The 57,385-nt window shown below is 52.5% G+C and carries 58 protein-coding genes and 1 pseudogene (2 of these 59 only partly in view); 17 read left to right on the top strand and 42 right to left on the bottom strand.

Annotated elements, in window-relative coordinates; translation table 11 throughout:
• From FMM01_RS13890 to FMM01_RS13870, 5 genes and pseudogenes are all read right to left on the bottom strand, one after another.
• Positions 1-1,035 (bottom strand): annotated as a pseudogene (locus FMM01_RS13890) (helix-turn-helix transcriptional regulator) (it extends 82 nt beyond the left edge of the window).
• Between the two features lie 403 nt (positions 1,036-1,438).
• Positions 1,439-2,158 (bottom strand): zinc-binding dehydrogenase, encoded by a 720-nt coding sequence (locus FMM01_RS13885; protein ID WP_223849959.1) that lies wholly within the window; start codon positions 2,156-2,158, stop codon positions 1,439-1,441.
• A gap of 5 nt (positions 2,159-2,163) precedes the next feature.
• Entirely contained in the window at positions 2,164-2,385 is a 222-nt protein-coding gene (locus FMM01_RS13880) for a LacI family transcriptional regulator (protein WP_150392920.1), read from the bottom strand.
• 1 nt (position 2,386) lies between these two features.
• Entirely contained in the window at positions 2,387-2,833 is a 447-nt protein-coding gene (locus tag FMM01_RS13875; RefSeq protein WP_190973384.1) for a LacI family DNA-binding transcriptional regulator, read from the bottom strand.
• Positions 2,834-2,914: 81 nt separating this feature from the next.
• Positions 2,915-3,751 (bottom strand): MurR/RpiR family transcriptional regulator, encoded by an 837-nt coding sequence (locus FMM01_RS13870; protein ID WP_150392918.1) that lies wholly within the window; start codon positions 3,749-3,751, stop codon positions 2,915-2,917.
• A 184-nt stretch (positions 3,752-3,935) separates the two neighbouring features.
• Here FMM01_RS13870 and FMM01_RS13865 point away from each other — a divergent pair, with 184 nt between their 5' ends.
• The 4 genes from FMM01_RS13865 to FMM01_RS13850 all read left to right on the top strand — a co-directional run bounded on the left by FMM01_RS13865 (position 3,936) and on the right by FMM01_RS13850 (position 6,349).
• On the top strand, positions 3,936-4,601 hold the full coding sequence (locus FMM01_RS13865; RefSeq protein WP_150392917.1) for a ribose-5-phosphate isomerase A: 666 nt from the start codon (positions 3,936-3,938) through the stop codon (positions 4,599-4,601).
• Entirely contained in the window at positions 4,601-5,581 is a 981-nt protein-coding gene (locus tag FMM01_RS13860) for a Gfo/Idh/MocA family protein (RefSeq protein WP_150392916.1), read from the top strand. Before FMM01_RS13865 ends, FMM01_RS13860 begins: the two co-directional genes overlap by 1 nt.
• A 143-nt stretch (positions 5,582-5,724) precedes the next feature.
• Positions 5,725-6,009 (top strand): type II toxin-antitoxin system RelB/DinJ family antitoxin, encoded by a 285-nt coding sequence (locus FMM01_RS13855; protein WP_051225159.1) that lies wholly within the window; start codon positions 5,725-5,727, stop codon positions 6,007-6,009.
• Positions 5,996-6,349 carry a hypothetical protein gene (locus tag FMM01_RS13850; protein WP_150392915.1) on the top strand — a complete coding sequence of 118 codons (354 nt, stop codon included), beginning with the start codon at positions 5,996-5,998 and terminating at the stop codon, positions 6,347-6,349. Before FMM01_RS13855 ends, FMM01_RS13850 begins: the two co-directional genes overlap by 14 nt.
• A gap of 63 nt (positions 6,350-6,412) precedes the next feature.
• Here FMM01_RS13850 and FMM01_RS13845 read toward each other — a convergent pair whose 3' ends face one another.
• The 8 genes from FMM01_RS13845 to FMM01_RS13810 all read right to left on the bottom strand — a co-directional run bounded on the left by FMM01_RS13845 (position 6,413) and on the right by FMM01_RS13810 (position 13,744).
• Entirely contained in the window at positions 6,413-7,180 is a 768-nt protein-coding gene (locus tag FMM01_RS13845; protein ID WP_027827929.1) for a sulfite exporter TauE/SafE family protein, read from the bottom strand.
• Positions 7,181-7,244: 64 nt separating this feature from the next.
• Positions 7,245-8,360, bottom strand: coding sequence for a hypothetical protein (locus FMM01_RS13840; RefSeq protein WP_150392914.1), 1,116 nt, complete (start codon positions 8,358-8,360; stop codon positions 7,245-7,247).
• On the bottom strand, positions 8,326-8,862 hold the full coding sequence (locus FMM01_RS13835; RefSeq protein WP_150392913.1) for a sigma-70 family RNA polymerase sigma factor: 537 nt from the start codon (positions 8,860-8,862) through the stop codon (positions 8,326-8,328). Before FMM01_RS13835 ends, FMM01_RS13840 begins: the two co-directional genes overlap by 35 nt.
• A gap of 116 nt (positions 8,863-8,978) precedes the next feature.
• A complete protein-coding gene (locus FMM01_RS13830; protein WP_027827931.1) occupies positions 8,979-9,800 on the bottom strand; it encodes an ABC transporter ATP-binding protein in 822 nt (273 codons plus the stop codon).
• Positions 9,797-10,729, bottom strand: a complete 933-nt coding sequence (locus tag FMM01_RS13825; RefSeq protein WP_027827932.1) for an ABC transporter permease — start codon at positions 10,727-10,729, stop codon at positions 9,797-9,799. The genes FMM01_RS13830 and FMM01_RS13825 overlap by 4 nt, the downstream gene beginning before the upstream one ends.
• 32 nt (positions 10,730-10,761) lie before the next feature.
• Positions 10,762-11,730, bottom strand: a complete 969-nt coding sequence (locus FMM01_RS13820; RefSeq protein ID WP_150392912.1) for an ABC transporter substrate-binding protein — start codon at positions 11,728-11,730, stop codon at positions 10,762-10,764.
• A gap of 21 nt (positions 11,731-11,751) precedes the next feature.
• Positions 11,752-12,711: an ABC transporter substrate-binding protein gene (locus FMM01_RS13815; RefSeq protein WP_150392911.1), complete on the bottom strand. Its 960-nt coding sequence runs from the start codon at positions 12,709-12,711 to the stop codon at positions 11,752-11,754.
• A gap of 55 nt (positions 12,712-12,766) precedes the next feature.
• A complete protein-coding gene (locus tag FMM01_RS13810; RefSeq protein ID WP_190973383.1) occupies positions 12,767-13,744 on the bottom strand; it encodes an ABC transporter substrate binding protein in 978 nt (325 codons plus the stop codon).
• Positions 13,745-14,209: 465 nt separating this feature from the next.
• On the opposite strand from FMM01_RS13810, the gene FMM01_RS13805 reads away from it, so the two are divergent.
• Positions 14,210-15,139 carry a magnesium transporter CorA family protein gene (locus tag FMM01_RS13805; protein ID WP_146994854.1) on the top strand — a complete coding sequence of 310 codons (930 nt, stop codon included), beginning with the start codon at positions 14,210-14,212 and terminating at the stop codon, positions 15,137-15,139.
• Between the two features lie 116 nt (positions 15,140-15,255).
• Here the strand turns inward: FMM01_RS13805 and FMM01_RS13800 are convergent, their stop codons facing one another.
• Genes FMM01_RS13800 through FMM01_RS13790 form a run of 3 tightly spaced genes read right to left on the bottom strand, consistent with a single transcriptional unit; the run spans position 15,256 to position 20,455 of the window.
• On the bottom strand, positions 15,256-16,161 hold the full coding sequence (locus FMM01_RS13800; RefSeq protein ID WP_150392909.1) for an HNH endonuclease: 906 nt from the start codon (positions 16,159-16,161) through the stop codon (positions 15,256-15,258).
• A complete protein-coding gene (locus tag FMM01_RS13795; RefSeq protein WP_150392908.1) occupies positions 16,158-19,334 on the bottom strand; it encodes an AAA family ATPase in 3,177 nt (1,058 codons plus the stop codon). Before FMM01_RS13795 ends, FMM01_RS13800 begins: the two co-directional genes overlap by 4 nt.
• Positions 19,331-20,455 carry an exonuclease SbcCD subunit D gene (locus FMM01_RS13790; RefSeq protein ID WP_150392907.1) on the bottom strand — a complete coding sequence of 375 codons (1,125 nt, stop codon included), beginning with the start codon at positions 20,453-20,455 and terminating at the stop codon, positions 19,331-19,333. Before FMM01_RS13790 ends, FMM01_RS13795 begins: the two co-directional genes overlap by 4 nt.
• 181 nt (positions 20,456-20,636) lie before the next feature.
• Between FMM01_RS13790 and FMM01_RS13785 the strand changes: the two genes are divergently transcribed.
• From FMM01_RS13785 to FMM01_RS13755, 7 genes are all read left to right on the top strand, one after another.
• Positions 20,637-22,274, top strand: a complete 1,638-nt coding sequence (locus tag FMM01_RS13785; RefSeq protein ID WP_150392906.1) for a peptide ABC transporter substrate-binding protein — start codon at positions 20,637-20,639, stop codon at positions 22,272-22,274.
• Between the two features lie 238 nt (positions 22,275-22,512).
• Positions 22,513-24,156 carry a peptide ABC transporter substrate-binding protein gene (locus tag FMM01_RS13780; RefSeq protein WP_223849958.1) on the top strand — a complete coding sequence of 548 codons (1,644 nt, stop codon included), beginning with the start codon at positions 22,513-22,515 and terminating at the stop codon, positions 24,154-24,156.
• A gap of 85 nt (positions 24,157-24,241) precedes the next feature.
• On the top strand, positions 24,242-25,168 hold the full coding sequence (gene opp3b / locus FMM01_RS13775; protein ID WP_027827938.1) for an oligopeptide ABC transporter permease: 927 nt from the start codon (positions 24,242-24,244) through the stop codon (positions 25,166-25,168).
• Positions 25,168-26,187, top strand: a complete 1,020-nt coding sequence (locus FMM01_RS13770; RefSeq protein ID WP_027827939.1) for an ABC transporter permease — start codon at positions 25,168-25,170, stop codon at positions 26,185-26,187. The genes opp3b and FMM01_RS13770 overlap by 1 nt, the downstream gene beginning before the upstream one ends.
• A 15-nt stretch (positions 26,188-26,202) precedes the next feature.
• On the top strand, positions 26,203-27,273 hold the full coding sequence (locus tag FMM01_RS13765) for an ABC transporter ATP-binding protein (protein ID WP_150392905.1): 1,071 nt from the start codon (positions 26,203-26,205) through the stop codon (positions 27,271-27,273).
• Positions 27,273-28,280 (top strand): ABC transporter ATP-binding protein, encoded by a 1,008-nt coding sequence (locus FMM01_RS13760; RefSeq protein WP_150392904.1) that lies wholly within the window; start codon positions 27,273-27,275, stop codon positions 28,278-28,280. Before FMM01_RS13765 ends, FMM01_RS13760 begins: the two co-directional genes overlap by 1 nt.
• A gap of 256 nt (positions 28,281-28,536) precedes the next feature.
• On the top strand, positions 28,537-29,265 hold the full coding sequence (locus FMM01_RS13755) for a CPBP family intramembrane glutamic endopeptidase (protein ID WP_223849957.1): 729 nt from the start codon (positions 28,537-28,539) through the stop codon (positions 29,263-29,265).
• A 332-nt stretch (positions 29,266-29,597) separates the two neighbouring features.
• Here the strand turns inward: FMM01_RS13755 and FMM01_RS13750 are convergent, their stop codons facing one another.
• From FMM01_RS13750 to nagB, 7 genes are all read right to left on the bottom strand, one after another.
• Positions 29,598-30,491, bottom strand: coding sequence for an Rgg family transcriptional regulator (locus FMM01_RS13750; RefSeq protein ID WP_150392902.1), 894 nt, complete (start codon positions 30,489-30,491; stop codon positions 29,598-29,600).
• A gap of 375 nt (positions 30,492-30,866) precedes the next feature.
• Entirely contained in the window at positions 30,867-31,631 is a 765-nt protein-coding gene (locus FMM01_RS13745) for a CPBP family intramembrane glutamic endopeptidase (RefSeq protein ID WP_150392901.1), read from the bottom strand.
• Between the two features lie 194 nt (positions 31,632-31,825).
• Positions 31,826-32,158 (bottom strand): bacteriocin immunity family protein, encoded by a 333-nt coding sequence (locus FMM01_RS13740; protein WP_150392900.1) that lies wholly within the window; start codon positions 32,156-32,158, stop codon positions 31,826-31,828.
• 110 nt (positions 32,159-32,268) lie between these two features.
• Complete coding sequence (locus FMM01_RS13735; protein WP_150392899.1) at positions 32,269-32,535, bottom strand: bacteriocin immunity family protein; 267 nt, start codon at positions 32,533-32,535, stop codon at positions 32,269-32,271.
• A 229-nt stretch (positions 32,536-32,764) separates the two neighbouring features.
• A complete protein-coding gene (locus FMM01_RS13730) occupies positions 32,765-32,977 on the bottom strand; it encodes a hypothetical protein (protein ID WP_063516739.1) in 213 nt (70 codons plus the stop codon).
• 237 nt (positions 32,978-33,214) lie between these two features.
• Positions 33,215-34,156, bottom strand: a complete 942-nt coding sequence (locus FMM01_RS13725) for an aldo/keto reductase (RefSeq protein WP_150392898.1) — start codon at positions 34,154-34,156, stop codon at positions 33,215-33,217.
• Between the two features lie 83 nt (positions 34,157-34,239).
• Positions 34,240-34,947, bottom strand: a complete 708-nt coding sequence (nagB, locus tag FMM01_RS13720) for a glucosamine-6-phosphate deaminase (protein ID WP_027829280.1) — start codon at positions 34,945-34,947, stop codon at positions 34,240-34,242.
• Between the two features lie 222 nt (positions 34,948-35,169).
• On the opposite strand from nagB, the gene FMM01_RS13715 reads away from it, so the two are divergent.
• The 4 genes from FMM01_RS13715 to FMM01_RS13700 all read left to right on the top strand — a co-directional run bounded on the left by FMM01_RS13715 (position 35,170) and on the right by FMM01_RS13700 (position 40,315).
• A complete protein-coding gene (locus FMM01_RS13715; RefSeq protein ID WP_150392897.1) occupies positions 35,170-37,098 on the top strand; it encodes a coiled-coil domain-containing protein in 1,929 nt (642 codons plus the stop codon).
• Between the two features lie 58 nt (positions 37,099-37,156).
• Positions 37,157-38,383 carry a glycosyltransferase family 2 protein gene (locus tag FMM01_RS13710; protein WP_186810116.1) on the top strand — a complete coding sequence of 409 codons (1,227 nt, stop codon included), beginning with the start codon at positions 37,157-37,159 and terminating at the stop codon, positions 38,381-38,383.
• 76 nt (positions 38,384-38,459) lie between these two features.
• Positions 38,460-38,783, top strand: coding sequence for a hypothetical protein (locus FMM01_RS13705; protein WP_027829284.1), 324 nt, complete (start codon positions 38,460-38,462; stop codon positions 38,781-38,783).
• 32 nt (positions 38,784-38,815) lie between these two features.
• Positions 38,816-40,315 carry a TPM domain-containing protein gene (locus FMM01_RS13700; protein ID WP_150392896.1) on the top strand — a complete coding sequence of 500 codons (1,500 nt, stop codon included), beginning with the start codon at positions 38,816-38,818 and terminating at the stop codon, positions 40,313-40,315.
• Between the two features lie 305 nt (positions 40,316-40,620).
• Here the strand turns inward: FMM01_RS13700 and FMM01_RS13695 are convergent, their stop codons facing one another.
• From FMM01_RS13695 to FMM01_RS13635, 13 genes are read right to left on the bottom strand one after another with little or no spacing between them, the layout of a single operon-like run.
• On the bottom strand, positions 40,621-41,511 hold the full coding sequence (locus FMM01_RS13695; protein WP_190973382.1) for a peptidoglycan amidohydrolase family protein: 891 nt from the start codon (positions 41,509-41,511) through the stop codon (positions 40,621-40,623).
• Positions 41,495-41,887, bottom strand: coding sequence for a phage holin (locus tag FMM01_RS13690; protein ID WP_150392894.1), 393 nt, complete (start codon positions 41,885-41,887; stop codon positions 41,495-41,497). Before FMM01_RS13690 ends, FMM01_RS13695 begins: the two co-directional genes overlap by 17 nt.
• On the bottom strand, positions 41,877-42,176 hold the full coding sequence (locus FMM01_RS13685; protein ID WP_150392893.1) for a hypothetical protein: 300 nt from the start codon (positions 42,174-42,176) through the stop codon (positions 41,877-41,879). The genes FMM01_RS13690 and FMM01_RS13685 overlap by 11 nt, the downstream gene beginning before the upstream one ends.
• A gap of 14 nt (positions 42,177-42,190) precedes the next feature.
• Complete coding sequence (locus FMM01_RS13680) at positions 42,191-42,331, bottom strand: XkdX family protein (protein WP_150392892.1); 141 nt, start codon at positions 42,329-42,331, stop codon at positions 42,191-42,193.
• A gap of 2 nt (positions 42,332-42,333) precedes the next feature.
• Complete coding sequence (locus FMM01_RS13675; protein WP_150392891.1) at positions 42,334-42,699, bottom strand: hypothetical protein; 366 nt, start codon at positions 42,697-42,699, stop codon at positions 42,334-42,336.
• Between the two features lie 23 nt (positions 42,700-42,722).
• Positions 42,723-43,199 (bottom strand): hypothetical protein, encoded by a 477-nt coding sequence (locus FMM01_RS13670; RefSeq protein ID WP_150392890.1) that lies wholly within the window; start codon positions 43,197-43,199, stop codon positions 42,723-42,725.
• A gap of 3 nt (positions 43,200-43,202) precedes the next feature.
• On the bottom strand, positions 43,203-44,408 hold the full coding sequence (locus tag FMM01_RS13665; RefSeq protein WP_150392889.1) for a BppU family phage baseplate upper protein: 1,206 nt from the start codon (positions 44,406-44,408) through the stop codon (positions 43,203-43,205).
• Positions 44,332-44,568 carry a hypothetical protein gene (locus tag FMM01_RS13660; RefSeq protein WP_150392888.1) on the bottom strand — a complete coding sequence of 79 codons (237 nt, stop codon included), beginning with the start codon at positions 44,566-44,568 and terminating at the stop codon, positions 44,332-44,334. The genes FMM01_RS13665 and FMM01_RS13660 overlap by 77 nt, the downstream gene beginning before the upstream one ends.
• Before the next feature lie 10 nt (positions 44,569-44,578).
• Positions 44,579-47,509 carry a phage tail spike protein gene (locus tag FMM01_RS13655; protein WP_150392887.1) on the bottom strand — a complete coding sequence of 977 codons (2,931 nt, stop codon included), beginning with the start codon at positions 47,507-47,509 and terminating at the stop codon, positions 44,579-44,581.
• Complete coding sequence (locus tag FMM01_RS13650; protein ID WP_150392886.1) at positions 47,491-48,237, bottom strand: hypothetical protein; 747 nt, start codon at positions 48,235-48,237, stop codon at positions 47,491-47,493. Before FMM01_RS13650 ends, FMM01_RS13655 begins: the two co-directional genes overlap by 19 nt.
• Positions 48,234-52,499 (bottom strand): tape measure protein, encoded by a 4,266-nt coding sequence (locus FMM01_RS13645; protein WP_223849956.1) that lies wholly within the window; start codon positions 52,497-52,499, stop codon positions 48,234-48,236. The genes FMM01_RS13650 and FMM01_RS13645 overlap by 4 nt, the downstream gene beginning before the upstream one ends.
• A 6-nt stretch (positions 52,500-52,505) precedes the next feature.
• Complete coding sequence (locus tag FMM01_RS16575) at positions 52,506-52,661, bottom strand: hypothetical protein (RefSeq protein WP_223849955.1); 156 nt, start codon at positions 52,659-52,661, stop codon at positions 52,506-52,508.
• Positions 52,662-52,713: 52 nt separating this feature from the next.
• On the bottom strand, positions 52,714-53,070 hold the full coding sequence (locus FMM01_RS13635) for a phage tail tube assembly chaperone (protein ID WP_150392884.1): 357 nt from the start codon (positions 53,068-53,070) through the stop codon (positions 52,714-52,716).
• Between the two features lie 149 nt (positions 53,071-53,219).
• Here FMM01_RS13635 and FMM01_RS13630 point away from each other — a divergent pair, with 149 nt between their 5' ends.
• A complete protein-coding gene (locus tag FMM01_RS13630) occupies positions 53,220-54,278 on the top strand; it encodes an IS30 family transposase (protein ID WP_150391459.1) in 1,059 nt (352 codons plus the stop codon).
• 235 nt (positions 54,279-54,513) lie between these two features.
• Here the strand turns inward: FMM01_RS13630 and FMM01_RS13625 are convergent, their stop codons facing one another.
• The 6 genes from FMM01_RS13625 to FMM01_RS13600 form a co-directional block, all read right to left on the bottom strand.
• Positions 54,514-55,161: a phage tail protein gene (locus tag FMM01_RS13625; protein WP_150392883.1), complete on the bottom strand. Its 648-nt coding sequence runs from the start codon at positions 55,159-55,161 to the stop codon at positions 54,514-54,516.
• Complete coding sequence (locus FMM01_RS13620; protein ID WP_150392882.1) at positions 55,161-55,544, bottom strand: DUF806 family protein; 384 nt, start codon at positions 55,542-55,544, stop codon at positions 55,161-55,163. Before FMM01_RS13620 ends, FMM01_RS13625 begins: the two co-directional genes overlap by 1 nt.
• Positions 55,541-55,960 (bottom strand): HK97-gp10 family putative phage morphogenesis protein, encoded by a 420-nt coding sequence (locus FMM01_RS13615; RefSeq protein WP_150392881.1) that lies wholly within the window; start codon positions 55,958-55,960, stop codon positions 55,541-55,543. The genes FMM01_RS13620 and FMM01_RS13615 overlap by 4 nt, the downstream gene beginning before the upstream one ends.
• Before the next feature lie 2 nt (positions 55,961-55,962).
• On the bottom strand, positions 55,963-56,307 hold the full coding sequence (locus FMM01_RS13610; RefSeq protein ID WP_150392880.1) for a phage head closure protein: 345 nt from the start codon (positions 56,305-56,307) through the stop codon (positions 55,963-55,965).
• Positions 56,297-56,605, bottom strand: a complete 309-nt coding sequence (locus tag FMM01_RS13605) for a hypothetical protein (protein ID WP_190973381.1) — start codon at positions 56,603-56,605, stop codon at positions 56,297-56,299. Before FMM01_RS13605 ends, FMM01_RS13610 begins: the two co-directional genes overlap by 11 nt.
• A gap of 72 nt (positions 56,606-56,677) precedes the next feature.
• Positions 56,678-57,385, bottom strand: the 3' portion of a protein-coding gene (locus FMM01_RS13600; protein WP_150392879.1) for a phage major capsid protein. 537 nt of this gene lie beyond the right edge of the window; 708 of the gene's 1,245 nt are visible here — the last part of the coding sequence; the start codon falls outside the window, past its right edge; its stop codon occupies positions 56,678-56,680.

The following is a 57,385-nucleotide window of genomic DNA, read 5'->3' as shown; positions in this document are numbered from 1 at the left end:
AGCACAAAATCCCGCAAGCTGGCCTGCACCTGGATCGGATCTCGGGGCAGCTGCGTGCCTAAATCCAGATGATCCAGCCAATCATCGATCTGGTCAAAATAGTCATCACCGTGCAGTTTCACGGGAAACACCGTGCGGGTCAGCAGCGCGACAAAGGCCGTCAGCGCCTGGAACAGCGCGTCCGTCTGCTTTTGTTGGGCAAAGCCAGCGGCAGCAGAGAGTTGAAAATTCATCATCGCCACCGGATTCAACTGGTCGAAGTGGAACACGGCAGCGACACCGGTGCCGCGCCGATAGGTTTCCGCAAACTTAGGCGGGTCCCCTATCAATAGCTGCAAGTAATTGGCGAACTGGCTCATCATGATGCTGAGGTCTTGGGCCAGGGCACTTTGATAGACGGCCTGGGCTTCTGGAATTTGCTGCAATTGCTGGAACGCCGTGGCGATCAGACTCTCGGCCGGCAGGTAAGCCGGCGTGCGCGTGCCCAGTAACGCCAGTGCTTCTTTGGGTTTGTTCTGCATAATCAAGGTGTACCCCTCTAAGCTGCGGGCCTGGGTCACCAGAGCGACATCCTGGGCGTTTTCCCGCACCCGCACGAAGAGCTTTTGCGCCTCTGGCGCATACAAGGCCAGCTTCTCTTCATTCGTTTTGCCGGGCAGCAGATCGTAATGGTTCAGCAGCAGCAAACCCATTTGTTCAATAAATGGGTAACAGGCATAATACCGCCGAACAAAACTGCGAATCTTGCGCAGCACCTCGGCTCCGGAATCAGTTTCAAAAGCCGCGTTTAACGACCTGTAAATGGTCCGAATTTCTTTTGCTGATAACTGCGGCTCGTAATCCAGCAGATCATCGATCCGTAAATCAAAGTAAGCCGCTAGGGCCGGCAGCAGGGTAATGTCCGGATAGGTCTGGCCGGTTTCCCACTTGGAAACCGCCGCCTTGGACACGCCGATAAAATCGGCCAGCTCCTGCTGGGTGATCCCCCGCTCTTTGCGCTGGACCACTAAAGACCGGCCCAATATTCACTCGCATCACGTTTGCCTTCTTTCTACACTGCTTATTCTAAGGGCCTGGGCAGGGAAAGTATATGGAGTGGTTGTCAACTAATTCGTCTAAAAATCAACCAGTGGGATACAAATATACAAATAGCGGGACTGGGACAAAACTCCTTCTGAAACGCCGTGCCAATGCTTCGCAACCTCCGGCAAAATTGGGCTGGCGACACGAAGTTAGTGCGTCAGCTAGTGGTGACGGCGCTTTGAGCCTGCTTCGCAGTCTCAAAGTCGCCTAACCACATCGGCGGCAAGCCGCCGTGTGGTTTCCACCACTGAGCCCATTTTGCCTCCGGTTGCTACGCATTGGCACTAGTCACGTTTAAAATCAGAGTTTTGTCCCGATCCCGCTATGGCGTATCGGCTAACTGTCAGCGGCCGGATTAATTATGCCGCAGCTGTTCGTTCGGGTAGATCACGACTTTGAGCGAGTCGCCCTTATCCGTCCGGGTCTTTTCCAACGCATCCTTCGTTTCACTTAACGGATAGAAATCCGTCAGCAGATTTTCGGCTAACGCCATATTCTTTTCCAAGATCTCCAAACCCAGCGCATACGTATTGGCATAGCGAAATACACCGAAGACTCGCGTCTCGTGGTCCGTCATAAATGGAATATCCAGCGGAACGGCATCGGTGGTCGGCACACCAATGTATGCCAGTTTGCCGCCGCGCTTCAACGTGCGCAGCGCCGTCCGTTCCGCCTTGGGATTGCCTGATGCTTCAATGACGAAATCCACGCCTTCGCCATTGGTCAGCGTCGGAATCACGTCCCGCGGATCTTCCTCTAAGGCATTAATGACCCGATCAGCGCCCATCTTTTTGGCCGTCGACAATCGCAGGGCTTGCGTATCACTGACGATGATCTGTTTCGCACCAAAGGTCCGGGCCGCCAAAATCGCCAGCAGCCCCACTGGACCGCCGCCTGAAATGAAGACCGACGAACCTGGCTTAATCTCCAGTAATTGCGCCGTATGGATGCTCACGGAGAACGGTTCATTCAAGGTCGCAATTTCGTAGCTCATATTATCGGGAATGGGGAATAAGAAATCTTGCGAATAGACGATCAATTCAGACAGATCCCCGTTAACCGGCGGCGTCGCCATGAATTTCATATTCGGGCAAAGATTATAACGCCTTTAATGGTTAAAATCGGTGCGGCGGACTGCTGATGCAGAGCCGCGGTATAACCGGCATAGCGATAGCGGCCAATAATATCCTGCTGCGGATCAGCCCCGGCAAAGGCAACATGCCGATAGCCGCGCTGAAACAGGAGATTAGTCGCTTGATATCCGATTTGAAAGTCGTCCGACGAGATGGAAGAAATATTCAAATCACTGGCACTGGCAACTTCTTGGGGATAAATATTGGCTCGGCGTATCAATAATCGCTTGATCAGGTCGGACGGACAAAAACATGACCGCAAATACGCGGCGCTCAATCATATTTTGCACCGTCTTGGCAATAACGGCTTGATCATCCCGAGCAGCGTACATGATCATCACATCCATCGCCAGCCGGTTGGCCTCTGCCATGATGCCCTGAATGACTTGATCGTTGGCGTTTGTTTCTGCCGGGTAATTAATAACGCCAATCGTATGGTTGCGCTGACTCGCCAAATCCGCAGCCGATCGATTTTTGAAGTAACCCAAATCGGCCGCTGCATCATGCACCCGCTTCGCCGAAGCGGCGCTATACCGGCCGCGCTGATTGAGGATGCGGGAGACGGAGGCGGTGGATAAGCCGGTGGCGGCGGCGATATCTTTGATCGTCACTTTCACAATTAATCAACTGTTTTCTACAACGTAATAAGTACTGTCGCTAGTATTATACGCATTCCTGCGGCAGCCGGCACCTGCTGGTTACAGCTTCGTCGCGGCCACCAAGGCCTCATGCTGCTTGATGTGGTCAAGATACGGCTTGTTTTGTGCCAGCAGCAGCAAGAACAGCGCCTCCACGGCGCTCATCGCCGCCACCCGGGAAAAGAAATACTCCGATTGCAGAATCTGCTGCCGGACAGCCGTGATCAGATGCAGGTCGGCTTGCAGCCCGATCGGCGAATCCGCTCGGTTGGTGATGGCAATGACCGGCACGCCCTGGTCCTTGGCCACCGCCATTTGCTTCAATAAATTCCGAGTCTCGCCAGAGTTGGAAATCACCAGCATCACTGCCTGCTTCGGTAAATTCATCGTCTGCCCGATCGCCGTTTCCCAAGACTGGTTAGCCACCGCCAGAATGCCCAATTGATTGAATTTATACACCGCGTCGGCGGCCACCGGGAACGTCCCGCCCGCCGCGATGACCTGGACCATGCTGGCGGTTTGCAGCGCCTGCAAAATCCGGCGCACCGTCGTTGCCGGCGTCCGGCTCAAGGTCCCGGTGATCTCCGCCACCTTATTCTGGGCGATGCCTTGCAGCGACTTTTCCAAGTCATTGGGATCCACCCGGCGATAGTAGCTGTCCTTATCCTCCGCCACCTTGGCCAATTCAATTTTCAATTCATGGAAACCGGCCAGTCCAAGAGTCCGGCAAAACCGGGATACTGAGGCATCACTCACCGCCGCGGCCTGGGCCAGTTCTGAAATCGTCATGTTCACCGTCTTGCCCGGGTCGGCCAGGATGACCGCTGCAATTTTGCGTTCCGTCGCCGAGAGTCCCGGCTGCCTGCTGTAAAGTACATCAATAATATTTTCAGCCATTCGCCACCACCGCCTTAAATTATTTTCTAGACTGCCAAAATCGTGAAAATCCTTCTCTCCCAATCTAACCTGGGAAACCATGAAAATCAAATTCGCAAATGGCCGCTTGACTAAATTAATTTTCAAAGTTATGGTTTATATGAAAATTAGTTTCTCACATAGCCAAAGAAAGCAGATGATTTTTATGACTCCGAGTATTCAACAGGCGTTACGCCTCATCCACCCCGGCATGATAGTCAGTCTGGGCGGCGGACGGCATATGCAAGCCCTCGCCGACGCCCTGGCGCAAACACCGATCCCCGGCATCCAGCTCACCAGTCCCTCGGAATTGACCCTGGCCTATTGTCAGCAGCGCAACCTGCCGCTGGCCGCTGTGCCGACCCGCATCGATATGGCCTTCGACGGCTGCGACAGCGCCGACACCAATCTGAATCTGCTAAAAAGCAACGGCGGCATCCACACACTTGAAAAAAACAATGCTGAAATGGCCGCTGCCTACATCATTCTAGCCCCGGCCGAACGGGTCACCGCGCAGCTGGCCGCGACTGTGCCGCTATGCCTGGAAGTGGTCCCGCCCTGTGTCTCCCAGGTGCTGCGCACCGCGGCCCAGTTAGGCTTGCGTGCTAAACAGCGGCTGGCCGACAATTACGCCGGCTATGTGCGCACCAGTCTGGGCAACGCACTCATCGATTGTTTTGCGCCGGACTGGGACCAGATTGCCGACCTGAGTACCGCGCTAAGCCAAACAAACGGCGTCGTCAGCACCTCGTATTTCTCCGGCTTAGCGTCCCTGATTCTGGCTGAAGCCGCTGATGGTTCAGTCACAAAAATAAAGAAAGGTGACAAATAATGACACAGTACAATTGGGGCATGATTGGGACCGGCTGGATCGCCCACGAAATGGCCGATGCCTTAAACACCGTGAACGGAACGATTTATGGGGTGACCGATGTCAATTCGGACATGTTGCAAAAATTTGCAGCCGAAAAGCACATTCAGCACACCTATGCGACCGCTGAAGCGATGATTGCCGATCCCAACATCGACGTCATCTACATCGCCACGCCGCACACGTATCACTACCCATATATTAAGGAAAGCCTGAATGCCGGCAAGCATGTCTTTGCGGAAAAGGCGATCACGGTGAACGCCAAGCAGTTTGACGAAGTTCAGCAGTTAGCGCGGGCGAAGCACCTGATTCTCACCGAAGGCTTAACCTTGATGCACATGCCGCTGTATCAACAGGTGCACGCGCTCATCGCTGCCGGTCAATTGGGCGATATCCATTTAGTCCAAGTAAACTTTGGCAGCTTGAAGGACTACGATCCCAAAAACCGCTTCTTCAATAAAGCCTTAGCCGGCGGCGCATTGCTGGATATCGGCGGCTACGCGACGGCCTTTGCCCGCTCCTTCCTTGCTTCTCAGCCCAACGTCACGCTGACCACGGTCAAGTTCTTTGAAACCGGCGTGGACGAACAATCCGGGATCATCCTGAAAAACCCGGAGCAGCAGATGGCCGTGATGGCCCTGTCGCTGCGGGCCAAGCAGCCCAAGCGGGGCGTGATCGCCGGTACCAAGGGGTATATTGAAATCGACAACTATCCCCGAGCCACCGAGGCCAAGGTGACGTACACCGCCGATGCCCACCAGACCACCAGCGCCGTCCTGCAGGCTGGGAACGCTGATGACGCGCTGGTCTACGAGGTGCAGGATATGCAGCGTTACATTGACGCCGGCCACGATGACGGTCAGTTGCGGTTATCCCATGATGTCAGCCATATTATGGATGATGTACGCAACGCCTGGGGGATGAAGTTTCCCTTCGATTGATGAGCCTGAAAGCAGTCTGTTCCGAAAAACATGAGCTGCACATGTAGTACGCTGGACACCTTAATGAGACCATTTAACTCATTTTGTAGTATACTTGGACGTGTGATAGGCAAGGATTTGAGCACGACAAGGAGGCGTCAGTAATGGATACGAAAGAACCTAAGCGCCGGATTCAAGCTAAAATTGATGCGGATACCGCAGATCAAGTGGACGATGTATTGCGGCGGCTTGGTTTATCCCCAAGCACGTTGGTTAATGCACTCTATAAGCGGGTTGCTGCAGAGCATCGGATTCCCTTCGAGCTTGAGTTAACACCGCGGGAGGTGGCCGCATCCCGTTTGGCAGATGCCGCTAAGGATGTGCGTGCTGAGACGGCGACAACGCAAGAAGAACTCGATAGGTGGTTGACGGAAAGTGGAGACCGGTGATCTGTGTTTGTTTTATGTGCCCTACCCAGAGGATTCAAGCGGTGACGGTAAAACTCGCCCGGTCGCCGTTCTAGCACTGAGCGATGGTGAGCATGTATTGCTGTACACCGTCACAACGAAGTACGAAAATAAATCAGCAACAATTAAGAAGCAGTATGCGCCGATTAAACAATGGCAACAGGCTGGTCTGGATCACCCCTCATGGATTGATGTTCGGGGTGTCCTGCGGGTTCCCCGTAAACTGTTGGAACAACGGCGTGTCGTGTGGGTTGGCCGATTGACGGCCGAAGACATGACTGTTTGGGCTGATTACATTCGGCGCCGCGGTAAACGCGCATAGCGAGATTGTTAGAAATAGGACAAAAAATCCACGGATCAGCGTGGATTTTTTGTCCTATTAAAATTAAAAATACGCTTTAACAAACAGATACGCCGCCAAGCCAAAGGCACCAAAAGCGATCAGGGTACGCAGCAGCTTGACCGGGGCATGACGCACCACGACCGGGCCGCAATACCCGCCAACGAGGAAGCCCAAGCCCAGCGGGATGACCAGCAGCCAATCCACCTTGCCCCGGGCGGCGTAAATCACCGTCGCCACAGCATTCGCCATAAAAGCCATGACGTTTTTAAAAGCATTTAACACCGCGAACCGTTGGGGCAAAGTGAGGGTCAGAATCGCCAGCAAAATAACTCCGCCAGCGGCACCGAAATAACCAGTATAGGCACCAACAAGAAAAATTCCCAGTGCCTTAGCCGCCACCCCCCATTTGTTTTGGTCCCGCAATGCCGCAATTGGCTTGCGCGCCGCCTGGCGGCCGGACACCAGCAGCAATATCCCCGAGATCAAGATGAAGAACGGCACCACGTGCTCAAAGGTACTGGCCGGTTCCACCAAAAGCAGCACCGAACCGAGAATACCGCCGCTCAACGCCAGAGCCACCAGCCCCGCGACGGTCTTGCCCTCGCCCCGCAATTCTTTGGTGGACGAGGCAGTGGCCCCGATCCCAGAAAGAACCAAGCCCGCGGTATTGGTCACGTTGGCCACCACCGGCGGAATACCGATCAGCAACAGCGCGGGATAAGACACCAGTGAAGCCAAACCGGCGATAGACGCCAGCAAACCGCCCAGCACGCCAGCGATGATTAGAAATACGAAAACACCAATTGTCATAGTGTATCTCTTTTCTCAATCAGATACCGCCAGTATTGGCCTGGAAGTGAAGACAAGTCAAGTGTCACTTAGTCAGCAATTGGCGCACCGGCACTGTGAAAGTGCCAACTTGTTGACGATTCGGCCGCCGGCCCGGAATTTCCAGCCTAAACTTAACGACAGCGTCCGCTGGCGCATCCTTTAATGAGTGCTGATCGCCTAGGCTGCCGTAGGATTTTGCAAAAATGGACTGAAACTGGCTGGTGACTTGCCCCGCATTCGTCCTGGTGCGTAAAAACTGCCCGCCGCTGCCGAGTTCCAACAGGCCCAGATTTTTCTGGCCGTCATACACCGTCGCTTCAGAAATCCAGGCGGCTTCACTGTAGTTCTCCAACCAGCGCGCACTTAGGCCGGCTTGGCTAAAGGCCAGCGTATAGTTCACCACCAGGGCTTCCGGCGCTTGCTGAATGGTGGTCAAGCGGCCAGTGATCTTCCCACCGTGGATTGCTTTCACCGTGCTCTGCTGATTAATCGCGGTCTCTTGCAACGGCCGTTGGGTCACCGGCAACTGCTTGAAGGCCAGCGTCTGCTGGGTGCCATTAACTTTCCCCAGCTGCAGATTGATCGCCTGTACTGGCGCGGTCCCCTGGGTGTAAAAAGCAATCACTTGCCGGTAGTGGCCCAGCGCGACTTTGCCAAAATTGCTTTCTGTATCAATAATATGCTGACCGCTGACCTGATCCACCTGCTCGGTTTGCTGGCGCAACTGGTCCGGCTGCATGCCCGGCCCGGTGTAATCAATTAAAACGGCCACGACCCCCACCGTACTGAGCGTACCAATGGGCTGAACCTGGACGTTGCCGACCCTCTGCGCTGGTACGCTCACTTTGTCGTACAGACCCTGATTGTAGAGATTTCCCAGCAACATGTTCATCGTCGGGTCAAAATTATGCGTTTTGGCCCCATCTTGATCCAGCAACTGGGTAAAGGCTGGCACGATCCCCCCGGCTTGAATGGTCGCGGGGGTGATAGCAGCCCCCAACAACAGCACCGCAACTGCCAAGCCGATTGTGAGCCGGCGCCGGTGCTGTTTGCGGCGCGGTGCTGCGGCCTGAATTCCCTGGGTAATGGCCGCATCCACCAGGTTAGTCGGTACTGAGATTTGCTCAGTTATTTTTTGAAAATCCGTCGTCGTACTCATGAATGACCTCTCCTTTCTCCCGCAATCCCTGCAGGGCGCGGTTCAACCGGCTCTTGACGGTGCCCACTGGCAAATGGAGCACCCGGCCAATCTCCTGCAGTGTTAAATCATTGAAAAAGCGCAGGATCACCACGTCCCGCAGTTTCGCCGGCAGGGCGGCCAAATCCTGGACCAGATCCAGATGCAGCACGGCCGCATTGTCCGGACTCGCCGCTGCAGCGGGCGCTTCGTCCCCAACCGGGTTTCTGCTCCGCATCAGCCGATAGGCGCTGTTGATCAGGATCCGGATCAGCCAGGTGTCAAAGTATTCCGGATGCCGCAGCCGCTTGATACTCAGCATGGCCTGCAGCGCCGTCTCCTGCACCACATCCAGCGCGTCCGCTTGATTGCGGGTGTAGAGAAACGCTGTGCGGTACAGTTTATCCTGCCGGGCTCGCAGCAGCCGGCCCAACGCCGCCCCATCACCCGCCCGGGCCTGACTAATCAACTCGCTTTCTGCCATAACCAACCTTCTTTCTTTGCGTTACATCAATTAGTAACCGCGGGGCAGCAAAAGGTTCCATTGACTGCAAAAAAGCAGCGGCTGGGCACATTGCTGTGCCTAACCGCTGCCTTGTATCACTTATCCGCACTCAACAACAATTCATCATCGGTCAGCTCTTCCTGGCTGGCCTTATTGAACAAGTCCAGCAGTTGGGGCACGGTCAGATGCTTCTTCTCTTCCCCCGCGATGTCCACCACGATCTTGCCGTGGTCCAGCATCAACAAGCGGTTGCCGTATTTGATGGCATCCTGCATGTTGTGGGTGATCATCAGGGCGGTCAGGTCTTCTTCGTTCACCAGCTGCTCGGTGAGGTGCAGCACAGTGGCGCTGGTCTTGGGATCCAAGGCCGCGGTGTGCTCATCCAGCAGCAGCATCTCCGGCTTTTGCAGAGTCGCCATAAGTAAGGTGATGGCCTGCCGCTGACCGCCGGAAAGCAGTCCGATTTCGGTATCCAGCCGATCTTCCAGACCCAGATTCAGCCGCTTCAAAGCCGCCTGGAACCGCGGGCGAGCTGAGCGCGGGGTGCCGAAGCGGAACAGGGAGTGGTGTTCGCCGCGCTTGGCGGCCAGGGCCATATTCTCGGCCACAGACAGCCGTTGCGCAGTGCCCATCTTCGGGTCCTGGAAGACCCGGGCGATCCAGCGGGCCCGCTTGGTGACGGAATCGTAGGTAATATCCTTGCCGTCCAGCACGATTTGACCGGTGTCGATGGGCAGCGTGCCGGCGATGGAATTAAGCAATGTGGACTTGCCCGCCCCGTTGCCGCCGATGATCGTCACGAACTCGCCCTCGGTGATCGTTAAGTTGATGCCTTGCAGAGCGTGGGTCTCGTTGATCGTGCCTTGCTCGAAGTATTGATGCAGGTCGCGGATGGTTAATACCGGTGTGTTTTTCATTTTGCTTTGTCCTCCTTAGCGGCTTGGGCATTCAACGACTTAATATGGATGCGGTTCGCCCGGCGCCGATTGTATTGCTTGGTCAATTGCCGCATTAGCGGGACTGCCAGCAACACAGTCAACAAGGCCGCGTAGAACAGCCGCAAATCGTTAGGGTCAACTCCGGCCCAGAGAACCAGCGCAATAATTAACCGATAGATGATGGCCCCGATAATAATCGTCAAAATCCGTTTGCCCAGCGTCAGATTCCGCACCAGCACTTCGCCGATGATGATCGCCGCCAGGGCAATCACAATGGTCCCCACCCCCATGGAGATATCCGCATACCCGTTGGACTGGGCCATCAGGGCCCCCGCCAGGGCGATCAGTCCGTTGGAGATCATGTAGATCACGATCTGCATGTTGGCCACGTGCACGCCGTTAGCGGCACTCATGTCCGGGTTATCCCCCACAGCCCGGGCGGCCAGACCCATTTCGGTATTGAAGAAAAGCACCAGCAGCACCATGATCACCGCCACCAGCAAGGCGCCCACAATGATCACCTGCATCGTGCTGCTGAATTGAGCAAAGGCGCTGAACACTGTCGTTTGGTTCAGCAGCGCGATGTTGGCCTTGCCCATGATCCGCAGGTTGATGGAATAGAGGCCGGTTAGGGTCAAAATCCCAGTGAGCAGCGCCGGAATCCGCAAGCGGGTGTAAAGCAAGCCGGAAACCAGACCGGCCGCCATCCCGCCGAGCATCCCGACCAGAGTAGCCAGCCATGGGTTGGCGTGGTTGGCGATCAGGCTGGCCGCAAATGCCGCACCCAAGGGAAAAGCCCCCTCGGCCGTCATGTCGGCAATGTCCAGGATGCGGAAGGTGAGATAGACCCCGATGGCCATAATTGACCAAATCAGGCCCTGGGAGATGCTTGATAACAATATATCCATGATGTCGGTTTTCCTCCAATATTTAAGGCTGATTATTTAACGATTTTCGCCGGATCGACGTTGAACAGTTTAGCGAACTTAGAATTGACTACCAAGCTGATATCCTTGGGCGTTTCCACCGGCAGGTCAGCGACTTTCTGGCCCTTGATAATCTTGACCGCCATCTGGGCCGTGCGGGCGCCGAGCTTAGTGAAGTCAATACCGTTGGTGGCCACGCCGCCCAATTTCACCATCGGGCCGGTGGCCGGAATGACCGGGACTTTCTTCTCCTCGGAAACCTTGCCCACCGTGGCCATCGCGGCCGTTAACACATTATCCGCGGGAATATAGATGGCGTCTACCTGACTCGCCAGGGCCGTGGTGGTTTGCTGGACATCCGCCGTAGTGGCGACCGTTTTGGCGACGAACTGCAACCCCTGCTGCTTGATCGCGGCCTTGGCTAATTTAATCGCGTAAACCGAGTTGGGCTCGGCGGCGTTATACAGCAGGCCAACCTTCCTGGCTTTGGGAAACAACTGGCGCAGCAATTTGATTTGGCCGGCGACTGGGACCATGTCGCTGGTCCCGGTGAAATTGCTGCTGGGCTTCGTCAAACTCGTGGTCAGGCCAGCTGATACCGGATCGGTGATTGCTGTGAACAGCTTCGGCGTGTCCTTGTCCGCTTGGAGCAGGGCTTGGGCGGCTGGCGTAGCAATGGCTAAATTCAAAGTGTTTTTATCCTTAGCCAATTTTTTGCTCATGCTCTTCAAGTTGGCCTGATCGTTCTGGGCGTTGACGTAATCAATCGTCAGATTCTTGCCTTGAACGTAGCCCTCCTTTTTCAATTCCGCAATGAAACCTTTGCGGGCCTGATCCAGGGCGCTTTGGTCCATTAACTGTAAAATGCCGATCTTCACTGTTGGTTCTTTGGCGCTGGCATTGCTTTTCTGATTACCGCAGGCACTGACCAACAGGGCCAGGGCCAAAGTCAAGACGACCCACAACTTGCGCTGCTTTCCCATAATTGTTCCCCCCCATTCCGGCTATTTATTGACGACCTTGGCTGGATCCACGTTGAACAGCTTGGCAAATTGGTCATTGACTACCAGACTCACGTCCTTGGGTGTTTCCACCGGCAGGTCGGTGACTTTCTTCCCCTTGATGATCTTCACCGCCATTTGGGCGGTTTGGGCGCCCAGTTTGGTGTAGTCAATGCCGTTGGTGGCCACGCCGCCCAGTTTGACCATCGGGCCGGTGGCCGGGATGACGGGGACTTTCTTTTCTTCAGACACTTTGCCCACCGTGGCCATGGCGGCGGTCAGCACGTTGTCGGCCGGAATGTAGATGGCGTCCACTTGGCTGGCCAAAGCAGTCGTGGTCTGTTGGACATCGGCCGTCGTGGCCACGGTCTTGGCAACGGACTGCAAGCCGAGTTTCTTGATAGCGGCCTTCGCTAATTTAATGGCGTAAACCGAATTGGGTTCGGCGGCGTTGTACAGCAAGCCGACCTTCTTCGCCTTGGGGAACAATTTGATCTGCCCCGCCACGGGCACCATGTCGCTGGTGCCGGACACGTTGCCGCTGGGCTTTTGCATACTGGTGGTCAGTCCGGCGGACACCGGATCCGTGATGGCGGTGAACAGTTGCGGGGTATCCTTATCCGCTTGCAGCAGAGCTTGGGCGGCCGGGGTGGCAATGGCCACGTTCACGGTATTTTTGTCCTTAGCCAGCTTCTCGCTCATACTCTTCAGGTTGGCTTGATCGTTTTGGGCGTTGACGTAATCGATCGTCAGATTCTTGCCCTGGGTGTAGCCTTCCTTTTTCAGTTCAGCGATGAACCCTTTCCGCGCTTGATCCAGGGCGCTCTGGTCCATCAGCTGCAGAATACCCACTTTCACCTTGGCATCCTTGCCGCTGGCACTGCTTTGTTTCGTACCGCACGCACTGACCAGCAAGGCCAGTGCGACCGTAAAGACGAGCCATAATCCAGTATGCTTTTTCATGATAAAAATTCCTCCCGGCGGCCGTTTCACGTGAAACAGCCGCATCTTCTATTTATTATTTTGCGTCGTTAACGACTTGGGCGGGGTCGATCTTGAAGACCTTCGCCAATTTCTTATTCACGACCAGCGTGATATCTTGGGGCAATTGTACTGGGATCGCGCTGGCCTTTTTGCCCTTGATGATTTTGATCGCCATCTGGGCGGTTTGGGCACCAAGCTTTTCATAATCGATTCCGTTGGTGGCAATCCCGCCGGCGGGAACCATGGTGCTGGCGGCGGGGACGACCGGGACCTTCTTTTCGGCAGAAATCTTGCCCACCGTAGCCATGGCCGCGGCGACGACGTTATCCGCCGGTACATAGATGGCATCGGCTTTGCCGGCCAGCGAGGTCATCGCCTGGGACACGTCATTGGTGCTGGCCACGGTCAGCGACGTACTCTTCAGCCCCAACTTGGCAATGGCCGCTTTGGCCATCTTCACCTGCACCAAGGAATTAGGTTCCGCGGCGTTATATAGCAGGCCGATGGTCTTGGCCTTGGGGAACAATTCATGGAGCAGCTTGATCTGCCCGGATACCGGCACCAGATCACTGGTGCCGGTGACATTGCCGCCGGGATGCTGCAAGCTGGTCACCAGCTTGGCCTCCACGGGATCGGTGATGGCGGTGAACAGCTGCGGCGTATCTTTGTCGGCTTGCAGCAGCGCTTGGGCGGCCGGGGTCGCAATGGCCAGATTCACCGTGTTCTTATCCTTGGCCAATTCTTCACTCATACTCTTCAGGTTGGCTTGATCGTTCTGGGCGTTGACGTAATGGATCGAAATGTTTTTCCCCTCCTTGTAGCCAGCCTTGGCGAGTTCCGCGATAAATCCTTTGCGGGCATCATCCAAAGCGGTTTGGTTCATCAATTGCAGGATGCCAATCTTAATTTTCTTACTGTCCTGACTGCTGCCTTGCGCCGGCGACCCGCAGGCCCCCAGAACCAGCAACAGGACCATGCTCACTACCGTTAAAAGCCAATATCGTTTTTTCATGATGATTTCCTCCATAGTCTGTCTTCTGCTTCCCGGCCAGACATCCGCAGGCATAAAAAATGCCGTTCCCATCGATTGAATACAGACAATCGACGGAAACGGCTCAAAAAATGATTCTTTTTTCGCACCGGCCACATCGATTATCTCGATCTATGTGGCGAATGCACGAAAATCCGTACGGCCATCATAGATACAAACGCTAGGTTTGCATCCATAATGGCTACAAACCAGCTATCTAAAATAGCCGTAATAAAATCGGTTATTGAGTTGTGTAATGGCTGCGTCTCGCATGCGTAACACACTCCTAAATGAGCAAATGCTCATGTATTTGTTATGTCCATTACCTTACACTGCGGCCAAATAGGTTGTCAACCCCTGGCCGTGAACTTTTTCACGCCAACGTCAGCGAATCCCCGTCAGGACCGGTATAATGGAGGTTAGAAAACTTTTTTGGGAGGATTCAACATGATTGAGCAGCACCCGTTACCCCATGGTCAGGAATGGATCGCCGTGATGACCCCCACCACCGCGGATTATCAGGACTTAGAAAAGAAATACGGCCTGCCGCCGCGTTTTGTGCCGTACCTTAACGACATGCGGGAACGCGCCCGGTTGGAATACGACCAGGCCAGCGGCTACTGGCTGCTGGTGTTCCGCTTCGTGAATAAAGAAGCCGCTCCCGGCGGTTTTTTGACCCTGCCCATCACCTTCGTCTTCAACGCCAGCCGGCTGATCAGTGTGATTCCCGACACTGATGGCACCACCGTCGTCAGCCAGCTGCAGGAAGTGATCCAGAGTGCCGCTGAAGCGGACACCTCGATCTTTATGCTGCTGTTCGACCTGCTCTTCGCCCTGAGTACCGATTACTTCGACGTCCTCGACAACATCAACGACGAGCGGAGCAAGTTGGAAAACTGGCACAAACGGCCGACCAACGAACAAGTCGCTGCCCTCACCCGGTTAGCCCAGCAGACGGTCTATTTGACGACCGCAGAAAACAACAATTTGATTGCCATCCGCCGGTTCATGATGGCGACCAATTCCGTGGCCGATCCGTTGGCCCTGAACGCGGAAGAAAAGGAACGGCTCGACGACGTGCTGATCGAAATTCAGCAGGGCCAGCAGATGGCCCAGATCGCCGCGGACATCATCGACAGGGTCACCGACGGCTTCAGCAATGTCCTAAACAACAATCTGAACGGCACCATGCGCTTCCTCACGGTGTGGAGTATTGTCCTAATGATTCCGCCGGTGATCACCGGGTTCTATGGGATGAACGTTGCCCTGCCCTTCGCCAATCGCCATGACGCCTGGCTTTGGACGATTATTTGGTCACTGGTGGCGATCATTGTATTGGGGATTTGGTATATTTTGTACGATAAACGGCGCCGGTAGCCAGAAAGAAAGAGACTGGGGATAAAACTCCGTCCTAGTATGCCGTGCCAAAGCTTCGCAAGCTGCGGCACTAGATACGCTAGGAAATCAGAGTTTTGTCCCCAGTCTCTTCCTGCTTACTCCCACGTCCTCGTCTCTTCCTGGTATTGTGCCACCGCCCACTGGCTGTGGACATAAGCAGCCCGCTGGGCGCTGATGTGTTTGCTGTCGGACTTAGCCTGATCCAGCAAGTCCTGGGCCATTTTGATCTGCTGGCGCAGGACATTGGCGCCGGGGGCCGCGAGATCGGCGGCTTGATGAGTCAAAGCGGCAAGCTGAGCCTGCAAGTTGGTTACTTGGGCTTTGAATGTGCGCTGGGCCTTTTCCAGCCGGCGCAAGTCGGCTTTCAACGGCGCTGTGGCGGCGTCAATGCGGACAAACTCGGCGTAGGGCATGTCGCCTTTGAGCTGGTTGCATTCCGCACAGGCCAGGGTCAGATTAGCGATGGTGTTGTCGGCGCTGATACTGACGGGATTCATGTGATCCACACTGTTGCCGTAACGGCCGCAGTATTGGCAAACATGGTGATAGGTCTCCCGAATGTACTGGCGGGTGGTGAGGTCCAGCGTGTTTTGATCAAACAGCTGCTGCACCGGATAACCCCAGGCGGCCAGCACGGTGGGCAGATCGCCGCTGGGCCAGGCGGCCGGCGGCGTTTGCAGCATCGTCCAAAGCTGGTCCGCAAAGGCGGCCGCGGGCAGCGCCTGCCGTACAGCAGGCGGGGCAGCCGCGTAACTGTCCGCCAGGCCCTCAGCTTGCCGCCGAGCCGCTTTGGTGAAGGCCAGCGGGGTCCCCGTTGTCTGGTCGCCGCCGCCGTAGGTCAGACCCGTGCCTTGGGCAAACAGCTGGCTAGCGGGATTGGCAAAATCCGGGCCACTAATTTGATGGGTGCGGCACAATGCACAAATACTGTCGGCCAAACCATCGTGAATAAAGGCCGCCGCGGACCAGCGCAGGGTACAAGAGGCACAGGCCCATTTCATAAGGCCTTCGCCTCGATCTCACTGCTGCTGGGATAGTGCAGCCGACTGCGGCCATCGCCCTCGGTCTCGACCCAGAGCTGGTCTGGAATCTGCTGGCGCAGTTCGCGGACGTGGGAAATAATACCGATCAGCCGCTGCTGGCCTTCAATGGACTGCAGTGCATCGATTGCTCCGGCCAGGGCATCCTCATCCAGCGAACCGAATCCTTCATCGACAAACAGCGCGTTGATCTGAATCCCGCCGCTTTCGTTTTGCACCACTTCGCCCAGAGCCAACGCCAGACTCAGGGCGGTTAAGAAACTCTCGCCGCCGGACAGGGTGTGCACACTGCGCGTGGCGCCGACATTATCGTCGTAGACGTCCAGCTCTAAGCCCGTATTTGTGGCGTACGCTCCGTTCTCGCGGTGCAGCTGCAGTTCATAGCGGCCATTGGTCAGACGGGCCAGCCGGCTGTTGGCCACCCGCAGGACTTCCTGCAGATAAGCTCGCAGTACATACCGTTCCAGACTAAGCTTGATGGCCCCCTTGCCGTTGACGGTTTCGCTGAGCTGGGCCCATTCCCGCGCAATGGCCGCTTGATCGGCCTGGTCTTTGACCAGCTTGGTCATTTGTTTTTGGGCGGCCTGGGTTTGGGCCAGCGCCGTCTGGGCTTCATACACCGCGTGATTAGCGGCATCGGTCTGGGTCTGGGCGGCCGCTGCTGCGGTTTGCAGCGCGGCGACATCGGGTCGCGGCCGCTCGGCAATGGCGGCCGTCACTTGGGCCAATTGAGCCGCGACGGTCGTCACGCTGGTCTGGTACGCCGTGTATTTTTGCCGCAGCGCGGCCAGTTGCGGCAATTCAGCAAACAAAGCCGGCAACTCGGCGGCGGTCACCGCTGGCGTATGGGCCGCCAAAGCCGCCGTTAACTGCTCCTGATAAGCCGCAACCCGCTGGGCCCAATCAGTCTGGTCCTGCTGGCCAGTGGTGATTCGAGTGGTCAAGGTCGTGACCTGGGTGTGCTGGGTTTCTTTCGTTTGCTGGGCGGCCTTGAGGGCCTGGTCATGGGCCGCCGCTTGGTTCTGCAGCGTCGTAATGGCCTGTTGCAAAGCCGCCGCCGTCGGATAATCCGCAGGCAATTGGCTCTGGGCATCCGTCAACGCGGTCTGGGCCTGGGCCATCACTTTATCGGCGGTGTTCGCCGCCGTCTGGGCCGTCGTCAACTCGGTTTGGGCCGCGACGAGTGCCCGCTGGCGCTGGTCAACCTGCTGGCTGGCCGCCGTCGCGGCGCGGAGCGCCTGCTGGGTCTTCTTTTGGGCCGCAGTCAGATCCGTCCGCGCCGCTGCCAAGCGCTGCTGTTCGGCGGTCAAAGTGTCCGCCCATGCAACGGGCGTTTCTGCCGCCGGCTGATAAATCCGCCAGACCGCCGCCAATTGGTCAGCAAGTTCGGCCGTCTGGGCGGTCAATTGCCGTTGCTGACTGGTCAGCTCGGCTGCTTGGGCGCTGGCCCGCTGCCATACCTTCTCCGCCTGGTCCAGCGCTGCATCACTGACCAGCGTGGTCACCGTGCTCGCTGCCGGATGGGGGTGTTCCGTACTGCCGCATACCGGGCATGGTGTCCCCGGTATCAGGTCTTGGCTCAGCCGCGCAATTTGTCCTGCGGACCAGTCGCTCTTGGTTTGCCGGTAAGCCGCTTCTGCCTGTTCGGATCCCTGCGCCGCGGCTTGCACTTGGTCGGCCAAAGCGGCAGCTTGACCAGCGGCCTGCTGCCAAGTCTGCCAGTGCTGGCGCACCGTCTGCAGATGTTCCTCGGCCAAGGCCAAATCGTGTTTTTGACCATCCAGCTGATTCTGCCGGGTCAATAACGCCGGCTGCTGCGCGGCGGTGGTCTGGGCCTGCTGCAATGCCATTTGCTGTTCCTGCAAGGCTTTGTTCTGCGCCGTGACCGCGGCCTGTGCGGCGGCAAACACCTTCTCTGCCTTAGCGGCGGCTTTGCGTGCGTTTGCCACTTTTTCAAATTGGGGCAGCAAATCAGTGAGCTTCGCCGCCTGCTGTTTAGCCTGATCAATGGCCGGCTGCTGCGCTGTCAGCGCGGCGAGCTGCTCATCGGCTTGCTGTAACGCGGCCTGGGCCTGGACCAGCTGCGCCTGGGCCTTTTTTTCTGCTGCCGCCGCCTGCCGCTGGTGGTCCTGACCATCAGTGATCTGCTGGGCTGCCGGCCGGACGGTTTGACTGAATTCCAGTTGGGCAATATGGCCCGCCAAATCCGTCATGGCCGGCTGCTGACTGGTCAGCTGGGCTTGCTGCCCCTGCAAGGCCGCAGCATTCTGATACTGCGTCGTCAAATCTTGGCCGGCGTGCAATGCCGCTTGGGCCGCGGCCAGCGTCTGTTGCGCAGCCTGTTGCGCGGTCTTGGCCGTTTGCTCGGCGCTTTGCTGAGTATCCGCGAGATCAGCTAAGAATTGCGTCCATTGGGTCTGATAATTCAATGGGCTGGTCAAGTATGGTGTCACGTCATCTACCATGGTGTCTGGCCAAGGCAATTGGCTCAACACGCCGCTGAGCTGCTCGTCCACGTGACTGGCAGCACTTTGCGCGCTCTGGGCATGCTGGCGAATGATCTCCCCCCAGCGCTGATACTTGCCGGTCCCGAACAGCTGACGCAGAACACTTTCCTTTTCATTACTATCCGCATTGAGAAATTTGCGGAACTCGCCCTGGGGCAATAATACAATTTGAGTGAATTGCTCCGCAGTTAAACCCAGTAAATCCTGAAGGTGGGTATCCACGTCCCGGGTCTTAGTGAATTCATTCTTTTGTTCATCACCATGGTAGACAGCCAGCTTAGCAGTGGCGTTATAGGTCTTATACCCTTCGCCCCGCTTCTTCTTTAGCGTCTGTTTCGGTTCCCGGCTGACCACATAACGCAGGTCATTCTGAGTAAACGTGAACACCACCCGAGACGGTTCCGTTTCATCCGCAAAATTACTGCGCAGAGCCGCCCCTTCCCGTTCACCGCTGTCCACAGCAGTATCGCCGTATAAGGCAAAACGCATCGCGTCAAACAGGGTCGATTTCCCACTGCCAGTTTTGCCGCTGATCAAAAACAGGGGCACCTCCGCGAAGCGCTGGAAATCCAACGTTTCATCCACATACGGACCAAAATTATGCACGTGCAAGGTTAACGGAATCATTTCTCTGCCCCCATTTCTGCCCACGTTTCAGCCAGCCATTGTTTCTGCCGCTCAGTCGGCGCGCTCTCCTGCATTTCCGTATAGAAGTCCGCCGCCAATGTCAGCGGATCCAAGTGCCGGCGCACTGTCAGGGCCGGCGTATCCGCCGTCCGGTCCCGGCCATGGGCCCGTTGGATTTCCAAAATATGCGGGTACTGGCTGCGCAGGATCTGCATCACATTGGGGATCACTTCCGTATCCGTCAGCGTGATTGCTAAATAGTCCTGCTGCTGATCCGGCGGCAGAAAATCCGGCTTGGTCAAGTCCGCAAAGCTGGCCGTGATCGCCTGCAGATCGTGGGGCGGCGTCAGCGGCCGCCAATCAATGGTCCCTGCCGTAGTATCAACGATCCACACACCCTTTGTATCTTTCGCCTCCGAAGCCGAAAACTTCAACGGCGACCCGCTGTAGCGCACCTTGTCTTCATGCGGCGCCTGATGGCTGTGCAAATGGCCCAACGCCACATAATCGAAGGGCGCCAGCAGATCCACCGGCACAGCGTCCAAACCGCCTACCCGGCTGGTGGTCTCTGAATCCGTCTGGCTGGAACCGGCCGCGAAGAAATGGGCGACCAAAACATGCTTCTTATCAGGAACAAATTTGGCCTGCATGGCCTGGACAATGGCCGTCATTGCCAACGGCACCGTCGTTAACTGCTCATCCCCGAAATATTGCCGAGCCGCAAAGGGCTGCCAAAACGGCAGCAGGAAAAATTGGGTGTCTCCCAATACGATTGGTTCGTCAATGGCTTGGGCCAGCGTCGTATGCAAATAATATTGAGTTGCTTTGAACCACGGGCTGCCCGTCCCCAGACGCACCGGACTATCATGGTTGCCGCTGATTACCAGCAGCGGCAACCCGTCCGTTAAGTTCAGCGTCTGGATCATCTCGTTCACCGCGTGCACCGATTCCTCATTCGCCAAAGCCCGGTCGTATACATCGCCGGCAATCACCACCGCATCCACCTGCTCCTCTTGGGCGATCTGCCGAATCTCGGTGAACACCGCCTGCTGGTCCGCCAAGAGGTCAAAACTATTCAATCGCTTGCCAATATGCCAATCCGCCGTATGCATGAAGCGCATTGCCCTCACCATCCTTTTCATATGCCTTCAGTATACCAAGAAAGTCCTCGTTCGAACATCAGTTCAATACTCTCATTTTCTATCATGCTATTTACATTTGATGGCCTTTGATGTACCGTAATGGTTAATTTCATTGCGGCCTGCAAAGACCGTCCCGTGTTTTATCATGAGGAGGATTTTTATGAAACACCGATATTTTGCAATTATTGGCACCGTCGGCCTGGCTGCCGCGCTGCTGCTCACTGCCTGTCAAGGCAAGTCAGGGGCCAACGCCAAGAGCAGTGCGGACACCACCTGGTCCCGGATGGAAAAAGACGTGATCACTACCATGGATCCGTCCCTGATCACCGATTCCGTCTCCGGCCAAGCTGCCGCCGACACCTACGAAGGTTTGTACCGTTACTATGGGGCTGAGTTGGAGCCCGGTGTCGCCAAGAGTGTCGTCAAACCGACCCAAAACGGCACGGTCTACACCTTCAAATTACGCAATTCCAAGTGGAGCAATGGCGACCCTGTGACCGCCAAGGACTTCGTCTTCGCTTGGCGGCGAACCGTTGATCCGGCCACTAAGTCCCAGTATGCCTATCTCTACACCGGCATCAAGAATGCCGACCAGATCATGGCGGGCAAAAAGAAGGCAGACACCCTGGGCGTCAAAGCCCTGGACGACCACACTTTCCAAGTTACTTTGGAACACGCCATCCCGTACTTCGGTACGATGATGGTTTCTAACGCCTTTTTTCCAGAAAATCAGAAAGTCGTGGACCAAGCCGGCAAGAAATTCGGTACCCAATCCAAGTACCTGGTCTTCAACGGCCCCTACAAGCTGACCAAATGGAATGGCACCGGCAACAGCTGGACGGAAGTCAAGAACCCGGATTACTGGAACGCCAAAGATATCCACGTCAACAAGATCAACGTGCAAGTCGTCAAGGATGCTTCCACGGCAATGAATCTGTTCCAAGCCGGCAAATTGGACGACGCCCAGCTTGATGGCGATCAAGCCGCCCAGGCAAAGTCCCAGAAAGACTACAAAGGGATGAAGCAATCGCGGACTACCTATCTGGAATTCAACCAGAAGAAGATCCCGGCCTTCCGCAACACCAAGCTGCGCCAAGCCGTTTCTCTAGCCATTGACCGGCAGGAATTCGTCAAGAAAGTCTTGGATGACGGCTCCATCAGCACCGATACCGTCACCTCTTCCGGATTAGCCAAAGATCCCACCACTGGAAAAGACTTTACCAAGAGCCTGACCGCTAGCACGGCCCAGTACACAGCCTTTAATTTAGCCAAGGCGAAGAAGTTATGGCAGGAAGGGCTGCAAGAGACTGGTCAAAAGAGCCTGGACATCACCCTGTTGAGCGATGACACCTCTGCGGCCAAACGCAGTGCCGAGTACTTCCAGAACGCCCTGGGCGAACTGCCTGGCTTGAAGATTTCGGTCCAACCTGTACCATTCAAGACCCGGATTGCCCGCAGTATGGCCGGCAACTTCGACATGGTCATCTCCGGCTGGGGCGCGGACTTCCCGGATCCGATCTCCTTCCTGGACCTGTTCACCACTGACAACACCTATAACTTTGGCCATTACAGCAACAAACAGTATGACGCACTGATTGCGGCATCGAAAACCACGGACGCCACCAACGAAACCAAACGGTGGGCCGACCTGCGTCAAGCCCAAGAACTGCTGACCAAGGAAGAAGGCATTGTCCCCGTTTACCAAATGGTGCAATCCCACCTGGTCAATCCGAAGATGCAAGGGATGACGTACAGCCCAAACAACCTGTACAATTTCATCGGGGCAAAAATCAAGTAGGCCACCGCTTGTAATGAGCAGATACTAAGCAGATTTAATTTACCGAATATACCAGCCGGTCCGCGACAGCATTGTCGTAGGCCGGCTTTTTAGGCCACGAAAGGATTGCCGCCGGCCCTGACACACCTCTCAACCAATGAGAATGTACTAGGGAATATGCCACTTAATTGAGAATTGCTATTTACAATGCCCATAAAGTAAGTTAAAGTAACGGTAATTATTTGAGGAGGTTTTCCCTGTGAAAAAGTCAATAGGTTTTAAGTTGGGGGCGGCAGCGACGGTTGTGCTCACGCTGCTCACGGCTTGCAGCACCAGCAGCAAGTCAAGCAGCGGCGCCAGCGCCAAAACCACCTGGTCCCGGATGGAGGGCGACATCATCTCCACCATGGATCCGTCCATGATTACCGATGCCATTTCTGGTCAAGCAGCCACCGATACAATGGATGGTCTGTATCGTTACGACGGCAGTGATCTGCAACCGGCAGTCGCCAAGTCAGTGGCGAAGCCGACCAATAACGGCACGGTGTATACCTATAACCTGCGCAACAGCAAATGGAGCAACGGCGATGACGTGACCGCCAGCGACTTTGTCTTTGCCTGGCGGCGCACCGTTGACCCGGCGACCAAGTCCCAATACGCCTACTTGTATTCCGGCGTGAAGAACGCAGACAAGATCATGGCTGGCAAGGCTAAGGCCTCAACTTTGGGCGTTAAAGCTTTGAGCAAGGACAAATTACAGGTTACCTTGGAACACCCGATTCCCTACTTCAACACAATGCTCGTCAACCCCGCTTTCTTCCCGCAAAGTGAGAAAGCCGTCGGCGAATATGGCAAGAAGTTCGGTACCCAATCCAAATACTTAGTTTTCAACGGCCCTTATAAGCTGACCGGTTGGAACGGAACAAACAACTCCTGGAAAGAAGCTAAGAACCCGACTTACTGGAACGCCAAGAACGTGCACATTGATCAAATCAACGTGACTGCCATCAAAGATCCATCCACAGCGATGAACCTGTATCAATCCGGCAAGCTGGATGATGCGTCGCTGACTGGCGACCAAGCGGCAGTTGCAAAGAGCAAACCCGATTATCAAGGGGTTAAACAGGCATCAACATTCTATCTGGAACTGAACGAGAAGAAGATCCCAGCTTTCAAAAATACTAAGATCCGGCAAGCTATTGGGATGTCCATCAACCGTGAGGAATACATTAAGAAGGTCCTGCAAGACGGTTCCATTGATGCCCCGAACGTGACCCCTCAGGGGCTGGCCCAGGATCCCAGCACCAAGGAAGACTTCTCCAAAGAAGCTGCGAAGGGGTATAGCCAATATACCCAGTACAATCCTAAAGAAGCTAAGACATTATGGACAGCCGGATTGAAAGAGGCTAATCTGAAGACCTTGAGCGTTGAACTGCTGACCGACGATACCGATAACGCCAAGAAATCCGGCGAGTATCTCCAGAACACTTTGGAAAAGAACCTGCCTGGTTTGAAAGTCACCATCGCCACAGTACCGTTCAAGACCCGCTTGAGCCGCAGCCAAAATGGCCAATTCGATATGGTCATGGGTGGTTGGAGTGCCGACTTCCCCGATCCCATCACCTTCCTGGATCTGTTCACCACGGATGGCAGCTACAACGACGGCAAATGGTCTAACGCCCAATACGACAAGCTGATCGAACAAAGCAAGACCACCTATGCTACTGATGCTGAAAAGCGTTGGCAAGCCCTGATCCAAGCGCAACAGATTTTGACCAAGGAACAGGGGATCATCCCGATCTATCAACGGGTCCAAGCCCACTTGGTCAACCCGAAGGTCCAGAACTTGAAGACCGCTCCGGGTGGTTCATATAACTTCGTTGGTGTCACGCTGAAGAAGTAATCGCGAACAACCATACGGCGAAACGGTGTGACTGCGGCGTAAGTCGCGGCCGCGCCGTTTTTCTAAATTTAGTAAGGAGAAGCTAATGGTCAAATACGTGCTTAAACGGATCGGCTATCTGCTGCTGACGCTGTTCATTGTCGCCAGTATCACATTCTTCCTCATGAAGCTGCTGCCTGGGACCCCCTTCAATAACCCGAAGATCCCCGCGGCTCAGATTGCCATCCTGCGCAAACAATACGGACTGGACCTGCCAGTCTGGCAACAATACCTCAATTATATGGTGGGCATTGCCCACGGTGATTTCGGCGAGTCCTATCAATTTGCCGGTCAAACCGTTTCTTACCTGATCTCGACCCGCATCGGGCCCTCGCTGCAACTAGGGGTTCAGGCTATGATCATTGGGACCCTGCTGGGTATCCTGCTGGGCGCGATCGCCGCGATCCGCAAGAATACCTGGGTGGATGCCACTGCCACGATTTTCGCCATCATCGGCCGCTCCATCCCCAACTTCGTCTTTGCGGCCCTGTTGCAGTTCTGGTTGGCTTACAAATGGCGGCTCTTCCCCATCGCTTTGTGGGACGGCTTTTCATCCAGCATCCTGCCCACCCTGGCCTTAGCCATGGCGCCGCTGGCCAACACGGCCCGGTTCATGCGGACCGAAATGGTGGACGTGCTGAGTTCCGACTACATTGAATTGGCCAAGTCCAAAGGCGAATCTCAATGGCAAGTTGTCGCCAAACATGCAATGCGCAATTCCATGATTCCCATCGTCACCATCATTGGTCCCATGGCCGTGGACTTGATGCTCGGGTCTCTAGTCGTCGAGAACGTCTTCGCCATCCCTGGCATCGGCCAACAGTTCGTCCAGTCGATTACCACGAACGACTATCCAGTCATCATGGGCTTGACCATGCTTTATTCCGTCATGCTCACCGTCGTCATTTTGATCGTCGATATCCTTTACGGCTTCATTGATCCGCGAATTCGCTTGTCAGGGGAGGGTAACTAATGGCTGATACAAAAGAAAACCTGCAATTGGGGCCCGACGCCTTCAAACACGTCGCCACTAACACCCAGGCCCAAGAAAAAATTGCCGCCCCGTCACTGACGTTTTCCCAAGACGCGATTCGTCGGCTGAAACAAAATAAGTTTGCCCTGATCTCCTTCTGGATTCTGGTGATCATCGGGATCGTTGCCCTGTTGTCGATCTGGTTCTCCCCCGCCGATCCCAACCGGCAGCACCTGGCTTATACCCACTTGCCGCCGAAATGGGGCAACCTGAACATTCCCTTTATCAACGGCTACCGTAACGGCATTGATATGTACGCCAAAAATGGCGTGCCCAAGGGCACCTATTTCTTCTTAGGTACCGACTACCTCGGCCGGGACATGCTGTCCCGGGTTCTGGTCGGCACCCGGGTTTCCCTGTTCATCGCCCTGCTGGCCACATTCTTTGACCTGACCATCGGAGTCTTCTACGGGATCATTTCTGGTTGGAAAGGCGGCACCACCGACACGATCATGCAGCGGATCATCGAAATCATTTCGTCCGTGCCGAACTTGATCGTCGTCATCTTGATGCTGCTGGTCTTCAAGCCCGGCTTGACCTCCATTATTCTGGCCATCGCCATGACCGGTTGGGTGACCATGGCCCGGCTGGTACGGGCTGAGACTTTGCAATTGAAGGATCAGGAATTCGTGCTGGCCGCCCGGACACTGGGCGAATCCAGTACGAAGATTGCCTTCAAGCACCTGATTCCCAACCTGAGTTCCACCATCATCATCCAGACCATGTTCACTATCCCGTCCGCCATCTTCTTCGAAGCCTTCCTGAGTTACATTGGGATCGGGCTGCCGGCGCCGACGGCTAGTCTGGGGACGTTGTTGTCCGATGGTCAGAAGGTCTTGCAGATCTATCCCAGCGAGCTGGTTTTCCCTGCCGTCGTCATCGTTGTCTTGATGCTGGCCTTCAACCTGCTGGCCGACGGTCTGCGCGACGCCTTCGACCCGCGCAGTGATAATCGATAAGGAGAGTGACGAGCAATGGCAACTACCAAACCAGCTGAAGAACCGATTCTGTCCGTTAAAGACCTCAAGATCGACTTCCGCACCTTCGCCGGTCCCGTCCACGCGATTCGCGATGTCAGTTTCGACTTGAAGAAAGGCGAAACCCTGGCCATCGTTGGCGAATCGGGCTCCGGTAAATCCGTTACAGTGCGCTCGATCATGGGGCTATTGGCCAATAATGCGCATATCGCCAGCGGCCAGATCATGTTCCACGATGCAGACATTTTGAAGAAAACCAAACGCCAACTCAATGCCATGCGAGGCAATGATATCGCCATGATTTTCCAGGATCCGATGACTAGTCTGGATCCGACCATGCCCATCGGTAAACAGGTCGCTGAACCCCTGCGCCTGCACACGAAGATTTCCGAGAAAAAAGCCCTGGCGGAAGCCGTCCGGGTCTTGAAGCTGGTGGGGATCCAAGATGCCCAAGAGCGGCTGAAGGACTACCCCCACCAATTCTCCGGCGGCCAGCGCCAGCGGATCGTTATCGCCATCGCGATCATCAACCATCCCCAGATTCTGCTGGCCGATGAACCGACGACCGCCCTGGACGTGACGATTCAGGCCCAGATCATTCATTTACTGAAGGAAATTCAAGAAAAAATTGGCACCTCGATCATCTTCATCACCCATGACCTGGGGGTTGTGGCCGGGATCGCTGATCGCGTCGCCGTCATGTACGCCGGCAAGATCATCGAATACGGCACCGTGGATGAGATTTTCTACAACGCCCAGCATCCGTATACTTGGGGCCTGCTGGAGGCGATGCCGACGCTGGAGACCAACTCCGACCGGCTCTACGCCATTCCCGGCACGCCGCCGGATCTGCTGGACCCGCCCAAGGGCGACGCCTTTGCCCCGCGCAATCCCTTCGCCATACAGATCGACCTAGAGCAGCAGCCGCCTTTCTTCCAAGTGTCCCCGACCCATGCGGCCGCGACTTGGCTGCTGTATCCCGGCGCGCCAAAGGTTGAATTACCGCCGGAGATCAAACGCCGGCGCCAGATCTGGGAAACGCAATTTGCTGGTAAGGAGGCAGAATGATGGCTGACGACAAAACATCGAAAAAAGACGACCGGGAAATCCTGGTCAAAGTAGAACACCTTGTCCAAACCTTCAATAAAGGGAAAAAGGACGAAGTGAAGGCCATTCAAGACATCTCCTTCAATATTTACAAAGGCGAAACGCTCGGTCTGGTGGGCGAATCCGGTTCCGGTAAAACCACCACCGGCCGCTCCATCATCCGCTTGTACCAGCCTACCGGGGGCGATGTGCTCTTCGAAGGTCAAAACATCGCCCGGCTGCGCAACGGCTCCAAGGCCATGCTTGACTTCCGACGCAAGGTCCAGATGATCTTCCAGGACCCCTACGCGTCACTGAATCCCCGGATGAAGGTCAAAGATATCATCGCCGAAGGCATCGATATTCACCACTTGGCGAAAAGCGACGCCGACCGGGACAATCGCGTCAACGCCTTATTGGACGAAGTCGGCCTGAATAAAGACCACGCCACCCGTTACCCCCACGAATTCTCCGGCGGCCAGCGGCAGCGGATCGGGATTGCCCGCGCCCTGGCCGTAGAGCCGGAATTCATCATCGCTGACGAACCCATTTCGGCCCTGGACGTGTCGATCCAAGCCCAGGTCGTGAACCTCTTGAAGGATATTCAGGACAAGCAAAACCTGACCTATCTCTTCATCGCCCATGATCTGTCCATGGTCAAGTACATTTCTGACCGAATCGCCGTCATGCATTACGGCCGCCTGGTGGAATTGGCCAGCGCCGATGAAGTTTATAACCACCCCTTGCACCCGTATACCCAGAGCCTGCTGTCCGCCATCCCGATCCCCGACCCGGAGATCGAACGCAAGCGGACCCCGATTCCCTACGATGCCAGCAAGGTGGAGGACGAACGGCCCCGGCGAATGGTTGAGGTCTACCCTGACCACTTCGTCTTCGCCGCGACGGATGAGGTTGCCGGGTATAAAGCCGCAGCAGTGAAGAGTCATTTGGTTGACCATCCGCCGCTGGTGGGGACGACTGTGGATTAAGTGCCGTTAACATAATACAGAACCGCCGGTCAATCAATGTTTATCCAAACACATTGATTGGCCGGCGGTTTTATATTGGCTTAGCCACGCGATATACTTAAATGAGTTGTCGGCGAAAGGAGCAGTAAAAATTAAACTTATTAAACGCATTTTTATTGTCTGGGGAATTGCCCTGGGCTGGACCATCATTGGTCAGTGGGCACCAGTGGTTTTCGGTATACTGCATATTGAGACAGCAGACGCTTCGAACTATCCAATGCAACTACTATTGATGTACGGTGAAGGTGTCGGTATTGTGCTGATGTATCTGCGCTATCGGCATGACCCGGCCTTGCTTGGCCTTACTAAGAAAAATATCGGCCGAGACATTGCCCGGGGCGTTCTGGCTGGCCTAGTATTCTTCGCTCTGATTTGGTCAGTGATCAGTTTGTTTGGCGGCTACCATATCACCGTGGCTTTTCGGTGGCACTATTTGCCATGGCTGATCCTTTTCCTATTTGGTTATGGCGTCCAGTCAATGTTTGAAGAAACGGTGTCCCGCGGTTATACCATGGGTTACTGGCTAGAACGCGGGCACTACGTCCTTGCCTTCTCGACTAATGTCATCCTCTTTGCTCTTTTGCACGGTGGCAATCCCGGCTTCGATTGGTACGCCATTGCCGGTCTCCTCCTATTCGGTATCGCAATGTCTGCCCTCCGCTTAATCAGTCACAATATTTGGCTGTGCAGTGCCTTCCACGGCACTTGGAATTTTGCCGAAGGATGTATTTTCGGCACCTCTGTCTCAGGGTTAACCAGCAGCGGCATGGTACTGACTTCCACCCCAACCACTACCCAACAGTTCTTGACCGGCGGTTCATTCGGGCTGGAACGAAGCGGCGTCAGCATTATTGCGCATCTGCTCTTGGTGCTGCTGCTTTTTGTTCTGTTACGTTCACACTTTGGAAAGTTTCCAGTCGGCCAGAAAAACATTCTTCACTCATAAATATTCTTATTAGTAGTTGTCATGATCACTCATTCAACTATAATAAACCGTGTAGTTGCCCAATGGCTGGATACAATTCTGCTTCTACTCATTTGCAGTGCCATCGTGATTTTAAATCAACTCGGCTATCCATCTCTCTTAACTATGCTGGCCCAAGGTATGTTAGCTGCTGCTGCAGTCATCATTGCCGCTAAGATGGTCATTGCTGTCGTACGTCAACGGGCGCAAGCTAAGCGTTAACGTACCGATAAGTCTGCCTACGTATAATCCCTTCAAGAGAGACCAGCATTTCTGAGCTGATTTCTCTTAAAGGGATTTTTATGTCATCCGCTCTAGATGTGAATGCCAAGTTTATCAAGCCATTGGACATCACTCTTATGCAGCTTGGAATCGTAAAGCTCTAGTCCGTCCTCGATTAGCTTGATATGTTCAAAAGCATCCTTGGAGTGATTACCCAAGAAAATGAATGCTTGTTGTAACAGATAAACGCGCAATGAAATATATGGATCCGAAGACTGCGGCAACTCTTTTTGGGCGCGTGTCAGCAAACTGATAGCACTGGATACTTCATTTCTCGTCAACCAGGAAAAGCATAAATTGAATAGGATACTAGCCACGGCATTGTCGTAAGCGCGGATATGGACACTACGGAAAGATTGGAACATGTCATCAACTAGTTCAACAGCAACCTTAGTGGGCAAGAATTGCGCAGTCACTGAAAACAAGGTGTATTCGAACATATACCACTTATCGCCACGGGTAAAGTAACCTTTTAGACGTATAGAATCTTCCGCTGAAAAGGTGAAATTCCCAGACCCTTTAATGTACCCTTCGATTCCTTTCAGTCCTAACAGGAGCATATCTTTGGGACCATCCCTACGAGACCCTGGGAACTCGCTGATTATTTCCTCTCGCAACCAACTTAGGGCAACCAAATCATCATCATTCTCCGCAGCTTGCAGTGCAACGACATAACGATGGAGAAAACTATTATGTGGATCCGAAAGCAAAAAAAACTCATTCGCGCTCATGTAAATTTTTGAAAGCAAGGAATGAAAGCTTGTAAAGCTAATGCTAGAGCGTCCATGTTCGAGGTATGTGACTGCTGGCTGGGTTAACGATCCTTTGATATCGTTAATTGATAAATTTCGACGCATTCTAACCGAGGCAATTAAGTCCCCAGCGGTTTCTAAAAGTTGGTCTTTAAATGGGGCTTTCTTCGTCACTTCTATGCACTCCTCCACCAATTGAAACCCGGCTTAGATTTGGAAAATTACCAGTTTCTTTAACCACAACCATTCTAGCATAACGGTATGTAGGCCGCCGCTATAGGGAAGCACATTGACCATTGGGCACAAATCAAGGGTTAAAGATTGATGTTCATACCGGATCGCTAATGTACTCGCCATTATCTTTTTTTCATCTCGACGAGTACAACCACCGGCAGAAATCAAAATAATCCGGTCTACAAAAAATCCCTCAAGAGAAATCAGTACCCGTGTCACAACTGGGTTTGTTTCTCTCGAAGGATTTCTTCTTTACATCATGTGAAACATGCACAGACTATCTCAATTGGCAATCGAGGTTGATCGGCCACCTCGTCAATGTGACGATTCAGTGCCCAATTGGCTGGGCCGGTGAGCTCGAAAGAGGACAATGGCCGCGATGGACAAATAGATGACCAAGGCCACGATTGTCGGAGTGATTGATGGATGGGCCTTGGCCGTCGTGGCCGGAACGGGATAGCCATTAATCGAAGTCACCATGAAATTGATGAAGAAATGAACTGCCATCGGATAGAGGATATTCTGCATTCTGATATACACAGCCGAGAAAAGTACGCCCATGCCAAACGTCTGCGCGATTTGCAGCATGGTGCTGAAGACCGTTTGCGTCTGCAGGTTAATCAGGTGACTGGCGGCAAAGAGCAGACTGCTGAGCAACAATGGTACCCAGAGCCGCGGCTTCTTGCGCTCTGGACCATTCACGGTGTTATATATAACGCCGAAGACGCCCGCACGATACATCAATTCCTCCGGCACCGCCCCGCACAAACCAATAATAACCGCGGCAAAGTAGTGCTGCGGCAGCAAGACCGTCAAACCCAAGCAGGCCAACCCCCAGATGACCCAAAAGATCCAGCCACCCTTCGTAGTCGGTCGTTTAAAGCCGACGGGTTGGCGCAGCACAAACTTGACTAAAAAGATAATCGTGACCAGCGTCAGTAATTTAAAAAACGCAATACTCGCTAAGTCAGATAATCTAAAGAACGATACAAACCGGCCGAATATTTCTTGATCAATAAAGAACTCGGCGGCCAGGAAAATAATCAGACGGATAATCGTTGATTCAGCTCTATTTCGCATGGTGTTTCTCCCCTTCGGCTGCTGTGAAATACCTCTGCAGCATGATTCAAATACGGCGCTGTTAAGGATAGTAATGGTGCCCGTTGTCACGCACTATGCGCGCTGACTTTTCTTCTACAGTTCAATACCTGTCTTATTCTGCACTGCTTTTCTGTTGCCTGCGAAAACCGATAAATATTGTTATCACTGCCCCGCTAATGAAAGATGACCGGGAAAAAACTAAGTCCGATTGCTTCTGCCTTCTGCCGGTAATAATCCGCATCCACATGCGCTTCCGGGATGTCCGCCTTGATCAGCTGATAAATACTCATCAAGACATTCGGTACGCCACGGTGCGCCAAATAGTATTGGGAAATGCCATTGGCCAGATTGGCAACAGCGTGGATGTATGCGTCATTACCATCACTTGCATTGAGGATCTTGGCATTTTCTTCAATCATGGCCGTCAGACTCGGATCTTTTTTCACATCAAGATCCATATACGCCTGATCCAACGCCTGAAAGAGCTTCTTTTCTTTAGTATTCATAGAACTTATCCTCCTTAATCACACTTAATCAGTCTGCCTAATTTCAAGCAATGCCCAGCATGTTGACCGCCAGCGACAACAAGCTTGATATGCCATGCGCTTTCAACTGACTAAGACAAACTAATATTATCCCGCCGCCCATAACCTAGGTATAACCGCGACAACTCTGTAAAAAATGGAACGATTTTAGGCGACAGCCGCGTCTTGAAAGAAATTTGTGATAGTTGGCTCTTGAGTTGAGCCGCCACAGCCTCATCGTATTTCCCGGAATTCAATTCATTATGTGCCATCAAGAGTACCTGGTGCTCCGCCGTCGACAGTTCCTGATCAGCAATCAGTTGATCCATTAACGCCCATAGTTGACTCTTTTTGCTCAACACAGATCACTCCAATCTAATTTCTCCTGAATCAATAGTACCTACCCTACGCTTCCTCCGTATTCACTGCAAAAGGTGATAATTATTATTATGATTCCTCACTGAGCACGATGCCTTCTGCATACTGATTGTGGGTACAAAAAGACAGATTAATCGGCTCCTGACCAGAAGTCGCCAATTAATCTGTCTGAATTACCACTCAAATCATATCGAAACCGTGCATCATCATTCAAGGAAAAAAGTTCAACACGAAATCGACAATGCCTAGGGCCAAATTATGGAAAAAGTTGGCCGCCTTCTCCTTGCCTGATAGTCCTCGCCGCGAATCTTTACGTAATTCAATCAGCGCCGATGCCAAGTTAAAAAGCAAAACGACACCCAAAATAATCAAAAACGGTGTTAAATACTTGAAAAACAATTCTTTGTTGTTGGTCTCGTACATGTGTTTTCGCCCCCGGTGGTTATCTGTAGTGCGGTCTTCAATCAATCACGGCGGTAGTCAAAACAGGCTATCGATCCAGTCCGCGTCGTTTGGTATCGCTAATATTTCCATTTTATAATATGATGACTATTACCAACAGAACTAATCACTATTCTTATCGGCACAAAAAAGCGCAGTGTCGTGGGCCGCTCTGACAGAACAGCCCACAATACTGCGTTTCAACATACATACGAAGTTTTAACCTTTAAACGTCTCATCAATCAATTGATACTCATCCGCACTCAACCGCAAATCCAACGCCTTAGCATTCTCCACGACCTGCTCCGGCTTGCGCGCGCCCGGAATCACGACGCTGATATTCGGGTTAGCCATGTACCACGCCAAGAAGACATCGGCGACAGAGACATTGTGCCGGTCGGCAATCGGCCGGATCTTCTCCACTGCGGCGACATTCTGGTAGAAGCGGTCGCCGCTGAAGTTCGCGGAATCATGGTCGTATTGCCAGTCACCTTCGCCAAAGGCCTTGGCGTCTTTATACTTGCCGGTTAACAAGCCCAGCGCCAGCGGTTCATACGGGACAAAGGAAATATCATTGGCTTTCAAGTAAGCAAAATCACCCTGTTCCGCGTCGCGGTGGATCAGGCTGTACTTGCCTTCGACAATATCCACGTAGTTATCCTGGTTAGCCTCCTTGATCTGGTCCAGGGAGAAATTAGACACCCCGATGGCCCGGATCTTGCCGGCTTCCTTAGCTTTTTCCAACGCTCCAACGGCTTCGTACTTCGGGGTATCTTTGTCTGGAAAATGGATGTAGAAAACATCAATGTAATCAGTCCGTAACCGCAGCAGCGCATCATCCACTGCCTTCGTCAAAAACTGGGGCTGATTATTCGGTTTCAACTCTTGGTGCGGGTCCTGGGCGGCCTTCGTCGCCAGCACGATCTGGTGGCGGTCATAGTCCTTGATCACGTTGCCGATGATCTCTTCGGACCGGCCCAGCCCGTACATAAAGGCCGTATCCAGCATTTGAATGCCGTTATCCAGCGCCGCCCGGACGACTTCCGCCCCCTGTTCATCGATCAAATTCGGGAACAAGTTGTGGCCGCCGACCTTATTGGTGCCTAAGCCTAGCGGTGTGGACACAACGTCACTCTTGCCAATCTTCACTGTTTTTGCCATATGTAATCACCTCACCGTTCATTATCCTCGCCTTGTCAAACGCAAAAAAAAGAGGCCGCAGCCCCTTTTCTCAAATCAATCGATTACTTGCTCAGCTTGCTGGCGGCCGCTTCGTCCACAATGATCGTGACATTGTTGTGGTTTTGCAGAGCGCTGGCCGGTACATGATTGGTGACGGGGCCCTCAACCATCTTCTGGATAGCATCGGCCTTGTTTTCACCGTACGCCATTAACAGAATGTGCTTGGCTGTCATGATGGAGCCGATCCCCATGGAATAGGCAAAGCGCGGTACGTCCTCTTCGTTTTCGAAGAACCGGGCGTTGGCATCAATCGTGGATTGCGTCAGCGGCACCTTGTGCGTCTTGCCGGTCAGCGGAGAGCCGGGTTCGTTGAAGCCGATGTGGCCGTTACGACCGATCCCCAGAATCTGCAAATCAATGGGGTTGGCGGCAATGATGTCGTCATAGCGTTGTGTTTCTGCATCTGCATCCGTCGCCAAGCCGTCCGGCACATAGCTGGTCGCAAACGGCTTCTTATTAAATAGGTGCTGTTGCATGAAGTAGTGATAAGATTGCGGATTATCCGGGGCCAAGCCAACGTATTCATCCAAGTTGATGGAAGTCTTATCCGAGAAATCCAAATCCGAAGCAGTCAATGCCTCGTATAGCGTGATCGGTGTGGAGCCCGTGGCTAAGCCAAAGACCTTGGCGTTGTCCGCCAATGCTTCCTTAAAGATGTTGAAGGCTTTTTGGCCGCCTTCTTGTGCGTCCTTCACCGTAATAATATTCATCAATAATGCCCCTTTTCAAAAAAATGTAGTCGTTTTAATCGCCCTTACTGGTCTAGTCCAATTTTAACACGTTCATCGACTGTGTCAATCAGTTGACCCGAAAACGGCTTCATTTTTTTAAAAAGATCTGCCAAAGCAGTCCGGCCAGCCAAATCAGAATTGCAAAAGAAGTTTACCAATTTCTGTCTATCTCTTGTACAATGTAGGGGAGACTATCGTCGTGTGCACGGGGGGCTAATCATAAGATTATTCAAAAGCAAGGACAAGACAGAACAATCGGCGCTGACCACACTGCTCAGCGTTAATAAACAAGAACCGGACCAGCCGGATCCAGCACAGCCGGAATCCGCCGCGGCGCCGGCGAGTGCAGCGCCGGAAACCGTCACGGCCGCCGCAACGGCGGCCGCACCGGCACCCGCGCCAACGCCCGCCGCTGATCTGCCGGCTGCCATTGATCGGCTGAAGGGCCAGCTCAAGGGGCTGGCGACGCAGTACCAAGGGTTGCGTCAGGAACTCCAGACCAAGATGTTTGCCCAACGGGACGTGATCAAACAGACCCTGCGAAAGGTCAGCGCCCGGGAAAAGCGGATCACCGTCCAGCTGGCGGATATTGCCCAGCAGCAAAAGGACCTGCAAGCCCAGGATGACGCGGATCTGCACAGTCAGCTCACGGACCTGGCCCAGGCCAAAGCCGCGCTGCAAAAGCAGATCACGAACCTGGAACAGCGGGTGACGACGCTGCAAAAGAGCGTTGACGACAATGATCAAGCGATCAAGGACAACGCCGCGGCCCAGCAGAAGAACCGGTCCGACAATGCCAAATTAGCGGCCGAGATCAAGGGCGAAGCCGATCTGGTGGCTGTCGTTCAAATCATTGAGAAAAATAAGGATGAGGTATTTGCGCTGCACACTCAGGCGGAGACCCTCACCAAAGAAGCCGCCCAGTTGCAAGAAAAGGGTACCCGGTTGCAGGATGAGCTGGCCAACACCCAGGACGGTTTGACTGCGGCGAACCGCAAGTCCACCGAAAACGACCAGCAGACCCGCCAGATCGAGCAAAAGCTGGACCAAGCCAAGCGCGACCGGCACGCCCAATTGAATACCCTCCAGACCCAGGAAAAAGCGGCCAAGCAGCAGCATCAAACGATCGTGGCTCAGTTTGAGGCGCGTCAACGGGATCTCGCCGCGATTCAAGACGATATTCAGCATATTTTTAACACAGACCACTTGATCCGGCTCTTCCAGCTCCACGACAACCACCAATACGGCGTCCTGGCCTCTGATTTCGGTGCTGCCCAGGAACAGGACATGGTGGCAATTTTCCAATACCTGGAAGCGCACCTGAAGCATCCGGCCATTTTGATCAGCTACGGCTATGACCCCGACTTAGCCGACCACATTCAAACTTGGGCCGCCAAGCACGACCTGCACACCCCGACGGTCTACAATCTCTTCACCGAATTGCAAAAGAGTGCCCCGAATACCGCCCAGCAAATGACCATTCCGGACAATGACCACTGGCGCTCCGTCTGGTCTGACGACCGCCGTACCCGGGATATTTACGATCATGACCAGCACTTGATGCACGTGACTTATCGGGACGCGGACCACATCAACCAGATCGACTATTACTCCGAAGAGCATCTGTCCAAACGCTCGGAATTCAACGAACACGGCCAGTTGTCCCGCACCACCACTTTTGCCAAGGATGGTACCATGCAGCAGGTGGACTACTACCGGATCGAAGGCACCCTGGTCCTTTCCTTCCATTATGTGGATGAAAAAGTCGACAATATTCAAATGTTCGATACCAACGGCTTACTGTATACCGTCTTCAACAGTACCCACGATCTGGCCTACTGGTGGCTGGCGGCCTTCTGGAAGCAACATCCGGAATTGTTCGTCATCGGTGATCCCAGCGATCCGATCTTTACTCGGCTGGCCGCTGATTACGCCGACCAGGAACTGCCCTACTTCAGCCAAATCACGACCAAGCCGGCGCCGGTGAAAAGGCGCTGCAAGACACCCCGTGGACCCAATTATTGGTCGCCACCATGGCGGATCAGCAGGCCTTGGGTAAGATCACCAACCGGGACCTGTCGGTGGATTATATTGCCACTGGCGCGGCGGATACTTTGCCGGAGGCGCTGACCCTGGCCGCACCGGCCCAAACTAAGGCCGCCGCCCAAGCGAACGAATGAGTTTGCTGGTGATCGTTTTTACCATTTTCTGGAGCATCGCCATTGCTGGGATGCTCATGAACGTGGTGCTGCTCGCCCTGCGGGTGCCCCCGCGGCCCCAAGGTCCGGCAGCGGCCCGGCCCCAGGATATTTTCTTACTGATGCCCATGCACGATGAAGAGGCCATTGTTCAGGCCGCGGTGGAACGCTTCACCCGCCTGCAATGGCCCTTGGCATACGGTCGGCTGCACCTGGTGGTGGTGGAAGACGGCAGCGCGGACAGCACCAACGACTTGCTGACGCAGGCGGCCAAGCGTCATCCCAATATCCACGTCCTGTACCGCCGGCCGGATGTCGGCGGCCGGGGCAAGGGCCGCGCGCTGAACACCGCATTGGCCTACATCCGCCATCATGCACCCCACGATCCGGCCCGCACTGTGGTCGGCGTTTTGGACGCCGATGGCGAGATCAGCGCCGCCGACTTGCAGCAAGTGGCCGACTATTTTGCTGGCGATCCGGCCATCGCCATGGTTCAAACCGGCGTCGCGGTGCTGGGCACAGACCACTGGCTGGCCCGGGTCCAGGATTTTGAGTTTTCCGTGCTCAATGCCCTGACCCAGAATCTGCGCAGTCATTTGGGCGATGTGGCCGGCAGCGGCAACGGCCAGTTCTTCCGGTTGACCGCCTTGGCCCGGATCCAGTGGGGCACGACCCTGCTGGAGGATTTTGAGATTTCGACCCGCCTGCTCCTCGCCGGTTACCCCACGGCCTATTTAATGACCGCCCGAGTGCGCCAAGAACCCACGCTCACCCTGCGCACTTACTTCCGCCAGCGGGTCCGCTGGGCTACCGGCGGCCTGCAAGTGGCGAAGCTGTTCAGCCGGGAGGTCTGGCACAGCCAGCAGCTGCGGCTCAGCAGCAAGTTAGAAATGCACTGGTTCATGGCCCTGCCCCTCACCGGGCTGCTGCTTCTGGCCGGCAGTCTGTTCACCGCCGGCTGGCAGCTGCTGGCCTGGTGGCAGACCGGCCGGCCGAACTGGGCCATCGTGGTGATTTTAGCGCTGATGCTGCTGGAATATCTTTTCTACATCGGCCTCTATGCCCGGATGACCCAGGGCGGCTGGCGGGCCGCCTGGGGTTTATTTTGGTCCCTGCCCGTCGCCGCGGCTCTGGCCCTGCCCATCACCATTCAGGCCCTCGGCCATTACCTGCGCCGGGATGACCACTGGATGAAGACCACCCACGGCGTCTTATAACCGTGAACTGAGCACTGAACGCGTTATTTTGGTAGAATGTAGGCATTCCCATTCCCGGTAGAAAGAAGACGATTGAATGACTGTATTCGATATGCTGAAAATGATTCAAATTGATCACCAGCCCCTGACCTCTCCCGTGGTCGTGATGACCGATCCCACGGGCAAACCCAACGCGGTCCTGACCGACCTGCTCCACGATGTCTTGAACAAAATGGAGCTGTTTGTCGATCTGGGCGACGCCCCTGATGCCGATGCAGTGATCGAGGACCTGCACAATTTCACCCCGTTGCGGGAGGACGTGCTGGACGAATACCGCAAGATCCTCACCCAACCGGTGAGCGGCTTGAATATTGCCCGGCGCAAGCAGTTAGTCGAGATCATCTATGACGAATTTGTCTGATTCGCGGGCAAAGAAAGGACGGTGTGCAGACCATGCATGACCATCATTTTGCCAGACGCTGGCTGGGCCGGCTGCTCCTCCTGACCGCCGCCCTGCTGCTGGTCGGCTTGGCCGCCCAAACAGCGGCCCCGGCCCGCGCGGCTGATGAGATCTACGTTGAAGATAACGCCGGTGTGTTGAGCACCAAAACCAAGGATTACATTAACGATATTTCAAATAACCAATTGAGCAAGCTCAAGGGCAAGCCGCAATATGCCGTCATCACGGAGAAACACATTCCCAGCGGCAGCGATATAGAGGAGCAAGGGGCTGAATTATTCCAGAAATGGGGCATCGGCCACAAGGGCTGGGACAACGGTCTGCTCTTCCTGATCGCCGTCGACGATCACAAGTACCACTTGGAAGTCGGCTACGGCCTGGAACCGGTGATCACCGACAGTATCAAAGAAGACATCATCACTAACGATGTCACCCAGGATCTGAAGAATCAGGACTACGACGCGGCGATCACCAAGATCAGCGAACGGCTAACCCGCAAGCTGCAATCCGCGACCTTGGACACACCGCTTCAAATCACCGAACGGCGCCAGCAGGATGCCGCTAAGAAACGCTTCTGGTCCACCTTTTGGCTGATTCTGGGCGCTCTGGCGGTCCTGTTGATCCTTTTGGGTATTCTGTGGTACATGGTCAAGGCCTGGCGTCGGCGCCGGCATTTCTTGGCCCTGACCAAGAACCGGTACAATAACGTCTTGGCCCCTTACTTCCATGGCGTAGATACCTGGCACGCGGTGAAGAGTGCGGGCTTGGACCCCCGGGCCGACGATGATGAAATGCTGGAATACGCGGATCAAAACGTTGTCTTGAATTATCTGAACATTGCCCGGCCCGGCCGCACCCCAGCGACCGGCCAACCGCTGGATTATGACGACATCATCAGCGATATGGATCTGGCTCCGCTGATTCCCCACTTCACCATGGCCAATTTGTTGACGGCGATGCAGGAACATCTCGCCCAGCGAGAACAGCAGCGGGCCAGCAACCAGCATATGATTGCCCAGGCAGTGAGCCAATACATGGGCGCCCACCCTGAGCTGCAAGTCTCGATCGCCGCGGTGGTTACCGCCGTCAGCGATGCAGTCGATTTGGATAAACCCAGCGACGTGGTCGCCCGGCGCCTCACCGCTGTCATCAAAGACCAAGCGGTGCGGCTGAACGTGCGCCAGCGGTTCCAGCAATTGGCCGAAGACCATCCTGAGAAGGTCCCGGATCGCGCCATTTTCCTGGATCATCTGAACGATTTATCCGGCAGTAATCTGGATCGGCTGAACCGGGCTAACGATATGGAGTTTTACGCCATTTTAGCCCTGTTAATGGCAGGAAATGATCACCACCATGACGATTCTGGTCCCTTTGGCGGTTTCTGGGGCGGCGGTTCCTCCGGCGGAGGCGGCGGCTCTAGTGACGGCGGCAGTTTCGGCGGGGGCTTCGGCGGCGGTTCCTCTGGGGGCGGCGGATTCTCCGGCGGCTGGTAGTCTTTCCCACATTGTCGCCAAAATTTGTAATTTGTGAGTGGGATTTTGAAGTTTAAAAACACGAATTACTTGTTACTATATAGTTGTTCCGAGGAGCAATTTATCCCAAATCCTCCCAAACCCCTAGCCTCGTGGTAGCCCCACTACTAATTTTGACTATATTTGGGTTTAATTGAAATTGAAAATGCCTATTTTACGCCGTTTTCAGAGTTTTCGTTTCTATTCACTTTAGTAGGTTTTAAAACTTTGGTGCACAAATTGTGCACAAAAATAGGCCCCAGGGATTGCTCCCCAGGGCCTGTTTGCTACAATTCGATGTTCACCTTGCTGGCATCAACGTACCCGCCAATGTTGACATAATTCCCGTCCTTGCTTACACCGACGACTTTCCAGCGGCTGCCTTTGGGCAGATACTGGATGCCTGCTTGATTAGGCTTGGGCTTAGCTTGCGTGTATGCGTCGTCAGCGGTTACTCGAACCACGGTGCCTGACCAGTCTCCAGCTGCGCCCTTGTTGATCTTTACTACCGCATCTGCCGGGTCGATCCAGCCGCCCACGTTAAGCCGACCCTTGTTGACGTCTTGGACGACCCAAGATGTGCCATAAGGCAGGCGTTTAAGCACCTTGCCAGTGTTGTCCCACAAGGCGGCCCCATTGGGATTAGTTATCCATGCCACGCCGTAGGCAGTGACTGGTGCCAAGCTAGTCAATTTGCTCAAATCCATATCGGTATCATCTCCTTGATCTGCTTCTTGCGCACCGGCATATCGATACGCATAAAAATAGGGATACCCGTCGGCGGCCCAGTATGCGTCATGATTGTTGACGCTGACACCATTGTGTGCGTAGTTGCAGTGGATAATGTTTTGGCCATCAATAAAGATGCCCGTGTGACCACCAGCACCTGCACTGTCGCCAATCTTTCCCCAGATAAACACGTCGCCGCGCTGGGCATCCCAGTCGCTGTTGTCTGCTGCCCGCTTCCAGCCGTTAGCTAACAGCCAATTATGCATGGATTCGGTGTTGAGCACCCAGCCAGCACTGGGCATACCGCCAGCCCGAAGTGCCGCGTAAACAGCGCCTGAGCAGTCAGCTGTGCCATCTGTGCCAACGCGACTGCCATCCATGCTGTAAGTGACCCCAGCCTTTTGCAGCTTGTACATGTAATTGATTGCGGCATCAATGCTGAACGACATTACCGTCAGCTCCATTCGTAGTGGTGTCCGCGGCAGAATCGTCTGGCAGAGTGTCCTTGACCAGCTGGCCCTGCTCATTGGCTTGCAGCGGTTCGGCCGGTACCGGATCAGGCACGGTATCCTTAGCTGGTTTACTATAAGTGAGTGCCTGAGCACTGTCGGAAACACCGGCTGTCGTAGGGTCCGTTACTACCCCAAGAATAGCCAGCACGGCGAATACTGCATTGATCACACCAGTCAGCTCTTTTCCGATGCTCGCAAAGTCCCAATTATAGCCAAACACCGCAGCGACCGATTGTGCGACCAATAAAATAGCTGGCACCAAGGCCAGCCAAAACTTCACGCTCAAAAAACGTACTTTCCAATTAATCTTCATTGTGATTGTCGTCTCCTTTGATTCCTGCATGGTCTTCCAGACGGGTAATTCGTTCCGAGTGGCTGCCGAGTTCTTTGTCATGTTCCTTAATACGCCCATTGATCGACGCAAGTGTTTGTTCGTGGATCTTAAGCTGTTGCCCAATCTGCCCACTCAGCCGTTGGATGTCAGCTCGCAATGGATCAAGTGCAATCTTTTTAAACAGCCAGCTACCGGCACTCACCAGCACCCCAAGGGCAGTCAGTGTTTCAGCCCATTCAGCAATGGACAGACCTAAAATAATGTGCATTATCTGCCTCCAATCTATGCTGCCGGTGCCACATAATCCTCACCTGTGGCTTGCTTGTACTGATCAGCGGTAATTTCACCCGCTTGCACGAAAAGCTGCATCGTTGGCTTATCGTAATACCCCATCTTGTAATACATCAACACAAATCTGTCCATGTTTATGCCTCCTTAGTAGTAGTGTTTGCTGTAGTGTTTGCTGTCGGATTAGTTAGGGTAGCAACTTGCTTCTGTAACCCTGCCAGTGTGGTTTTGATCGTTGTGAACTGGACCACGAGCAGTGCAGCGTTTGCTTGGAGGGCTGTAATGGCCGCGGTGTTCGGGTCAATTTGAGAATCGATCCATTCGCCCGTCTGCCAGTCATATTTTGCAATTTTTCCTTGCAATTCGGCTGGGATCGGGTCAGTCGTCTTTGGATATTCTATTGGTACGTACTGGGGGACATAATAAACATAATAAAAGTTGCCGTCCTGCTGCTGAACCGGATAGGTCATAAAGACCTGTTTGTAAGTGTCTGTTTCTACCAAAATAAATCAATCCTTTCTAATTATCAGTAAGCTACTATTTCTGTTATGGCACCGTGGAAATACTCTCCACCACCAATGGTTATTTTCTGGTCTTCAAAATCAAGATACTGGTCAAACATAAACATGCTTGACCCATCCCCAGCGCATGCTTGAACACGTATAGTGTTTCCAAGTGCTGTTTTTTTGATAAGGTAATTGGGCGAATAAGTTCCCTTGGGCTGAGGGTATACCAAGTACCCGTCAGGAGAGCCAAAAGCCCAATTCATTTCATAGGCTGACAAATTTGTAGAATAATAAATTTTTATTCCATTTAACGTGTTTGATAATTTGTCAGATAACGTAATAGTTGAGGGGAACGAATTGATTTGTCCGCTCCAAAGCACTGTTCCCGGAGATATGCCAGCACGATACACACATTTGCCGCCATACCAAGCACTGGCAATCTTTTTACCGCCAAAATAAAGTGACTGTAACTTTTTACCACCATAATAAATTGGCATTATTTAGCTCGCCTCCGGAACAAGATACAGTACTGTGGGATTGGTCTTGCTGTCAGTGGTAGCCGTTGTCTCATCAGCCACCGGGACTACCTTAGCATCCACACATGCTTGGACCTGTGTCGCAGTTTGATATTTTTTGTCGGCGTCGGCAGTCTTGAGATATGGCGTTAAATCTGGTGTCGTGCCGTCCTTACCAGGCGCACCAGGGGCTCCATCCTTGCCAGCTGGGCCTTTAAGTGATGCCAAATAATCCGATTCAGATCCTGTGTGGCCGGCGTCCAGCCATACTTGATAGGCTGATCGGCCATCATCGCCCTTTGGCCCCTGCAGCTCACCACCATCGGTCCAAACGTCTTTTTCCCAGATGTACAGGTGGCCGGCTACTAGGTAGGTATCTCCGACTGTGTTACCAGTGGCCGGCAGCTTATCGACAGAATCAGCTGTGCCCTTGAGCTGAATACCAGTACCAGTATCACCTTTGCTTCCTTTGATATTGCCACGCAACACCCACTTACCATTTACCGCTTGATACAAACTGTCGTTGCTGTCGATGACTAATGCGCCGTCTGGTTCCGTAGTTATATCACCAGCGGTGACTGTTGTATCAGAGATAGTAATGCTTAACCCATCCTTGCCATCCTTACCTGGTGCGCCTTTGTACTTTGGGTCATTGGGAATGTCATTAGCCAATGCTTGTGCTGCTTGTGCTGCTTGATTTGCATTACTAGCCGCGGTGTTGGCACCCGAAACTGCATTGTCTAATGTTTGCTGAGCGCTATTGACGATTCCTTGCAACTGAGCCTTAAGGCCAGACAATCCGCTGATGTAGTCGCTGTTGTCGATCATGCCAGGAATGTCTTGTTCAACTTTGATAACGATATTTTGGGTGCTGTCAATCAGCGTCCCACCTGTGTTGTACAACTCAAACCAGCCAATCCCGTCTGCGGCAAAGACTTGGCTATGAACTGGGTATGTGATGACACCAGTTTTCGGGTCAGTCGAAACGGTCACATTGTCATCAGATACCGATTTCCCACCGGCTTTAGCATCTTTGAACCGAACTGATAAGCCAGTCAGATTGTAAGGTGTGCCGTCATAGTCCAGCAGCTGAGCAGTTAAACTCAGACCACGCTCACTTTGCCGCAGGTGCAGCGTCTGCTGGCTGTTCGTTCGCTTGTCCATTGTCAGTGTCAGGTTTGGCAGCGTCATTCACATTACCTTCTTTCTGCTTGAGCTGATCCTTCAGAATCTGGTTGGCCTGGCTCAGCTCATCTACCTTCTGCTGAAGTATACCGATCTGTGCCGCCATGCCAGCCATGTGATCAGATAAAACTCGTGTTGCATAGCTCATCGTATTATCTACTTGCATTTTATGCTCCTTATAATGTATGTGACCCGTGTCCGTCATGAATGGCAATTGTGTCGCCGTCGCCGGCATAAAGATAACAGCCGTTGCTGAATGAAATGTATGAACTACCGCCTGCATCCAAAGAGATGCCATTAGAAAAGTCAGCTAAAGCGTGGAAATTTGTTGTACTCTCAAATGAAACAGAACCATGAAAATCGGAGTAGGTGCCGCTGCCGATATTGATACCAGAATCAGTAGACAACCCCCAATCGCCTGAAATGACGGTCGTACCACCAGCAGATGTAGCCGAAAAGTAGTTCAGTGCCTTGACTACACCACCATCAATTTCTGCGCCGTGAATTGCAGTACCTGTCAATTCATTCCCCGCAATTTCACTAGCAATGATTTTGCCGTCCGAACTCACTACGGTTGTCGGGTTGCCGGACCCGTTATAATAAACCAGTCCACCTGCACCTAAACTACCAACTTGGGTACCCGACCCGTTGAAGAAACTGACCTCGTTATTGTCATAGTGAACAATACTGGCTAACTTGTTGGCCTGCTCCACCTCGCCGCCCACGGTGCTCTTGAAGTCATTGATCGCTTGGTCAATTGTTTGTTTGAACTGATTTTCCCATTCTGTCTGCTGTTGTGCATTGGCAGCATCACCAGCCTTAAATGCTGCATTAGTGTCATCGACTGCCTTTTTCCAAGCCAAGTCCATGTCATCCACAGCATCACTGTTTTTCTGAGCCGCCGTGCTAGCCTTGTCTTCTGCCTTCTTGACCCAAGCTTGCAGGTCATCTGTCGTTGTCAGCGGCCGATTGCCAATGGTTACTTGGGTGTTCTGCTGCAGCAGTGTGTCATAAATAACATCAGTGACTTCGGCCTTGATGTTCAGATTGATCTCCGGCAGGAACACTGTGACAACGTCATAACACCGGACGCTTGCCAGATTTTGGTAATGGCCTTGTAGCTCATCATAATCGATAGTCAGCGTGATTTTTGGTTGGCCGATGTTGTTGTCCCGGATGTAAGCCTGAGTGATTGACCGCAGGTCGTCCACATTGTCGATGTTGTAACTGCTCGCGTCGAAATTGACGATGCGCTGATGCTCGTATTGTTGACCATCTGGCATCGGTACGGCAATATATTTTTCTGGCAGGGTTACCGTGACTTCGGTGGCTTCTGCAGTCATGTCATCAGCGGAACCGCTGGGATCAACATCGGTGTTGTTGCCAAACGTCAGATAATCCGCCTGAATCCATTCGTTCGTGCCGATGTTATACCAGGTGGCCCCGCCACCACTACCTTGGCCATAGATTGTAACCTGATTGCCTGTAGTGTACTGCTTGACGCGAGTATTCCACGTGCCTGGCGAATTGTAACTCCAAACTGTGTCGGACGTGTCGCTGCTTGTGTCACTGCTGCTGCTGTCGCCACCTACTGGCTTTGGTTCCACAGCATTAGCCGCCGAAAAATCCATGTATTGACCATCGATCCATTGGCTGCCGCCAAGGTCGTACCATGTGCTGCTGCCGCCACTAGACGCTTCACCATAAATTTGCCAGCGAGTGCCAGAACTGATCATGCGGGTGATCGAGCCATTGAAACTGGGGCGGTTCCATAATGCAATCTTGCCCTTGTCCACCTTAGTGGTGCCAATTCCACGTACTTTCTGGTAGGCATAGTCTTTTGCTTTACTAAGTGCAACATATTGAGCACTGACCCATTGATTACCACCCAGGTTGTACCAAGTTTTGCCTGATTCGTCAGTGGCTTTGCTATATGCGTTGTAAGCCGATCCATTAGCCATAAACTTACCGGTCGTATGACGATGAGCCCATGGACTGTCCCAAATTGCTACCTTGCCAGGGCCTACGAAATTGATGGTAATTACACCATTGTATTTTGAAATGACACCGGGTTTGTCGGCCAGACCAGAAGCAATCGTGCCCTTGCCCGTTGCTTTGTTACCTACGGTGGATGGAAACTGTCCTGTTTGGCCTTTATCAAATGACAGATAGTTGCCATCGACCCACTGCTTACCGCCCAGGTTGTACCAAGTGTGGTCATTGACTGTACCAGATTCGGCATAGCTATAAATCTTGAACCGTGAGCCATTGGTCAGCATCTTGCCAGTCGCTGCTTGCCCTTTGAATGGAGTGTCGAACACGGGCAATCCGCCTGTGCCGGCATACTGGATCATTGCCGTACCATCCAGTGCAATGACATTACTGTCGTCACCAGTGCTGGTCTGGCCAGGCGTATATTTACTGATTGGCCGCACAGCAGTATAAACACCTTCGATCGTGTCTGTGTTCTGTAATGACTTCAGATGCTTGCCATATTTGATAACAATGCCTGTATCTCGTCCAACATGATGCTCAAACGTCCAGGTGTAGTTATCAAACCACCATTCTGCGTCATACAAACTTGTGAAAGATGGGCTGTTATTGTCACGCCCGAAGATAATGCTGCTCAGCTGGTCAACTTGGGTAGCGTCCCAGTTCACGATGGCCACATCAGTAATGCTGCTGTTGATTGTTACATCAGTTGGCTCAGCTAATTTTGATGCAACCATGTCCCACACTTGGCTTGGACTAGCATTGGCCGTGCTCACATCGGCGGTCAGCACGTTCCCGGACAAATCGCTCGCCACATGAGTAGCAATAATAGTCATTTCACGCTGATTGTCTGACCAATCGCTTTCGACTGAGTTGATACGGAACATCTGCTTATGCCAGCCATCGCCCCCATCTGCCAGCAAAATCCTATCTTTCAACAGACGGTCAGCATTAGACTGTGTATATTCACAAATAAGTGTCATTTGTGGGAATTGGTCATACACTGATTCCACTTGGCAGCTGATCACATGATCTACATGTCCCAGTCCTAGGGTGGATTGGTCGTCTGCGCTGTGCTCATAAACCAGTGGAATTTTTACAGCAGTGTCCGCCATCTTGGCATCACCTCCAATGTAATATTTGTAAGCGTTCCAAACGTGTTCTTGCCAGTATCAATAACTGGAAATGCATAGTTGTCGAACTGTACCATGCTCGGCTGATAATTGTTAGCTGCGTCGTAAACTTCTTCAGTGTCTGAATCAACATACAGGTTGCCATTGAGCCCCAGAAAATTATATGTGACGCCGTTCAACACAAAGCTGCCGTTACCAGTACCCTTAACATGCCATAGTGGCAACGCACTATACAGCCGTGGGTTGTTAATGGTCTGCCCACCGCTCACTGCCTGATATTTATCACTGCCAGTCTCATAGGCATAAGGCAAACAGCTAAATGTCACGGTGAAAGAGATAGTCATCCCGGTTATAGAGAACGGTGTCAAAGCACTGGGCACAGCTTCCCAGTAGTAATCTGGATAACCGTCGAATGCCAGCCGCTGATACTGGCTTAAATCAACGCCAGCAAACAGCCAGCTCTCAACAGCTCGATGCAACGGGGCAATATCGGACTGCTGCACTGGACGATAGGTAGTAAAATTGAAGACTTGGGGCACATTATCAAACCGGTTGTTGGCCTGAATAACTGCCGCTGACTGGCCGCCAATCTGTGTGAGCGTCGATGAGAATAGCCCACCAGCCAATTGACTGCTGTCATAGGTAATTGCTAGACCAAGATCAGCACTGTTTTGCCCATTCCATGTGATGCCGCCAATAGCTGTCGTCAAATGATCACCCCTCCTCTTAATTTCTGATTAGTTAGTTGCTGCTGCATTTTCGGCGCTAACATCTTGGCTAATTGATCGGCAAATCTGTTGCTGCTCATTCCTGACGTGCTATCGCTCTGACCACTCTCGACGGCCAAAGTAAGTAGGCTGATAATAGCATCCAGCTTACTGCCCACATCGCTGTCTGACTGGGCGTTGTTGCTTGAAGAAGCACCCAAATTCTGATTAATATTGCTCACAGCTTGACCAAGTAATTGCCAAGCTCTAGATGCTTTAGCTGCACCTAGCGGCAATACTGTTTCAGGACCATCTTCGCCGATAATGGCTGAAAGTGGCCGATTTACTGTTGCACCATTTGCCAAGAAGTTGATCTGTTCACCAGTACCAATACGGTCCCATGCTCCACTGTGCATGTATGCATTGATAGTCGCCATGATCTGGTCTTCACCGTTGAGAATATTAGTGTGACCAGGAACGGCATAGGCCATGAACGTTGACGGAATGAATTGCAACAGTCCTTCTGCGGGGTTGCCATTCAAACTGTTCACGTCCACAATTTGCTGACGAATTGAAGCATTGCCACCAGATTCCCGGGCGATTTCACGCACGAATGCCGCGGCTTCGCTTGCAATGCCACTTGGTGGATTAGCGCCCATCTGCTTCATTAGCCGCTCAACAACAGGTAACCATGCTTGGGCTTGTTTTGGCTGACCAGCAACACTGCTTGCTTCCATTGACTTTTGAACAGTTTCCAGATGCTTCTTGATCCAGTCAGCAATGCCGTTATAAGCGTGTTTGAATATGCCTTCGCCGAGCTGCCCAAATGCTTTAACGGGTGCCGAGTTAACCAGACTGCTAATTGCCTTCTCAATCAGTGCTGTAACGTGCTTGATTGGATGTGCAATCCAGTCAGTGATTGCAGTGACTTTATCTCCTATCCATTTGCCCACATCGCCGGCCTTATCTGCAACCCATGAGCTGGCATTCTTCACGCCGTCCCACACACTGCCGATGATGCCGCCTTGTGCAAAGCCGGGAATGCCATACATATCTGCAATGGCTTTACTTTCTTTGCCATTGTAAACACGGTCGCCAGTTTCCAGAGGTAAAATGGCATTCTTCTTGTCCGTATAAAGCCATTGACCGGTTCGCTTCTTGTGGATCAATTCTTTATAGTGTTCACTGCCATCATCATTGACCATAGCCAGCTGTGTGCCATCTTTACCAACTTCTCCGCCTTGGGCAAAGTGTACGTATGATGGCAGATCGACTTTATTGACCCCAAAGAAGCCTAAAACGTCATTGACTGCCGACAAGCCAGCACGAATAACTCTGACAACAAAATTAATGCCGCTTTCCGCTGCCTTTTTAATGCCGTCCCAGATGCCACCGAAGAATGATCCTACATCACCCCAGACGTCTTTCCACACACTTTTGATTGCGTTAATGACACTACCAATTGTGCTTGAAATGCCGTGAATGATTGGGCTGTAGAATCTTACCATGCCGTTCCATGTGTCACCAAAGAATTTAGAAATGGCGCCCCACACGGTGTCCCACGTCTTCTTGATGGCATTAACCACATTGCTTATTGTGCTTGAAATGCCATTGATGATCGGCGTAAAGAACTTAACCATGTCATTCCAAATACTGCTGAAGAATTTAGAGATAGCGTTCCATGAATCGGTCCACACCTTATTGACAGCTGACAAGAACGAACTAATGCCCTTGCTGACCGTGTTAAAAGCCGTCGTGCCAACCTTAACAATTGTGTTCCAAATGCCAGTGAAGAACTTGGCAACGAACTGCCAATACTTGTTCCACACGTTGGACACATCTTTTGCCGTGCCAGTGATGAATTTTCCGATTCCGTTCAAAATAGGCTTAATGAATTTAGCAATGCCATTCCATACCGTCATGAATGGCTTTTCAATTTTTTGCCAGGCTTTGACTGCCAAGCCAACGATTAGCGCAATCGGAATCACAATTGCCAATTTCAGTACATTCAATCCAGCCTTGGTGGCTTTCACCACACCATTCCAAACAGCAGACATGCCCTTGGTGATTGGCGTCCAGATCTTGTTCCAAGTTAAAGCAATTGATTTACCCCAGCTGCTCATCGTCTTCAAGAAGCTGTTCCAGCCCTTACCGACTGACTTCATAGCATTGTTGAAATTTTTGGGCAGTTGGCCAAACCATTTACCAATTCCTTTGGCCATGTTCTGAACAGACTTGACGATGCCATCGACGAAGGCTTTGAACTTGGCGTTGTGCTTGTACAAATTAACCAATGCCACGCCCACAGCAATGATGACTGTGGCAAGCGCAATCCAGGGTGAGGCTTTTACTACTAGATTTAATGCTTTTTGAGAAACCGCCATGATGTCGGCACGCTTGGCATAAATATCCACGGCTGTACTGAGTCCGGTAATTGCCACCTTGCCAATTTTCATTGCTGCCCACATCGCGAGCATTACCTTAGCTGTTGTCTGAATGCCACTCTTGTTCTTGGCGATATTGCCTAATGCTGTGTTAGCGTTCTTCAATGGATCAGCTGCCTTGCCTGCACCACTGCCCATCAGTCCAAAACTCTTGGCTATGCTCGAAACAACACCAGCAATTGTGTGCCACACGGTCCCTGCAAAAATCTTCACAATGGTACCTAAGCTGGTGATGATTCCGCCAACGTCCTTTTGGTGCTTTGCTACATAGTCCAACATGTTGGCTGCTTGCTTAGCTGCACCGGCGATGGCTGTACCTAATGATGAAAACAGTTTGGTGACAGCGCTCGACTGCAGGACATTAACGATGCTGCTAATTCCCGTCGATTGTACAGATACCAATGGCTTGGCAAGTGTGGCTTCGACACCTTGCCATGCACCCTTTAATCTTTGCGTAGCACCCTCGGCAGTATTTCCAAAGTCATTAAAAGTAGACTTGCTGTCTTTGCTGATTTTTACGATCAAATCCTGCAGTTTCTTACTGCTGATTTGACCGCCTGCTACCATGGAGTTAAAGGCCGTTTCAGATACGCCACTGGCCTTAGCCAACGCACTTCCAAGACCAGGCGCAGCATTTTCCATTCGGGTCAGTACGCCAGTAGTGAGTTTGCCACTATTCATTGCGCGCTGCATTGATTTAGCAAATGCGCTTGCTCCATCACCAGAAAGCCGTAGCTTGTCTGCAAGAGTAGCTACGCCGGTAGTCAGATCTTGTGTTTTTTGAACACTACCAGTCATGCCATAGAATCTTTTTTGCAGAGTAGCTACTTGGTCAGCAGACAGGTTAGTTTCAGACTTCAGTTGCCGCATTTGTGCGACCAACTGATTAGCTCCCTTGTCACTAACACCTAAGGTTTCCCATACTCGTGTTGCTTGTTCTCCGGCTTCTGCCAATTGTAGACCTTGGCTAATCGTTGATTTAATGGTGCCCGAAAATTGTGTCCAACCATTGCTTATTGCCTGGCCAATAGCCGTAGCACCAACCATTTTCTTGAAACTAAAAGTGGCTTTGTCTGTTTCTTTTTTTGTGCCAGTAATATGGGTTTTGATTTTATCCCATACAGACGGATTAGCCTTGTCCATTTCAGCTTGCAAGCCGGTCATTGATGACTTGGCTTTGGCTAAACTGGTAGCAGTTTCATCAACACGCGTCTTTTGCGTACGCCACGCGTCTGAATCCTTGCCACTAGCACTGGCAATTTTATCCAACTCAGCTGATTGTTTGGACAACTGCTCATTCAGATTGGCAACGGATGACTTATAGCCATCCATTTGGGCCTTGTTGGCTTCTTGCTGTTTGCCCTCAGCTTGTAATCGAGTGACATAGGCTTGATTAGCACGGGCGGCCGCTGTGTACTCACTCTGTAAACCAGCCAAGCCGGACTTCTGATAATCCATGGCTTGCTTGGCACGATCTTGCTGGGCTTGCATGCTGGCCAGCTGCTTAGTGGCACCATCGATTTGTTGCTGATACTTCAAGAATTGCTGGGCAGTTTCAGTAGTGTTACCCTTTAGCTCGCTTTGCTTAGATTTTAAAGCGTCAATCTTAGACTGCTGTGCTTCAATAGACTTACCCAAGCCTTCGTATTTAACCTGCGCTGCACCTACGGCATCCCCAGCGGACTTCATTTCGGCTTCTTGGGTCTTCCATGCTGATTGAGATGACCGAACTAGACTGGTCAGATTCTTAACCGATTCGGATGCTTTGACCAGGTCCAGGGCAATTGATGTGGACATTGTCGCATTAATTTGTTGTGCCATTTTTTATCACCCTTTCTCTTGGTATTGTTTCCACATCTTGCCCGGATCAACCGGGCGATCCTTCTCGTCGCGTGCCGCCATCATATTGCACATCTCGTAATAATCGGCATCATCAAAATCTTGCATCGACCAGTGGAAGTAAATTACGGCTTGCTTTTTCATTAGTAAAAAGTCTTCCCGCTGGTTTTTCAGATGGAATACCCGTTCTGGTGGGCTAATCCTTGTTGCTTTTGTCCGCGGCCTGCTCTTTCTTGTTAGCCAAATCGATGTCTTCGTCGCTCATGCCCATCATGCGTTCAAAAGTGTAATTAACTGCCTCAACTGTTTGCTTGAAGTCCATTTCATCCAACTTGTTCTGTTCCTGATTGTTAAGCTCCAAAACAGTAGTCAGGAAGTCAATTGAATCGTGCAGCAGGTCTCGCTGCATCTTAATGATCTCAATTGGTTCTTTGTCTTGAATGTCATCTGCCTGAGCCATGAGCAGTTGCAGATCATACATCTTCTCCATGTTCCGATTGGTCGTCTTTACATTGTGTTCCCGGTTGCTAATTACCGTTACTTTAATTTTCATACGTGTACCATCCTTTTATTTTTTGTAGCCGGATTTAAAATTGAAGTGCAACACCGATTGAGTTAGACCAATCGACCGGGTTGATTTAACAAAATAGGCCATGAAGACCTATCCTTGAAGCGACTAAACTACCAAGAAAGGTGACCTTCATGACCCACAATCAGTCTAACAGTCTCGGCTCGTACACTCAACTCACAGAGGGCGAGCGCGGAATAATTGATGCGCTTTGGCACTCCCATGAATATTCCATTCGCGATATTGCACACATCATCCATCATTCCCCTAGTACGGTAAGCCGTGAGCTTAAGCGCGGCCGAGTCCAGCAACGGGATTCGAATTATCATTACTACAAGGATTACTTCTTTGATGCTGCCCAACGACAACACGAAGAACGACAGACCCATTCCCACGCCAAGAGCATGTTGGAGAAGTGTACCTACTTCTTTAACTGGCTGACCGCTCAGATCAAGAAGCATGCGTATCGTGAACAAAGTATTGATGGGTACGTGCATCAGTTCCAGCAACTCTGGCCTAATCGTTCGTGCCCCTCAACGCCGACCGTGTATCGCTACATTGATGCCGGACTGTTGTCAGTGACCAACATGGATCTGCCTGAGAAGTTGCGGCGTCGCGAGAAAAGGCCAGGCCGTAGTCATGCGCGTAAGAATAAACGCATCGCTGGAACGTCCATCGACAAGCGGCCCAAACAAATCAATAACCGCTGGTTTGTTGGTGACTGGGAAGGCGACCTGGTGAAGGGGAAGCGTTCTGCCGACCAACCAGCATTACTCACCCTGACAGAACGTGTCACACGTTATGAGCTGATCTACAAGATCCCAAACTATCACGCCCGGACTTGCTTAGAGGCCATGCAATACGTTCTGAACACACATGATCCTTATCTATTCCACTCCATCACCTTCGACAACGGTTCTGAGTTCGCCCTCTTGGACCAACTCAGAGGAACAAAGATCTACTACTGCCATCCCTATACACCCAGTGAACGTGGCAGTAACGAGAATGCCAACGGCTTGATTCGAGAATTCATTCCAAAGGGTCAATCACTATGGGAAGTCTCTAAGGAGAAGATTCGTAAGAGCCAAGATGTCTTAAACCACCGGTTAAGGAAGTGCCTTGGATACCGCAGCGCAATCGCGGCGCTCCAGGCCTCCCCCCTGGGCCTGGAGGAATCCCTGCCCACTACCTAAACCAATTCACACTAAACCAATTCACATGGATGAGTCTTCACTGTTGCACTTAATTTGACAATTCGGGGTTATTTTTTGTATTAAAAAAGCCGGCCCAAGGACTTGCACCATTGGCGTGGCTGCTGCCAGCTGTTCAGCTAATGTTGGGACTGCTGTTCTGTCGTTCGAGCTCTATAGTTACTCATATGCTCATTCTTAATTGCATCAGAACCGGATTCTCAGCACTAACTAAATGTTAGTGAGTTGTTGTGCCAGAGCCTGTGCCAGAAGCTGACCCACCAGCTGGTGACGTTGGCAATACATATCCGCCGAACACTTCACTGTACATATGTGCCTTATCAAAAGCTGAATCCAAATCGCTGTACAACTTGTAAGCAGCTCCACCGAAAGCATCAGTCGTCAAGGCCGTATAAGTCAAGGTGTCGTCAACATCTTGCTGCGCATTCGTATCAGTTTGAAGATTGGCGCCAGCTTCAGACAGAATCCCATCGCCAAACCCGTAATAAACAAAATGCAATCGGTCTAATGTCTGGGTTGTGATAAGCATTGCCACATGAGCTTGAATGCCTTGGTCGGTATACCCACCTTTTTGGTCATTAATCATCCCTTTGATCTGTTGCTTAACTTGAAAGTTCAGATCATTGATGTCGAGAGCTACAGACGGCTCAGCCTGAGGAATATCAACGGCCTGAACTCGGTTAAACCCATACTTCTTGACGGGTGTGCCACTCAGCCCTGTGATGTTCGCTGTCTTGCCGCCAAGGTCTGCTCGGCCAACAACGTACAGCCCATCTTTGCCCAATCCTTTGCCTGTACCAGTAATCAATTTTTGGTCTTGGTCAACTAAACCAAAAGCAATACCATATAAGCCTACTGTTGCCATTAAATCGTCTCCTTTAATATTTTTGTTCTGCTGAAATAAAATGTGTTAAAAAGCTGACTTGAAACAGGGTCTAATATTCTTTGCCTGACTGCTGCTACTTGCCAATTGCTGTGAACAAATGCTTTCATCAGTGCTACTTCAATTGTCTCTAGGTCAATGTCAAGCTGTTGTGAGTACCAAATCTGAACTTCAACCTCTTGATTCAGTGCCCAGAAATCGTTATTGCCAAAACTTGACGGATCATTGGCGGAATCAGTAATCAGCACAACTGTTTTATCTTTGCTGTCTACCAACTCCTGCGGCAGGTTGTTGCCTTCGATTGCATCAATACCAGCAATATTTGCTTGGCTGATAATAGATACAGCGTCGTCTACTGCACTCATTTGTCTCCACCACCGTTCAGCTTGGCAATAATGGCTTGGTATTCAGCTTGTTCAGCCGCAAAAACGGCGTCTTTAGCATCGTTTCTGGCATTATCTACAAAATGGTCACCACGCAGCTTTTTAGTGCCATCGTTCAGAAAACCGGCAATGTATGCCTTGCTGCCAAAGCCAGCGGTCGATTTCCCATTGTGATCACCATCAATGTCGCCGGCAGCACTCCGAGTATTGGCTGACAGATGGCCATACTTACCGCCATCGCCCTTAGTATCCGGATGCTTTTCTTTGGTGGCCTCTTGCAGCTTAGCTGCAAGAACATCAGCACCAGCTTTCGTTATTTTTTCCTGGTCTGTGATACTCAGCTGCGCAGCTTTAGACACCTGCTTCAGCCACTGATCAAGTGCTACATCCATGTCCATCGCTACGCCCCCTTGGTAATCTTTGTGAGGGTCAGATAATCGTACCGGATGGCATCATTGCTGTCGTCAGGGGAAACATCAGCAATGTCATACACAACACCATCAAGGCGTGCCTGCTGCTGTGCAGCATTCCTAGCATCATGTCGGGTGATGATCGTGATTGAGTTATCCAAGCGTGTGCCTACAAGCGTATATTGCTGGGTGAGCGTCCGTTTCTGCTGCTTGTAATGCAGTGTGTATGCAGGAACAAAGCTAGAAATATTCAGGCCAGCGCCTGTCTTGTGTGACTGTGGAACGCCAAGCTCAACGGTACGGCTGAAATCGCTTGGCTTAAAATTAGTTGCCATCAGTATCACCACTATCTGAATTAGTTGGCTGATTGGCCTGCAAATGAAGTAACATCATCAAAGCGCCTTGCGACAGCCCGTTTTCTAAGGCCCGATCATAGTATTGCTGGGTAACCATTGTTTTAATGGCGAGCTTAGCAATCGGATCGGTCTTATCAAGTACCCCCACTGAGCTTGTAACCACTCCCGTAGCGCCAGCAACCAAGTTTGTGATTGTTGTTTTCTCGGACTCATCAAGATTAAGCTCCGTCATCAGGTCATCAACAATTACAGATTGAAAGCTGCCATTATCAGCCATTTGATCGTCTCCTTTATCGGCCGCCCGCTGAATCAACAACGCACTGTGTATTTCTTAAGCGACCATGTCGTATTACTTGCTAGGTGCCGCGCTGGCAGCAAAGTTTGCTTGCTGGTCAGCAATTGCAGAGAAGGACCCAGCAACAAAGGCATCGGCATCAGTTGCTTGCACATCGAAGCGGTCGATGACACGCAGCTTAGTCTGATCATGCTCAAACGCACCAGCACCAATGTTGGTGACAACCAAGCTCATCTGCTGACGGTCAAACAGTGTCGCGGCCTGAGAGAGATCGCCATAATATAACGGATAAACTGGTGCAGCAGCGGTGCCTGCGCTTGGCAGCCAACGATCAGAGATGACAATCACCTGATGACCGCGAATGCTGTAAGGCATGTCAGGAACAACGTTGGCCTGAATAAGATACTGGCCCATGGCGTCCTTAACCTTTGCCAACTGAGCAAACCCGCTAACATTGGTCATTAAAACCGATGTGGATTGGATAGCCGGATCAACAGCTGTGTAGATCATATCCAAAATGTCGTCAAACTTAGCAATGGTCGGCTTCTTAGGAGCGTTGTTCATTGCCGAGATGATGACACCGTTGCGCGTCACAACATCCTTACGGGAAACAAATTGTTCAATCCACGCTTGAATATTTTGATCGCTGTCATTAAGCAAAGTATTCGGCATTGTAGAAATACCGGCATATCGATGAATGGTGTATTTGATTTGTTTCAACTTTGGATCATCGTTGTCACCAATAAGTGCATTCTCGTCATC

This window comes from Schleiferilactobacillus harbinensis (assembly GCF_008694105.1).
Classification (GTDB): Bacteria; Bacillota; Bacilli; order Lactobacillales; family Lactobacillaceae; genus Schleiferilactobacillus; species Schleiferilactobacillus harbinensis.
This window is presented reverse-complemented; position numbering and strand designations above follow the sequence as displayed.

Bases quoted from the DNA above. Each gene is read 5' to 3' on its own strand.
- FMM01_RS13885 (WP_223849959.1), bottom strand. From the start codon at position 2,158: ATGGCGACGCCGCCGGTTAACGGGGATCTGTCTGAATTGATCGTCTAT.
- FMM01_RS13870 (WP_150392918.1), bottom strand. From the start codon at position 3,751: ATGGCTGAAAATATTATTGATGTACTTTACAGCAGGCAGCCGGGACTC.
- FMM01_RS13865 (WP_150392917.1), top strand. From the start codon at position 3,936: ATGACTCCGAGTATTCAACAGGCGTTACGCCTCATCCACCCCGGCATG.
- FMM01_RS13860 (WP_150392916.1), top strand. From the start codon at position 4,601: ATGACACAGTACAATTGGGGCATGATTGGGACCGGCTGGATCGCCCAC.
- FMM01_RS13855 (WP_051225159.1), top strand. From the start codon at position 5,725: ATGGATACGAAAGAACCTAAGCGCCGGATTCAAGCTAAAATTGATGCG.
- FMM01_RS13845 (WP_027827929.1), bottom strand. From the start codon at position 7,180: ATGACAATTGGTGTTTTCGTATTTCTAATCATCGCTGGCGTGCTGGGC.
- FMM01_RS13840 (WP_150392914.1), bottom strand. From the start codon at position 8,360: ATGAGTACGACGACGGATTTTCAAAAAATAACTGAGCAAATCTCAGTA.
- FMM01_RS13835 (WP_150392913.1), bottom strand. From the start codon at position 8,862: ATGGCAGAAAGCGAGTTGATTAGTCAGGCCCGGGCGGGTGATGGGGCG.
- FMM01_RS13830 (WP_027827931.1), bottom strand. From the start codon at position 9,800: ATGAAAAACACACCGGTATTAACCATCCGCGACCTGCATCAATACTTC.
- FMM01_RS13825 (WP_027827932.1), bottom strand. From the start codon at position 10,729: ATGGATATATTGTTATCAAGCATCTCCCAGGGCCTGATTTGGTCAATT.
- FMM01_RS13820 (WP_150392912.1), bottom strand. From the start codon at position 11,730: ATGGGAAAGCAGCGCAAGTTGTGGGTCGTCTTGACTTTGGCCCTGGCC.
- FMM01_RS13815 (WP_150392911.1), bottom strand. From the start codon at position 12,711: ATGAAAAAGCATACTGGATTATGGCTCGTCTTTACGGTCGCACTGGCC.
- FMM01_RS13810 (WP_190973383.1), bottom strand. From the start codon at position 13,744: ATGAAAAAACGATATTGGCTTTTAACGGTAGTGAGCATGGTCCTGTTG.
- FMM01_RS13805 (WP_146994854.1), top strand. From the start codon at position 14,210: ATGATTGAGCAGCACCCGTTACCCCATGGTCAGGAATGGATCGCCGTG.
- FMM01_RS13800 (WP_150392909.1), bottom strand. From the start codon at position 16,161: ATGAAATGGGCCTGTGCCTCTTGTACCCTGCGCTGGTCCGCGGCGGCC.
- FMM01_RS13795 (WP_150392908.1), bottom strand. From the start codon at position 19,334: ATGATTCCGTTAACCTTGCACGTGCATAATTTTGGTCCGTATGTGGAT.
- FMM01_RS13790 (WP_150392907.1), bottom strand. From the start codon at position 20,455: ATGCGCTTCATGCATACGGCGGATTGGCATATTGGCAAGCGATTGAAT.
- FMM01_RS13785 (WP_150392906.1), top strand. From the start codon at position 20,637: ATGAAACACCGATATTTTGCAATTATTGGCACCGTCGGCCTGGCTGCC.
- opp3b (WP_027827938.1), top strand. From the start codon at position 24,242: ATGGTCAAATACGTGCTTAAACGGATCGGCTATCTGCTGCTGACGCTG.
- FMM01_RS13770 (WP_027827939.1), top strand. From the start codon at position 25,168: ATGGCTGATACAAAAGAAAACCTGCAATTGGGGCCCGACGCCTTCAAA.
- FMM01_RS13765 (WP_150392905.1), top strand. From the start codon at position 26,203: ATGGCAACTACCAAACCAGCTGAAGAACCGATTCTGTCCGTTAAAGAC.
- FMM01_RS13760 (WP_150392904.1), top strand. From the start codon at position 27,273: ATGGCTGACGACAAAACATCGAAAAAAGACGACCGGGAAATCCTGGTC.
- FMM01_RS13755 (WP_223849957.1), top strand. From the start codon at position 28,537: ATGCAACTACTATTGATGTACGGTGAAGGTGTCGGTATTGTGCTGATG.
- FMM01_RS13745 (WP_150392901.1), bottom strand. From the start codon at position 31,631: ATGCGAAATAGAGCTGAATCAACGATTATCCGTCTGATTATTTTCCTG.
- FMM01_RS13740 (WP_150392900.1), bottom strand. From the start codon at position 32,158: ATGAATACTAAAGAAAAGAAGCTCTTTCAGGCGTTGGATCAGGCGTAT.
- FMM01_RS13730 (WP_063516739.1), bottom strand. From the start codon at position 32,977: ATGTACGAGACCAACAACAAAGAATTGTTTTTCAAGTATTTAACACCG.
- FMM01_RS13725 (WP_150392898.1), bottom strand. From the start codon at position 34,156: ATGGCAAAAACAGTGAAGATTGGCAAGAGTGACGTTGTGTCCACACCG.
- nagB (WP_027829280.1), bottom strand. From the start codon at position 34,947: ATGAATATTATTACGGTGAAGGACGCACAAGAAGGCGGCCAAAAAGCC.
- FMM01_RS13705 (WP_027829284.1), top strand. From the start codon at position 38,460: ATGACTGTATTCGATATGCTGAAAATGATTCAAATTGATCACCAGCCC.
- FMM01_RS13700 (WP_150392896.1), top strand. From the start codon at position 38,816: ATGCATGACCATCATTTTGCCAGACGCTGGCTGGGCCGGCTGCTCCTC.
- FMM01_RS13695 (WP_190973382.1), bottom strand. From the start codon at position 41,511: ATGTCGTTCAGCATTGATGCCGCAATCAATTACATGTACAAGCTGCAA.
- FMM01_RS13690 (WP_150392894.1), bottom strand. From the start codon at position 41,887: ATGAAGATTAATTGGAAAGTACGTTTTTTGAGCGTGAAGTTTTGGCTG.
- FMM01_RS13685 (WP_150392893.1), bottom strand. From the start codon at position 42,176: ATGCACATTATTTTAGGTCTGTCCATTGCTGAATGGGCTGAAACACTG.
- FMM01_RS13680 (WP_150392892.1), bottom strand. From the start codon at position 42,331: ATGGACAGATTTGTGTTGATGTATTACAAGATGGGGTATTACGATAAG.
- FMM01_RS13670 (WP_150392890.1), bottom strand. From the start codon at position 43,199: ATGCCAATTTATTATGGTGGTAAAAAGTTACAGTCACTTTATTTTGGC.
- FMM01_RS13665 (WP_150392889.1), bottom strand. From the start codon at position 44,408: ATGACGCTGCCAAACCTGACACTGACAATGGACAAGCGAACGAACAGC.
- FMM01_RS13660 (WP_150392888.1), bottom strand. From the start codon at position 44,568: ATGCAAGTAGATAATACGATGAGCTATGCAACACGAGTTTTATCTGAT.
- FMM01_RS13655 (WP_150392887.1), bottom strand. From the start codon at position 47,509: ATGGCGGACACTGCTGTAAAAATTCCACTGGTTTATGAGCACAGCGCA.
- FMM01_RS13645 (WP_223849956.1), bottom strand. From the start codon at position 52,499: ATGGCACAACAAATTAATGCGACAATGTCCACATCAATTGCCCTGGAC.
- FMM01_RS16575 (WP_223849955.1), bottom strand. From the start codon at position 52,661: ATGAAAAAGCAAGCCGTAATTTACTTCCACTGGTCGATGCAAGATTTT.
- FMM01_RS13635 (WP_150392884.1), bottom strand. From the start codon at position 53,070: ATGAAAATTAAAGTAACGGTAATTAGCAACCGGGAACACAATGTAAAG.
- FMM01_RS13630 (WP_150391459.1), top strand. From the start codon at position 53,220: ATGACCCACAATCAGTCTAACAGTCTCGGCTCGTACACTCAACTCACA.
- FMM01_RS13625 (WP_150392883.1), bottom strand. From the start codon at position 55,161: ATGGCAACAGTAGGCTTATATGGTATTGCTTTTGGTTTAGTTGACCAA.
- FMM01_RS13620 (WP_150392882.1), bottom strand. From the start codon at position 55,544: ATGAGTGCAGTAGACGACGCTGTATCTATTATCAGCCAAGCAAATATT.
- FMM01_RS13615 (WP_150392881.1), bottom strand. From the start codon at position 55,960: ATGGACATGGATGTAGCACTTGATCAGTGGCTGAAGCAGGTGTCTAAA.
- FMM01_RS13610 (WP_150392880.1), bottom strand. From the start codon at position 56,307: ATGGCAACTAATTTTAAGCCAAGCGATTTCAGCCGTACCGTTGAGCTT.
- FMM01_RS13605 (WP_190973381.1), bottom strand. From the start codon at position 56,605: ATGGCTGATAATGGCAGCTTTCAATCTGTAATTGTTGATGACCTGATG.